Genomic DNA, 56296 nt, shown 5'->3' on the forward strand with positions numbered 1-56296 from the left:
CGACCTCGAGCGGCTGGAGGGGCTCCTCGCCACCGTCGACGAGGAGGTCGACCCGGTCCGGATCGTGCGCACCGCCATCGCGGCCTTCTACGTCGACCGGCTCGCCGCCTGCCGGGGTGCCCTGTGGCGGGTGGTCCGGGACGGGCGCGACGGCGGAGCGGCGGCCAGCGCCGTCAACGCGCTGATGATGCTGTGCCACGACGCCTTCCGGGACGGGCGCTGGGAGGAGGCCGTGCGCACGGCGGAGGAGGGCATCGCCTGGAGCGAGCGGCTCGGCTACCGGCTCATCGCGCTCCCCGGCCTCTACTGCCTGGCCCTGGTCGCGGCGGCCCGCGGGGACGACGAGGCCACCCGGTCGCTCACCGAGGAGATGGAGACCTGGGCCGCGCCCCGCGGGGTGACGATGCTCGGGCACTTCGCCGCCCGGGCGCGGGCGCTCGCCGCGCTCGGCCGGGGCGACTACGCCGACGCCCTGCGGCTGGGGACGTCGATCACCCCCGCCGGCCGCCTGGCGCCGCACGTCCCCGTGGCCCTGTGGACGGCGCGCGACCTGGTCGAGGCCGCCGTCCGCACCGGGCACACCGCCGAGGCCGCCGCGCACGTGGCCGCGGTGCGGCGGTCCCCGGTCGTCCGGCACAGCCCCCGCCTGGCGCTGCTCGCGGCGGGTGCGGCGGCCCTCGCCGCCCCGGGGGAGGAGGCCGGCGTCCTCCACCGCGAGGCGCTGGCCTCCCGCGGTGCCGCGTCGTTCCCGTTCGAGCGCGCCCGGCTGCAGCTGTCCTACGGCGAGCACCTGCGCCGGACCCGCGCGACGTCGGAGGCCCGGCTGCAGCTGACCGCCGCCCTGGAGACCTTCGAGCGCCTGGGCGCGCGGCCCTGGGCCGACCGCACCGCGGTGGAGCTGCACGCCAGCGGGTTCCCCGCCGGGCCGCCGTCCGGGGACCGCGACTGGTCCACGCTGACCCCGCAGGAGCACGAGATCGCCTCGCTGGCGGCCTCCGGGCTGTCCAACAAGCAGATCGGCACCCGGCTGTTCCTGTCCCCGCGCACGGTGTCGGGCCACCTGTACCGCGTCTTCCCCAAGCTCGGGATCACCACCCGGGCCGCGCTCCGGGACGCGCTGGGGAGCGCGCCGCCCCCGGCCGGCGGGACGAGTCGGATGGCGGATGGCGCCGGCCGCCCTTCTCCCTAGCCTGGCCCGGGTCGGAGCTGCCCCGGGAGGAGACGCCATGTCCGTGCTGTCCCGCGGTTTCGGACGGGGGAGGTCCCGTCCGGCCGACGACCGCCTGCCCCCGGGCCAGTACGACGCGGGCGATGCCTTCCCCGTCCTGTCCGCCGGGCCGACCCCGCACACGCCCCTCGCGCGGTGGGACCTCGCCGTCGACGACGGCACCGGGACCCGGGCGCGGTGGACCTGGGAGGAGTTCCGGGCCCTGCCGCACGAGGCGCTCACCGTGGACCTGCACTGCGTCACCAAGTGGTCGAAGTTCGGCACCCGGTGGGAGGGCGTGGCGGTCGACCGGCTGCTGCAGGACGTGCCCGACCCCGCCCCCTACGTGCTGGCGACGTCCGACGGCGGCTACACGACCAACCTCCCGCTCGCCGACCTCACCGGCGGCCGCGCCTGGGTCGTCGACACCTACGCGGGCGAGCCGCTGGCCCCCGAGCACGGCGGCCCGGCCCGGCTGCTCGTCCCGCACCTCTACCTGTGGAAGAGCGCCAAGTGGCTGCGCCGGCTCACGCTGCGCGCCTCCGACGAGCCCGGCTTCTGGGAGACCTTCGGCTACCACCTCTACGGCGACCCGTGGCGCGAGCAGCGGTACAGCGGCGACTGACCTGGCTGCGCGCCAGGGTGCTGGACAACCGCGCGGAGACCCCGCGGGTGCACCGGCTGGTCCTCGACGTCCCGGGCTGGAGCGGGCACCTCCCGGGGCAGCACGTCGACGTCCGCCTGACCGGCGAGGACGGCTACAGCGCCGAACGCAGCTACTCCCTGGCCTCGCCGCCCGAGGAGCCCGCGCTGCACCTGCTCGTCGAGCGGCTCGACGACGGCGAGGTGTCGCCGTACCTCACCGGCGAGGTCCGGCGCGACGACGAGTTCGAGCTGCGCGGCCCGATCGGCGGCTGGTTCGTCTGGTCGGTGTCGGCCGACCGCACCGACCGGGAGGCCGCCCGGCGCCCGGTGCAGCTGGTCGCCGGGGGAGCCGGCGTGTCCCCGTTCGTGGCGATGCTCGACCACCACCGGCGGCTCGACAGCCCCACCCGGATGCAGCTGCTCTACTCCGTCCGGACCGAGGAGGAGGTCCTCGGCCGCGACGTCCTGGGGCCCGAGACGACGCTGACGCTGACCCGGCAGGCGCCGGCCGGCTGGCGCGGCGAGACCGGCCGCATCGACGCCGCCATGCTGCGGCGCCGCACCATCGCCCCCGCCGAGCGCCCCCGCACCTACGTCTGCGGCCCCACCGTGTTCGCCGAGGCCGTGGCCAGCACCCTGGTCGGGATCGGCCACGACCCGTCCACCATCCGCATCGAACGCTTCGGCAGCTCAGGGGAGTCGTCATGACCGACACGACCGACGCCGTCTCGGCCCGCCGCCTCGACGGCAACGCGGCCGGGGGGCCGCTGGCCGCCCTGTTCGCCGTGGACGTCACCGCGGCGCGCTCCCGCTGCGCCGCCTGCGGGACGACGGCGGCGCTGGGCGAGCACCTCCTCTACGCCGACGCGCCGGCGATGGTGCTGCGCTGCCCCAGCTGCACGGAGGTGGTGCTGCGGGTGGGCACGCGGGAGGGGTACGTGCTGCTCGACCTCCGCGGCGCCACGCTGCTCACCGTGCCCGTGCCGGTGGTCGCCGACGACGGGGCCTGACCGCGGGGCGTCACGGCGGGGCTCAGGCCGGGCCGACCAGCACCCGGCACAGGTCGGTCATGTCGACGATCCTGTCCGAGCCGCCGTCGCCCGCGACGACGAGGTGGCGGACGCGGGCGCCGATCATCTGCCGGAGCGCGACGTCGACCGGTGTGTCCGGGTGCACCGTCACCAGGTCGCGCCCGGCGAGGACGTCGCTGATGCGCCGGCGCTCGAGGTCGTGACCGTCGGCGACCGCCTGGCTGATGTCCGCGTCGGTGACGACCCCGAGGGCCCGGCGGCGGGCGTCGTCGGTGACGACCACCAGCGCGCCGTCCTGCGAGCGCTTGATCAGGTAGGCGGCCGCGGCCAGGTGCGCCCGCGTCTCGACCGTCGTCATCGGCTCACGCGCCACCTCCGCCACCGTCGGCTGCCGGACGGTGCCCTGCGTCGTCCCGGGGTCCTGGCTTCCGGACACGTGCGCTCCTCTCGGGCCCGGAGGGCGGGACCGGGGAGCTCCGGGTCCCGGCCGGTGGGGCGGCTCCGAGTCTCGCGGGGCCCGTACGGGGCGACATGCGTCAGATGACCCTCCGGCCCCCGGGGAGGGTCTAGGTCGGCGGGGCCTGACCGACGGCGAGGACGTCCCAGGGCCGTGCCGTCCAGGGCTCCCGGCTGGAGCTCACCCGCAGCCGGCCGGGCTCGGCCTCGATCACCTCGCCGAAGACGGTGGCGAACACCCGGCCGTCCTCCTCGTGGCGCACGACGAGGGCGCCGGGGTCGTCGGCCGGGGGCGCGTCCCGGACCAGCCGGCGCCACTCCCCGGGACCGTCGGCGGCGGCGAAGGCGGGCAGGTACCGCTCGGTCTTGCGGTCCTCGGGGCCGCCGGAGGTGACCATCGTCGTGCCCTCGGGGTGCCGGGTCTCCGTCAGCCGCTCGCCGTCGAAGTCCCAGGTGAGCAGCTCCCCGGGGGTCGCCAGCACGAGCAGGAAGGAGGCCATCCCGGCGGGGTCCACGTGCGCGCGCCAGCCGGCGCCGTGGACGGCGCCGAGCAGCGGCAGGACCCCCCGGCTGGGCGCCCCCGGGTCGGCGTCGCGCTTGGCCGGGCGGTTGAGCACGAGCGCGGTCGCCCCTGTGTCCACCCGGCTCGCGCACCACGTGCCCCCGGCGACGCGGTCGCGGCCGCCGACGACGTCGGGGTGCTCGGGCCACCAGCGGCCCGGGTCGTCGAAGGCCCGGGTCGTCAGCTCGTCGCGGAGGGCGAGGATGCGGACGGGCTGTCCCGCGGACCAGCGGACGACCACCGTGCACATGGGCGCATCCTGCACCGGTCCTGCCGGACGGGCCGGTTCCGCTCACCGACGGCACCGGCCCGGCGACGCAGGGGAGCGACGTCAGGAGTGCCCCGCGGAGCGCGAGCGGAGCACCGCTGCGCGCCGTCCGGTGCGGGATCGTCCTCGCGTACCGATGGCCCGACGGCACCCGGCACCCCGGCCCTCCGAACCACGGGCCCAGCCGGAGCGAGGAGACCGATCGCCATGTCCCGCTCGACCGACGCCGCGCCCGGCGCCCACCGCGCGGACCCCGGGACCACCGACCCTCCCGGCGACGCCGACCCCACCTCCCCGGCACGTCCGAACCTCTCGGGCGACCTCGACGCCATCCTCGTCAGCCCGCCGGACTTCCGCCGGCGCTCGCTCGGCTACGACCGCCTCGAGGTCGACAACTACGTGGCCTGGGTGGAGGCGGAACTGCAGAGCAGCCGCCGCGAGACCGAGGACGTGCTGGAGCGCTACGGCCGGTGCTCCGCCGAGCTGGCGCTGGCCCGGCAGCTGCTCGCCCACTCGCCCGCCGGGCAGGAGATGGTCCACCTGACCGAGCGGATCGGCACCATCCTCCAGCTGGCCGCCGACGAGGCCGCCGAGCTCACCGACACCGCCCGGGCCGAGGCCGAGCGGCTGCGCGCCGAGGCCGAGGCCGACCGGACCCTGGCCGCCCAGGCCCGCGAGCGGATCGACGCCGAGCGCGCCCGCCTGGCCGCCGAGGCCGCGCAGGAGCGCGCCCGCCTCGGCGCCGAGGCCGCCGAGCGCCGCGAGCAGCTCGACCGCGAGGCCGCCGAGCGCCGCGCCCGCGAGGCGCACGAGGCCGCCGAACGGATCGAGCGGGCGGCGGAGGCGGCGCGCGCGGCGCAGGACGCGGAGACGGCCGCCGCCGAGCGGCAGCTGGCCGACGTCCGCGCCGCCGTCGCCGAGCTGGAGCGCCGCCAGGAGGCCGTCCGGTCGTCGCTGGCGCGGATGGCCGACCGGCTCGACGACGCCCTCGCGGAGCTGGCCACCACCCTGCCCACGGCGGGCCTGCGGCTGGAGGTGCCACAGCAGGCCGCCTCCTGACCCGCGCAGTGTCCCGGGGAGCGGGGAGGAGGGGTCATGGACCTGCCTGCCGACCGGACGACCCCGGTGGCCGTCCCCGTCGCCCAGGGCGCGGCGGTGCGGCGGACCCGCCGGCCGTCCGGAGGGCCGCCCGCGCTGCCCCGCCACGTCCGGGCCAGCGGCGTCGGATGGCTGCTGGCCGCGGTGCTGCTGATCGCGGCCGTGCCGGTGGTCTTCTCCGGCGGGCTGCGCGGCGTCGCCGTGGCGGTGACCGTCGCCGACGACGCGGGCACCCGGTGGCTGGGGGAGGTGGTCCCCCCGGGGCTCTCCCGGGTCCTCGCCGCGCCCGCCTCGTGGCCGGTGCTGTCCACAGTCCCGCCGCTGCTCCTGGTCGCGCTGGTCGTGCTGCGCCGCTTCCGGCACCTGGTCATCTGGCTGGCGGCGATCACGGTCCTGCAGGTCGTCGCGGGGAACCTGCTCGCCTCCCGGGCACACCGGCCGAGGCCGTTCGGGGTGGCCTTCGGCACCGAGTGGCAGGGCTGGGCCATGCCCTCGCTGCAGATGACCCTGTTCTCCGCGGGCGCGGTCACCCTCCTGTACTCGCTGGTGCCCGCGGGGCGGTGGCGCGACCGGGGGAAGTGGATCGCCACGGCGGTCGTCGCGCTGGCCGGCCTCGGACGGATCGCCCTGGGCGTGGACGCACCCACCGACGTGCTCGTCGGTGTCGTGCTGGGGGTGACCGTTCCGCTGCTGGCCTTCCGCTGGTTCGCGCCCGATGCGGTGTTCCCGGTCGGCTACCGGCGCGGCCGCACCGCCCACCTGGACGTGGGCGGTGCCCGCGGGGAGGCGATCCGGCGCGCGCTGCGCGACCAGCTCGGCCTGGTGGCCGACGAGGTCGTCCCGTTCGGCCTGGCCGGCTCGGCCGGGTCCACCCCGCTGCGGATCCGCGTCGCCGGGGACCCGCCGCGGGTGCTGTTCGGGAAGCTGTACGCCAAGAGCCACCTGCAGGCCGACCGCTGGTTCAAGCTCGGGCGGGAGCTGCTCTACGGGCAGCTGGAGGACGAGCGGCCGTTCACCACGGTGCGCCGGCTGGTGCAGCAGGAGGACTACGCGCTGTCCCTGATGCACCGGGCCGGCGTGCCGAGTCCCACCCCCTACGGATTCGTGGAGCTCACCCCGGAGCGGGAGTACCTGCTCGTCACCGAGTTCTTCGAGGGCGCGGTCGAGCTCGGCGAGGTCGAGGGCGCCATCGACGACCGGGTCCTCGACGACGGCCTGGGCATCGTCCGCAGGCTCTGGGACGCCGGGCTCGCCCACCGCGACCTCAAACCGGCCAACCTGCTGGTCCGCGACGGCCGTCTCCTGCTCATCGACGTGGCCTTCGCCGAGGCGCGGCCCAGCCCGTGGCGGCAGGCCGTCGACCTGGCGAACATGATGCTGTGCCTGGCGCTGCGCAGCGATCCCGGCCGGGTGTACGACCGGGCGCTGCGGCAGTTCGGCGTCGAGGAGATCACCGAGGCGTTCGCCGCCGCCCGCGGTCTGGCGCTGCCCTCCCAGCTGCGCCGGATGATGCGCAGCCAGGGGCGGGACCTGCACGCGGAGTTCGTCGCCCTGCTGCCCCGTGCCCCGCGGCCGATCCCCGTCCAGCGCTGGACCGCCCGCCGGGCGGCGCTGCTCGCGGCCGCCCTCGCCGTCCTCTTCGTGGCCCAGGAGATCGTCGTCTGGGGCCGGCTGGACCCGCTGCCGCGCGAGGGTGACCTCTACGCCGGTGCGGTCTCCTGCACCGACGCCGAGGGGCTGTGGCTGCTCGCCCAGTCGGTGCCGTCGGCCTCGCGGGTGCCGTGCGTGCGCGCGCAGCCGGCGGGGTGGACCCTCGGCTCCCAGACGGTCACCAGCGGCCGGTCCGTGCTCACCTTCGACCACGACCGGGCGGGTCCGCACGCCCTGGTGGCGACGCTGACCGCCGCGTGCGACCGGGGGAGTGCCCCCGAGATCGACCCGGCGGGGACCGGACTCCGGCGCTACCAGGGAGGGGACCCGTCGGATCCCCGCGTCACCCTCCGCTTCGACGTCTTCGCGGGTGGCTGTCTGACGACGCGCCTGGTGTCCCCGCCGGTGGGCCAGGCCCTGCTCACCGGCGACCTGTCCCGGGTGATCGGCTTCGTCCCCCGGGCCGACCTCGCGCGGCTGGTGGAGCAGCGCTCGGACGGGCGGCTGCACCTGGACCCGCCGGACGCCGGGTGATCGGCGGCCGCCGTGCCGCGAGTCGCAGGGGCGTCACCGGGACCGCGGACCGGTCAGGGGTCGTTGCGCGGCGTCAGGCCACAGTTGGCGAGACCGAGGTCGTCGACACCCTGCTCCTTGGCCAGGGCCGCGACCGCCGGACCGAACTTTGGACTGGCCACCTCGGTGACGAAGGTGCCGGCGCAGTTGTGGCCGGTGGGAGGGGGCGCGGCGAGCGCCGCCGGGGCGGTGGCGAGCACGGTCGCCGCAGCGAGACCCAGGGCGGCGGCCAGGTGGCGAGGGGACACGGGCACCTCCGAGGACGAGGACCAGGGACCGAGTGTCTGCGCGTCGCGCGGAGCTGTCACCACCCTGCCGCGCGGTCGGGTCCGGATCCCGGTGTGCCGGATCTGCTGTGCCGGCCGTACCCGATGGCCGGGGCGCACGCCGGGTCCTTCCGGAGGTCCCCGGCCCTGAGGACAGTGGACCGGGTCGGATCGGATCCGTGGCGAGGGGAGCCGGACCCGGACGCAGGCCCGTCCTCGGGGCCGGCTCGTCGCCGCCACCGTGCAGGGGGAGATCGTCATGGCCATCGACTTCACGCTCACGCCGGAGCAGAAGGTCATCCAGGAGGCGGCCCGGGAGTTCGCGCAGGACGTCCTGCAGCCGGTGGTGCGGGCGGCCGACGAGGAGCCCGACCCCCTCCGCGCGTTCAACCTGACGAAGCCGGCCTACCGCGAGGCCGTGAAGCGGGGCATCGCCTTCTCGATGCTGCCGCGGCAGTACGGCGGCGGCGGCATGTCGAACGTCGACTTCGTCATCGCCGCGGAGGAGATCTGTGCGGTCGACCCCGGCTTCGCGACGACGATCCTGGTGAACGGACTCGGCCTGATGCCGGTCTGGTACTACGGCACCGAGGAGCAGAAGGAACGCTTCATCCGCCGGGCCACCTCGGACACCTCCGGCGAGTTCATCGTCGGGTACGCGGCCAGCGAGCCGCCCGGCTCACCCGGCGGGACGGCGAACTTCGACGCCCCAGCGGTCAACGGCGCCGGCATGTCGGTGACCGCGACGCTGGACGGCGACGAGTACGTGGTCAACGGCCGCAAGTACTGGCCGTGCAACGTCGGCGGCTGGGACAACCAGGGAGCCGATCTCAACCTGGTCGTCGTCCGCACCGACCGGGAGGCGGGTGGCACCCGGGGGTTGTCGGCGATCATCGTCGAACGGGGCACCCCGGGCGTCACCTACTCGTCCATCAGCACGTCGGGCCAGCGGCTGGCCCCCAACTGCGAGATCGTCTTCGACGACGCGCGCGTCCCTGCGGCCAACCTCATCGAGGGGACGCGCGGCAACGGCGACCTGCTCATCAACCGCAACTTCGCCTGGTCGGGGCCGGTCGCCGGGATCGCTGCCGTGGGGGTGGCCCGGGCGGCCTACGAGGCGGCCCTGGACTGGGCGAAGACCTACACCGCGGGCGGACCGCAGCCGATCATCGACTACCAGTACCCCGGCTACGTCCTCGGTGACGTCGCGGCGAAGATCGAGGCGGCGCGGTACTTCTGCTGGAAGGGCGCGCACTACATCGACGAGCACGACTACCACGGGGAGCTCATCGGTGCGATGAACAAGGTGCTGTGCACGGAGATGCTCTTCGACTGCGTCTACAAGTGCATGCAGGTCGTCGGGGTCAACTCCGTGGACCGCAAGCACCTGTTCGAGCGGTACCTCCGCGAGGCCTCGATCCTCCCGCTCTACGACGCCGGCAACTTCGGGATGCAACGCCGGCGGATCCACGGCGTGATGGCGCACTCGTCGTTCGATCCCCGGGCACTCATGGACAACCGGGCGGTCGACTTCGACAAGTCGATGGAGGGCATCGACACCATCCCGACACCCCGTGCGGAGACCACCGGGGCGTTCACGTCGGCCCGTGCAGGAGCGCCGCAGTCCTGATCCGCTGCCGGGGAGACGGTCGCCGGGGACGTCGGTGGACCGGCGGCCGTCGCCCCGGCGTCCTGTTCCGGGACGCCGTTCCGGCCTACGGTTGCGGGGACGACCGGGGCCGCGGCTCCGCGGCGCCCGCGCACCGCGCGACGGGAGGGGACCGGTGTTCGACACCCGCGACCGGATGGTCACCCGTGAGCACGTCCGGCACCTGCTGCCGGCCATGCAGCTCAGCCCCGATGCCGAGCGACGGCTCCTCGACCTCGCCTACCCGCTGCCGTCCCCCGTCGTGGCGGAGGAGTTCGCGCGGCTCGGCTTCAGCCCCGAGGTGCTCGTCGACCGGATGGGCGGCAGTCCCTGACGCCGCTGTCGCCACCGCTCCGTGGGACGGTCCCGGCCGGCCGGCCGGCCGACCGCTGCTCGAGCTGCGCGTACGTGAGGGTGGTGTCCCACCGGTGTCCGCACGTCGCGCTCAGGCACTTCCAGTCGTCGATCAGCACCAGGCGTTCCATGTCCGTCCGCCAGAGGTGGAGGACCTGCCCGCTCGCGCACTCGGGACACCGTTCCACGAGACCACCGACCCGTCCGGCGCCGTCGCCGGGTTGCTGCCGGGGACGACACCGGCACGCGGCACCGGCGCCGGTGGCTCGGCCCCGCCTCGCGCCCAGCGTGCGCCCGCCCGGCGGGCGCGGCCACCGGGGGAGTGGCGTCAGGCGGCGGGCCGCCGCTCGTCGGTCCCTGGCGGGACGACGTCGTCGTGGAGGATCGCCATGCGGTCGAGGAACCAGTTCTTGCCGGCCATGTGCACCGCCAGCCCGCAGAGCGTCATCCACCCGTCGCGGGCGACCAGGCCCCGGGCCAGCACCAGCGCCCCCGCCGTGTTGAGCCCGAGCAGGACGTTCGGCGCCACCCGGTGCCTCGGGGGCACGGGCACGGCCTTGCGGTTGGTCCAGTACGGCTCGCCCAGCACCGCCTTGGAGGCCCAGGAGTCCAGGGACCGCGGCGGCGGGAACGCCCGCGGGTTGACGAGGGCCCACGCGCAGACGGCGCCCACCGGGAGCAGCGACCACCGGCCGATCCGGGCGCGGCTCCAGACGGCGCCGGCGAACAGCGCGGGGATGGGGATGCGGGTGTAGACGCTCCACGGGTTGGCGTGGCGCGCCCACCCCTCGTCGTCGAGACCGAACACCCGCTCGGCCGTGGTCGGCGTCCTGGCGACCGGAGCCGTCGCCGGACCTGTCACCGGTCCTGTCGTGGTCATCCCCGTACGGTCCGCCGCTCGGGCCGCCGCCGACACGGGGTCAGCCCGGGTCCCGGGGCAGGGTCGGCCCCGGTCGTCTGACCGGTGCGGCGGCCCCCGGCGCGGCGGAGGGTGGGAGGCGATCGGTCCCTCCCCGACGACGGAAGGCCCCACCATGGCGTCCGGACCCGCAGTCGCTCCCCAGCCCCCACCGGACTTCGGCGGGAGGCTCGAGCGGACCGAGGTCCAGCGCGGACCCTCCTCGATCCCCGGCCGGGAGATCGTCCAGGTCCTCACCCGGATCCCGGTCGGCGTCTCGTCGGGCTGGCACACCCATCCCGGCGAGGAGGTCGGCTACATCCTCGCCGGCACGGTGACGATGGCCGTCCGCGGCCGCGTGACCCGGACGCTGCACGCGGGTGACGGGTTCCTCATCCCGCCCGGCGTCCCGCACGACGCGCGCGACGTCGGTCCCGGGACGGGGCAGATGCTCTCGACCTACGTCGTGGAGGCCGGGCGGCCGCTGGTCACCCTCCTCGGCTGATGGAACGACGTGCCGGCTCCGTGGCCGGCGACCGCCCCTCGCTCTGGACCGGAGCGCTGGCCGGGTACGCGGCCAGCCGCACCATGGACGCCGTCACGGGCTGGTTCCACGGCCGGCAGAGCGGGGCCTCGCGGCAGCGGGAGCAGGAGATCGCGCCGGGCGGCACGCTCGCGCAGCTCGGCAGGCGGCTCGGCCGCGCCGCGGGGCGCGACCTCGACGACGCGACGGCGGACCGGGTGGGGACCGCCGTGCACCGCGCGTTCGGCGTCACCTACGGGGTGGTCGCCGCGGCCCTGGTGCGCCGGGGGGTGCACCCGCTCCGCGCCGGCCTCCTCGTCGGTGCGGGCGCGTTCCTGCTCGTCGACGAGGGCACGGCGCTGCCGACGTTGACCTCCTACCCGCTGGTGAGCCACGCCCGCGGCGTCGTCGGGCACGCGACGGTGGGGACGGGGATCGGCCTCCTGCTCTGGCTGACCGGACGGTCCTGACCGGGGCGGTGCCGACCCTCAGGCGTGCACCGACCGGCCGGCCGCGTCGTCGCGGAAGGCCTCCGGGTGCGCCCGCGCCCGGGCCATCAGCCCCGTGTAGGCGGCGTCGAGGACGAAGCAGAGGACGCCGATCGTGAGGACGAACGCGGACCCCTCGTGCACGCCGAAGACGACCGTCGGCGCGGCGGTCCCCACCCACTTGGCGACGGCGATGGTCAGCGACTGGCCGCGCGGTCCGCCGCGGGCCACGAACATCGCCAGGAACAGGCCGGACATCAACAGGTTCTGCAGGAACGCGGTGTACCGCGCCGCCTGGGGGAAGTCGAACTCCGCGACGAAGGCCCACTGGACGACGAAGGCCGTCGCGAACAGCCCGGTCGTGGCCCAGGCGAACAGCGTGCGCGTGACCCAGGGCGGGAACTCGGCGCGGCCGTACCGCAGGAAGGTGGCGACGATGACCAGGTCCGCCAGCACCCAGGCGACGTTCACCCACGCCTGCAGGCCCGGCTCGTTGGCCAGGCCCCACACCGAGTAGATCGACTCCCAGGCGATGTTGAGGGCGAGCGCGGCCACCGGCAGCGCGTAGGTCCGCTGGGCGAACCCGATCCGGATCGCCTCGACGTAGACCACCGTCCAGGCGATCCCGCTGAGCGCGGTGAGGAGGAGGACCACCGGAGGTCACCGCCGGGGACGGCGCCCGATCCTCGACCCCAGCCACGTGAGGGGGTCGTAGCGCCGGTCCACCACCCGCTCCTTGAGCGGGATGATCCCGTTGTCGGTGAGGTGGATGCCCTCGGGGCACACCTCCGAGCAGCACTTGGTGATGTTGCAGTAGCCGAGGCCGAAGTCCTCCTGGGCGGCGTCCCGCCGGTCGACGACGTCGAGCGGGTGCATGTCGAGCTCGGCCAGCCGGATGAGGAAGCGCGGCCCGGCGAAGGCGGCCTTGTTCTCCTCGTGGTCGCGGATGACGTGGCAGGTGTCCTGGCAGAGCCAGCACTCGATGCACTTGCGGAACTCCTGCGGCCGCTCGACGTCGACCTGCTGCATCCGGTGGTTGCCGTCGGGGTCGCGCGGCCGCGGGGTGAACGCCGGGATCTGCGCGGCCTTCTCGTAGTTGTAGGAGACGTCGGTGACCAGGTCGCGGACGACCGGGAACGTCCGCAGCGGCGTGACCGTCAGCGGCTCGTCCCGGGGAAAGGTGTTCATCCGGGTCAGGCACATGAGCCGCGGCCGGCCGTTGACCTCCGCGCTGCACGAGCCGCACTTGCCGGCCTTGCAGTTCCACCGCACGGCGAGGTCGCCGGCCTGGGTGGCCTGCAGGCGGTGGACGACGTCGAGGACGACCTCGCCCTCGTTGACCGGGACGGTGTAGGTCTGCAGCTCGCCACCGGTGGCGTCACCGCGCCAGACGCGGAGGGTGGCGTCGTACCCGCCGCCGCCGTCCGCGCGCGAGCCCTCGTCGACCGCACCGAGGCTCGGTTCCCCCACCTCGGTCACGGCTGCTCCTCGAAGACCTCGGCGAGCTCCGGGGGCATCTGCGGCAGCGCCTGCCGGGCCACGGTCACCCCGCCGTCGGCCGTGCGGGTGCAGACCAGGTTGGTGCGTCCCCACTCCGGGTCGGCGGCGGGGAAGTCGTCGCGGGTGTGCCCGCCGCGGCTCTCCTCGCGCTCGAGGGCCGCGCGGGCGATGCACTCGCTGACCAGCAGCAGGTGCGGCAGGTCCAGGGCCAGGTGCCAGCCGGGGTTGTACTGCCGGTGCCCCTCGACCGACAGGGCGGCGATCCGGTCCCGGAGCGCGGCGATCCGCGCCAGCGCCTGCTCCATCTCCGGCGCGGTGCGGATGATCCCGACCAGGTCGTGCATCGTCTGCTGCAGATCGTGCTGGACGGCGTAGGGGTTCTCGCCGCCCTCCCGGTCGAACGGCGCCAGCGCCGCCCGCGCCGCGTCGGCCAGCGCGTCCTCGGCCAGCTCGACCAGGCCGGCTCTCTTGCGCGCGTGCTCGGCGGCGGCGGTGCCGGCGCGGCGGCCGAACACCAGCAGGTCCGACAGCGAGTTGCCGCCGAGCCGGTTGGAGCCGTGCATGCCGCCGGCCACCTCGCCCGCGGCGAAGAGGCCGGGCAGACGGGCCTCCTGGGTGTCGGGGTCCACCTCGACACCGCCCATCACGTAGTGGCAGGTGGGCCCGATCTCCATCGCCTCGCGGGTGATGTCGACGTCGGCCAGCTCCTTGAACTGGTGGTACATCGAGGGCAGCCGCTTCCGGATGTACTCGGCCGGTCTGCGCGAGGCGATGTCGAGCCACACGCCGCCGTGCTCGGTGCCGCGGCCGGCCTTCACCTCGCTGTTGATCGCCCGGGCGACCTCGTCGCGGGGGAGCAGCTCGGGTGGGCGCCGGTTGTTCTTCTTGTCGGTGTACCAGCGGTCGGCCTCCTCCTCGGACTCCGCGGTCTCCTTGCGGAAGAAGTCGGGGATGTAGTCGAACATGAACCGGTTGCCGGCCGAGTTCTTCAGGATCCCGCCGTCGCCGCGGACGCTCTCGGTGACCAGGAGCCCGCGCACCGACGGCGGCCACACCATCCCTGTGGGGTGGAACTGGACGAACTCCATGTTCACCAGCCCCGCGCCGGCCTGCAGCGCCAGCGAGTGCCCGTCGCCGGTGTACTCCCACGAGTTGGAGGTGACCTTGTAGGCCTTGCCGATGCCGCCGGTGGCCAGGACCACCGACGGCGCCTCCCAGGCGACGAACCGGCCGGACTCCCGCCAGTAGCCGAACGCCCCGGTGATCCCCTCCTCGTCGGTGAGCAGCCGGGTGACCGTGCACTCCATGAACACGTCGACGCCGAGCGCGACGGTGCGCTGCTGCAGGGTGCGGATGAGCTCCAGGCCGGTGCGGTCGCCGACGTGGGCCAGCCGGGCGTAGCGGTGGCCACCGAAGTCCCGCTGGCTGATCAGCCCGTCGGGGGTGCGGTCGAACAGCGCGCCCCAGTCCTCGAGCTCGCGGACCCGGTCGGGTGCCTCCTGCGCGTGCAGCTGGGCCATGCGCCAGTGGTTGAGCATCTTCCCGCCGCGCATGGTGTCCCGGAAGTGCACCCGCCAGTCGTCCTCCGGGTAGGCGTTGCCCATGGCCGCGGCGATGCCGCCCTCGGCCATGACCGTGTGCGCCTTGCCGAGCAGCGACTTGCAGACGACGGCCGTGCGCGCCCCGTCCTCGTGCGCGGCGATCGCGGCCCGCAGGCCCGCGCCGCCGGCCCCGACGACGACGACGTCGTAGGCGTGCCTCTCGAGCTCCATCAGAAGAACCTCAGATCCGAGATCGTGCCGGTGGCCAGGAGCAGGACGTAGAAGTCGGCGAAGGCGACGCCGAACAGCGAGATCCAGGCGAACTGCATGTGCCGGCCGTTCAGCCGGGACACCAGCGTCCAGGCGCGGTAGCGCAGCGGGTGCCGGGAGAAGGAGTTCAGCCGGCCGCCCACGACGTGGCGGCACGAGTGGCAGGACAGCGAGTAGAGCCACAGCAGGGCCGCGTTGGCCAGGAGCACCAGCGTGCCCAGGCCCATGTGCCCCCAGGCCCCGGTCTCGTCGCGGAAGGCGAGGACGGCGTCGTAGGTGAGGACGACGTTGAACAGCAGGCCCAGGTAGAAGAAGTACCGGTGCACGTTCTGCCCGAGCAGCGGCAGCCGCGTCTCACCGGTGTAGCGCCGGTGCGGCTCGGCCACCGCGCACGCCGGCGGCGAGAGCCAGAACGAGCGGTAGTAGGCCTTCCGGTAGTAGTAGCAGGTCAGCCGGAAGCCCAGCGGCACGACGAGGATGTAGAGCGCCGGGGAGATCCACGACGGGCCGGTGAACAGCTCCGGGAAGGTGTCGCCCTCGCAGCCGGTGGTGATGCAGGGCGAGTAGAACGGCGAGATGTAGGGCTCGGAGAAGTAGTACGCGTTCTGGAACGCCCGGAACGACGAGTAGACGACGAAGGCGACCAGCGCCAGCACGGTCAGCAGCGGCTGCAGCCACCAGCGGTCGGTGCGCAGCGTCCGTGCCGCGATCGCCGCGCGCCGCGGGGCCGGGCCGCCGTCGCCGCGCCCGGCCGAGGTCGCCCCGGAGCCGCGCGGCGCGGTGGTGGTCACCGCCGCGTGCGGCCGGACCCGCCGATGCCCTCGTCGTCGCCGTCGCCGTAGACGGCGGCGAACGGCTCGTGCACCGCGCGGCGGGGGACGCCGCACAGCAGGTCGAGGTCGTCGCGCAGCCGGGCGACGTCGATCCGCAGCCGGCGGGCGTCGAGGGTGTCACCGGAGTGGCGGGTCAGCGACGCGCACGCCCGTTCCAGCGCGTCCACCGCCCCGCGCGCCGCCGCCACGTCCTGCTCGAGGGACATCCCTGCCTCCATCTCCGCCGGCGCCGGCTGAGACGGGAAGTCGACCACGGACGCCGGGCGGCGGAAAGGGGGTGCGGCGTGTCCGTTGGGTGCCGCCGTGCCCACCCACAGCGGGACCTCCGGCCGTGTCCGGTGCGCCCGCCGTCGCCCTAGCGTCCGCGTCGTGGTCCGTGCGTGCCCGGACCCCGGGTGCGCGTCCACGAGTGGGACGAGGAGCAGCCATGACCCAGGCACTGTCGACCCTGGCCGACCGCATCAGCGGCGCGGTGATCCGCCCGGGGGACCCGCGGTACGAGGAAGCGCGGCACGTCTACAACGGGATGGTGGACGCCCGGCCCGTCGCGGTCGTCCGCTGCGCGACCGAGGAGGACGTGGCCGCCGTGGTGCGGCTCGCCGCGGAGCAGCGGCTGGACCTCGCCGTGCGCGGCGGCGGGCACAGCGTGCCGGGGTTCGGCACCGCCGACGGGGCGATCGTGGCCGACCTCTCGCCGATGCAGTCGGTCCAGGTCGACGACGCCCAGCGCACCGCGACCGCCGGCGGCGGCGTGACCTGGGGCCGCTTCAACGACGTCACCGGCGCGCACGGCCTGGCCACCCCCGGGGGCATCGTCTCCACCACGGGGATCGCCGGGCTGACGCTCGGGGGCGGCATCGGCTACCTCAACCGGGCGCACGGGCTGTCCTGCGACAACCTGCTCTCGGCCCGCGTGGTCACCGCCGACGGCGACCGGCTGACGGCGAGCGAGGACGAGAACGCCGACCTGTTCTGGGCGCTGCGCGGCGGCGGCGGCAACTTCGGCGTCGTCACCGACTTCACCTACCGGCTGCACCCGGTCGGCGACGTGCTGGTCGGCCTGATGTTCTTCGAGCTCGCCGACGGGCCGGCCGTCTTCCGGTTCTTCGACGACGCGCTCGACGAGGCGCCCCCGGAGTACGGCGGTTACCCGGCGATGCACCTGGGACCGCCCCTGCCGTTCATCCCCGAGGACCGCGTCGGGAACCCCTTCGCGGTGATCGTGTCGTGCTGGACCGGCGACATCGCCGAGGGGGAGCGGTTCCTCGGCCGGTTCCACGAGGTGGCCGCCCCGGCCGCCGAGATGATCGCGCCGATGCCCTACCCGGCGATCAACGCGCTGTTCGACCCGCTGCTGCCGCCCGGCCTGCAGCACTACTGGAAGAACGCCTTCGTCGCCGAGCTCACCGACGACGCGATCGCCGCGCACATGGAGATGGGCGCCCGGATGCCGGCCATCACCTGCGCGATGCACATGTACACGCTGACCGGCGCGGTGCAGGACGTGCCCTCCGACGCGACGGCGTTCGGCCACCGCGACGCCCGCTACGTGGCCAACCTCGCCGGCATGTGGGCCGACCCGGCCGACAACGAGGCCAACACCGCCTGGGTGCGCGACTACTACGCCGCGGTCGCGCCGCACTCCCAGCCCGGCGGGTACGTCAACTTCGCCTCGCCCGACGACCAGCAGAAGGCGCCGGACAACTACGGCGCCAACCACCAGCGGCTCACCGAGGTCAAGCGCCGCTACGACCCCGGCAACCTGTTCCACCTCAACCAGAACATCCAGCCCTCGCCGGTGCCCTCGCCGCGGCAGCAGGGCAGGGGCTGACGCCCGCGCCGGGACCGCGGGACGGTGCCCCGCGGCCCCGGCCGGCGCTAACGTCCGCGCGGTGACGACGACCACACCGACGGTCCGGACCTCCGGCGGCACCGTGCGCGGCACCAGCCGCGACGGCGTGCACGCCTTCCTCGGCATCCCCTACGCCGCCCCGCCCTTCGGCCCGCGGCGCTTCGCCGCGCCCGCGCCGGCCGAGCCCTGGGACGGCGTCCGGCCGGCCACGGAGTTCGGCCCGACCGTGCCCAAACCGCCGTACGCACCGCCCTACGACGTGCTGCTGCCCGAGCCGACGATCCCGGGCGAGGACTGCCTCAACCTCAACGTCTGGACCCCCGACCCCGGCGCCTCCGGGCTGCCGGTGCTCGTGTGGATCCACGGCGGCGCCTTCGTCAACGGCTCGAACGCGGTGCCGGTGTACGACGGCACGGCCTTCGCCCGCGACGGCGTCGTCTGCGTGAGCATCAACTACCGGCTCGGCGTCGACGGGTTCGCGCTCTTCGCCGACGACGGCCCACCCAACCGCGGACTGCTCGACCAGGTCGCCGCGCTGCGCTGGGTACAGGAGAACGTCGCGGCGTTCGGCGGTGACCCGGCCCGGGTCACCGTGGCCGGGGAGTCGGCGGGCGGGATGAGCGTGGGCTCCCTGCTGGCGATGCCGTCGGCGCGGGGGCTGTTCGCCCGGGCGGTGCTGCAGAGCGGCGCCGGCCACCACGCGCTGAGCGCCGCGACGGCGGGCCGGATCTGCGGCTACCTCGCCGAGCGGCTGGCCGTGGCCCCGACGCGGGAGGCGCTGGCCGCCGTGCCGGTCCCCGACCTGATCGCCGCTCAGCAGGGGCTGGCCGCGGAGATCGCCGTCATGCCCGACCCCGGTCGCTACGGCGAGGTCGCGGCGAACCTCATGGCCTTCGAGCCGGTGATCGACGGGGAGGTCCTGCCCGACCTGCCCATCCGGGCGATCGCGGGCGGGTCGGCCGGCGACGTGTCCGTGCTGGTCGGCGCCAACCGCGACGAGCACCGGCTGTTCCTCGTGCCGAACGGCGTGGTCGACGTGGTGAACGACCAGCTGCTGCAGATGGCGGCCGCCGGCTACGGCCTCCCGGCCGGCCGCGCGCTCGAGCTCTACCGCGCCGCGCGCCCCGGCGCGACGCCGGGGGAGCTGCTCGTCGACGTCGCCACCGACTGGTTCTTCCGCGTGCCCGCGATCCGGCTGGCCGAGGCGGTGACCGGGCGGGCGGGGACCGCCGGCGGCCGGGCGTGGATGTACGAGTTCTCCTGGCCCTCGCCGCAGTTCGGCGGCCGGCTCGGCGCCTGCCACGCCCTCGAGATCGGGTTCACCTTCGACACGCTGGCGCACGAGGCGCACGGCGCCCTCACCGGCGGCGTGGCACCTCAGGCGCTGGCCGACGCCATGCACGGCGCGTGGGTCCGGTTCGTCACAGACGGCGACCCCGGCTGGGCACCCTACGACCTCCAGCGGCGGCCGGTGCAGGACTTCGGGGAGGAGATCCGGCTGGTCGAGGACCCGCGCGGCGCCGAGCGCGCGCTCTGGGACGGCGTCCGCTAGCCCGGCTGACGCGCGGGCGGCGGCACCCGGGGCGGGAGCTGCCGGGGGTCGCCGCCCGCGGCGATACGGGCGAGTGCGCGGAGCGCGGCCAGCGCGCCCACCGGCTCGATCGCCGACGGCGAGGCGCCGGGGTGGTGCGGCGCGAGGCGGACCCGCAGGGCGGCCGGCCGCACGCGGAAGGTCACCGGCGGGTCGAGCACGGCCGCCTCGCCGTCGATGCCCACCGGCACCGGCAGCGGCGCCTCGACGCGGAACTCGCCGGTCTCCCACTGCCGCCAGGGGCGCCGCCGGGGTTGCGCGCGGCGGTCGGGCGGGTCGACCACGGTGATCCCCAGCAGGCCCTGGTCGACGGCCGGCCGGGTGCCCGCGCCGGCCGCGCCGCCCAGCCGGTACTGGTTGTTCCCCACCAGGATCACCGCGGCGCCGCGCATGGTGCGGCCGCCCGGGGTGGTCCAGGTCAGCTCCCGCGAGCCGCCGCTCGTCCCCAGGGCGCGGGGCACCGTGTCGAGCAGGGTCCGCAGCTTCGCCGCGCGGTACCCGTCCTGCTGGACGGCCTCGGCGTAGACGCCCAGCGAGACGTTGTTGACGAAGACCCGGCCGTTGACCTCGGCGAGGTCGACGACCTTCTCCCGGCCGTCGAGGAGGGCGTCGAGCGCCCCCACCACGTCGGAGCGGTCCACGCCGAGGTCGACGGCGAAGTGGTTGCGCGTCCCCGCGGGGATGCACGCGTAGGGCAGCCCGGCGTCGGCGGCGAGTGCGGCCACCACGGCCTGGGAGCCGTCCCCGCCGGCCATGCCCACGGCGTCGGCACCGGCGTCCACGGCGCCGCGCACGATCGCCGCGAGGTCCTCGTCGGGCCGCAGCTCCCGCACCTCGATGCCCCGCTCCCGCGCGGCCGCCGCCAGGCCGGTGCGCGCCGCCCGGCCGTCGCCCGAGCGCGGGTTGACGACCACCACCGGCCGCCGCGGCCGCGGGGCGGCCGGCAGCTCGACGTCGGGCCGGAAGGCCGAGCGGGCCGCCGCGTGCCAGACGACGGCGCCGAGCCCGAGCAGCAGCAGGGTGCGCAGGTAGCCCTCGTCGACGAGCAGCAGGACGCCGCCCCCGAGAGCCACCCCGGCGACGGCGAGCCCGGCCGCCCGGCCCCAGCCGCGGCGCAGCACGCCCTCCCACGCGCCCGCGGCGACCAGCGCGCCGCAGAGGAGCAGCAGGGCGCCCCGGGGGAAGTCGTCGAGAGCGGCCTGCAGGCTCAGGACCGCCACCCACAGCGCGGCGGCGAGGGCCACCACGGCGGCGGTGCGGCGCCGGCGCCGGTGGCGGCGTCGCGGGCCGGCGGCGGCGTCCGGTCCCCGCGGGGCCCGGCGGAGCGTGCGCTGGGGACCGGACATCGACGGCCGCCTCTCCCGTGGGGCTCTCCGTGCGGTCAATGTGCCGCCCCCGCCGGGGAGGTGGGCCGGTGCGGGCGGCGCCGCGTCAGATGCCGCACTGGTCCTCGAGGTACCGGTCGACGTTGTCGCCGGGCCCGTCGAGGCCGCTCGCGGCCTGGTCGAGCGCCTCCAGCGAGTCGAGGTCGGTGAGGTCGACGGTGCCGACCGCGGCGGCCACCCGGTCGAGGCCGTCGGCCAGCGCCGTCCAGTCGGCGGCGATCGCCTCGGGGGCCTGGATGCCGCGGAGCTCCTCCGCGAGCCGGGTGAACCCGTCGGCGAGCGACACGTCGCCCTCGAGGTCGGACAGGGCCGCGTCGACCCTGGCGTCGATGTCGCCGGCCTGCGCGCAGAACTCCGTCGCGTCCTCGCCGGCCGACCCCTGCTCCGCCGCTGACGCCGCCGCGGAGGAGGGCTCGGGGTCCCCGCCGCCGCACGCGGTCAGCAGGAGCACGGCGGCCGCGCCGCCCACGCCGGCGCGGAGCAGGCTCCCGCGCAGCGGCTGCCGGCGGGACGGGTGCACGGTGCGGGACATGGCTGCCTCCGGGCTCGGGCGGGATCCGACCGGTCCGAGGGTTCTCCGGACGGCGCCCGCGCATCAGCGGGCTGACCCCCGTTCCCGGGAGGGGGCTGACCCCGTGGTGAGGGGCCGGGTGCCGCTGCCAGGCTCGGACCGTGACACCGCGGGTGGTGATCGTCGACGACCACGCCCCCTTCCGGTCGCTGGCCCGCCGGCTGCTCGGCGCGGGCGGCTTCTCGGTCGTGGGGGAGGCGGCCGACGGCGCCGGTGCCCTGGCCGTGGTCCGCGACCTGACCCCCGACGTCGTCCTGCTCGACGTACAGCTGCCCGGCCCCGACGGCTTCGCCGTCGCGGAGGTGCTCGCCCGGGAACCGGACGCGCCCGTCGTCGTGCTGGTCTCCAGCCGCGCGCTGCTCGACTACGGCTCCCGCGTGGCCGCCAGCACGGCGCGCGGATTCATCGCCAAGGCGGACCTCAGCGGCGAGACACTGCAGGACGTGATCCGCGGACCAGGACGGCCGGTCCCGTGCAGCGGCTGAGGCCGCGCACGCGCGCCGCGCTGGCCGCGGCCGGGGCCGCCGCCGGCGTGGCGGCGGCCGCGGCGCTGGTGTGGGGCGGCTACCAGGTACCCGCCGACCTGCTCGCGCCGACGCTCGTGCTCGACCTCGCCGTCGGCTGGTCGTTCATCGGGGTGGGCCTGGTGGCGTGGCGGCGCCGCCCGGACAGCCGCACCGGGCTGCTCATGGTGGTGCTGGGGTTCGCCTGGTTCGCGCGCTTCGCCGTCGCCGTCGACAGCCGGGCCGGGTTCGTGGTGGGCGTCCTGGTCGGCTCGGTGTACCTCAGCGTGCTGGTGCACCTCCTCGCCACCTTCCCCGGCGGGCGGGTGCAGGACCGCACGCAGCGGGTGCTGGTGACGGTCGGCTACCTGCTGTCCGCGCCCCTGGACGCGGTCTTCCTGTTCGTCTTCGGGGCGCAGCGGCAGCTGGGGGAGGGGCCGCCGCCCAACGGCCTGGTCATCGCGCCGAGCAACGGGGAGTTCGACCCCTCCGGCGTCGACCTGGCGGTGCAGGCCGTGGTCGTCGTGCTCTTCGGGTCGCTGCTGGCGACGGTGTTCACCCGGTGGCGCGCGGCCGGCCCGGCGCAGCGCCGCAGCCTCACCCCCGGCGCGGTGGGCGCGGCGCTGATCGTCGGCACGATCCTCGTCGAGCGGACGGCGGTCCTGCTGCTCATCCCGCCGGCCGTGGGCGTCGCGCTCGCCTGGTCGGCCGCGGTGGTCCTGGTCGTGTGGCCGCTGGCGCTGCTCCTGGGACTGCTCCGCAGCCAGCTCGACCGCTCGGCGGTCGGCCCGCTGATCGTGGAGCTCGGCGCCGGGCTGCCGGTGCCCGAGCGGCTGCGCAGCGCCCTGGCCGCCACGCTGCACGACCCGTCGCTGGAGCTGGCGTACTGGCTGCCGGAGCGCCGCGCCTTCGTCGACCCCGCCGGCGCGCCCGTGACGGTCGCCCCCGCCCGCGGCCGGGCGATGACCTACCTCGAGCGCGACGGCGCGCCGATCGCCGTGCTGGTGCACGACCCGGTGCTCGCGGCGGAGCCCGAGCTGGTGGCAGCGGTCGCGGCCGGGGCCGGCCTGGCGGTCGAGAACGACCGGCTGCACGCCGAGGTCCGCAGCCAGCTGCGGGAGGTGCAGGCGTCGCGGGCGCGCATCGTCGAGGCGGCCGACGGCGCGCGCCGCCGGGTGGAGCGCGACCTGCACGACGGCGCCCAGCAGCGGCTGGTCACGGTGGCCCTGGCGCTGCGGCTGGCGCACACCCAGCTCGGCACCGCCACCAGCGCGGAGCTGGCCGCCCTGCTCGACGAGGCCGGCGCGGAGCTGGCCGGCGCCCTCGCCGAGCTGCGCGAGCTGGCCCGCGGCATCTACCCGGTGCTGCTCACCGACGCCGGCCTCGGGCCCGCGCTCGACTCGCTCGCCGAGCGCTGCCCGGTGCCGGCCGTGGTCGCCGCGGTGCCGGCCCGGCGGTGGGCCGAGGCGGTCGAGCAGACCTGTTACTTCGTGGTGTCCGAGGCGCTGGCCAACGCCGTCAAGCACGCGCGGGCCTCGCAGGTCGCCGTCGAGGTGCGGGAGACCGGCGGGGGGCTGCGGGTGGAGGTCGCCGACGACGGTGCCGGCGGGGCCGACGCGGGCGGCTCGGGCCTGCGCGGCCTGGCCGACCGGGTGGCCACGCTCGGCGGGGAGCTCACGGTGCGCAGCCCGCGGGGCGGCGGCACCCGGGTGGTCGGGACCGTCCCGTGCGCGTGATGGTCGCCGACGACGCGGCGCTGTTCCGGGCGGGCATCTCGCGGCTGCTCGCCGACGCCGGGTTCGACGTCACCGCGCAGGTCGGGGACGCCGCCGCCCTCCTCGACGCCGTCGACCGGGACCCGCCGGACGCCGTCGTCGTCGACATCCGGATGCCGCCCACCCACACCACCGAGGGCCTCGACGCCGCGCGGGTGCTCGCCGAGCGCCACCCCGGCACCGGCGTGCTGGTGCTGTCGGCCCACGTCGAGCCGCACTACGCGATGCGGTTGGTGGAATCCGGCGCGTCGGGGACCGGGTACCTCCTCAAGGAGCGGGTCGCCGACGCCGGCGAGCTGGCCGACGCCGTCCGCCGGGTGGCCGCCGGGGGAGTGGTGATCGACCCCGGTGTCGTGGCGCAGCTGGTCGGCCGGCGCCGCGTGCACGACCCGCTGGCGTCGCTGTCCGAGCGCGAGCGCGAGGTCCTGGCCGTGATGGCGGAGGGCCGGTCCAACCAGGCCATCTGCGAGCGACTGTTCCTCAGCCCGAAGACCGTCGAGGCCTACGTGCACAACGTGTTCACCAAGCTGGACCTGCACCAGGCGGCCGACACCAACCGGCGGGTGCTGGCCGTCCTCGCCCACCTGCGCGCCTGAGGACCCGCCGGTGGACGACCGCCCCGACCGGCGGCGGCTCGCGCTGGCGACGGCGGGGCTGTGCGTCGTCCTGGTGGCGTGGAACAACCTCGTCGTGCCCGCCCTCCCGGGCCGCCCGGCCACCGCGGTGGCCGCGAACGTGGCGGCCACCGGGGTGCTGCTCGCCGGCGCCCGGGGGGCGGGGCTGACCTGGGCCGAGCTGGGGCTCGCCCGCCGCCGGCTGCCCGCCGGGGCGCGGTGGGGCGGGGCCTGCGCGGCGCTCGTCCTCGCCGCGTACGCCGTCGCCCTCGCCGTCCCCGCGCTGCGGCCCCTGCTGGCCGACGCGCGGGCCGAGGGCCTGGACGGCACGGCGGTCGCGATCCGCGCCCTGGTGCGGGTGCCGCTGGGCACCGTCGTCTGGGAGGAGGTCGCCTTCCGGGGCGTGCTGCTCGCCCTGGCCTGCCGCCTCCTCCGGCTCCCGGCGGCCGTGGCCCTGTCCTGCGTGGTCTTCGGTCTCTGGCACGTCCGCCCCACGCTCAGCGGCCTGGCGGCCAACGACCTCGCCGACGGTGTCGTCGCCACCGCCACGGCCGTCCTGCTGACCGTCCTCTGGACGACGGCAGCCGGGCTGCTGTTCACCTGGCTGCGGCTGCGCAGCGGCAGCCTCCTCGCCCCCGTGCTGCTGCACCTGGCGACCAACTCCCTCGGGGTGCTGGCCGCCGCCGTGGCCACCCGGGCCGGGTGAGGGCCGGACCGGGTCACGACCCCGCCTCCAGGAGGTCGCGCAGCCGCTCCGAGCGCGCGGCGTCCCAGCCGGGCGGCTGCAGGACCTGCGCCCAGGCGTCGACGTACTGCGAGGCGTAGACGTGCCCGTGCCCGTCGGGGACGTTGCCGGCGAACGGGAGGTCGGCCGTGACCTGCCAGAACGTGACGAACGGGATCCAGCGCACCGCCTCGACGACGTCGTCGCCGCGGTGCTCCTCCAGCCAGGTCGGGCGGGCGTACAGCAGTTCCGGCGTCCACCACACGATCGGGTCGGAGGGGTGCATGACGTAGAGCACGCGGGGGCCGTCCCACGGCTCGGCGGTGGGCGCGATCCCCTCGCCGGGGTCGTCGGTGAACCGGACCGTGCGGCCGTCCCGGTACACCGGCTCGATCTCGGGGCTGCCCGCGTCCCGGTCGCTGACGAACTCCCGGAACAGCGTGTTGAACTCCGGCGGGCCGGCGAAGACCGCGCCGGCGGTCCGGTTGCGCAGGTCGTACTCGCCGCTGAACGCCGTCTCGCCGCCGAAGGAGCCCAGGCTCTCGCCGGCCACGACCAGGCGCGGGCGGTCGTCGAGCGGGAGCCGGTTCCAGCGGTCGTAGACCGCGTCGAACAGCTCGCGGCCGGCCTCCCGGGCCCGGTCGCTGTCGACCAGGTAGGAGAGCACCGAGGGCAGGTAGGAGTACTGGATGGCCACCGCGGCGCTGTCCCCGCCGGTCATGTACTCGACGGTGTCCACCGCCCCGGGGTCCACCCAGCCCGAGCCGGTGGTGGTGACGACGACGAGGACGGCGCGGTCCAGGCCGCCGGCGCGCTCGAGGTCGTCGACGGCCAGGCGGGCGCGCTCCTCGGCGGTGGGCGCGGAGTCCAGGCCGGCGTACGCCCGCACCGGCTGGGGAGCGGGCGCCCCGGTGAACGCGGCGATCTCGGCCGGTGACGGCCCGCCGTCGACGAACGTGCGCCCCTCCCGGCCCAGCGTGCCCCAGGCGACCAGGGAGCCGGGCCCGCCCGACCGCTCGGCCACGGTGGGCCGCACGACGCCGGCGTCGGTGCGGCCGTCGCGGACCGAGAAGGCCGCGTCGGCCGCCGCCACCAACCGGTCGACGACGACGCCGTTGAGGAGCAGCAGCGCACAGACGCCGACGACGGCCCAGCCGAGCACCCGCGCCGCGCGGGCGCCGATCCACCGGTCGAGCAGCAGCGCCACCCACCCGCAGACCCGCCGCACCGCGCGGGCGACCGCGACCAGCACGACGAACACGGCGGCCGCGACGAGCGGCACGACCAGCACGGACAGCGCGCTGTCGGCGGGGGCGTCCATGAGCTCCCGGATGCGCGCCTGCCAGTAGCGGCCGTACGCGGTGGCCGCGACGAAGGAGACCAGCGCGACCCCGGCCAGCACCAGCCACGAGCGCCGCCGCGCGGGCCGGGCGTCGCGGTCGGCCACCGCCCGCCAGGCCGCGGCCACCGCCACGCCGACGGCGTAGCCGAACGCGGCGGTGATCCCGCTGATCAGGCCCTGGGTCAGCCCGGTGCGCGGCAGCAGCGAGGGGGTGAGCGACACGCACAGGAACACCAGCGCCCCGGCGAGGCCGGGCAGCGTGTAGCGGAACGGCCGCCGCAGCGGCCGCCGCCGGACCGAGGGCCGGACGCGCTGGGCGTGCTGGGCGCGGACGGGGCCGGCGGGGGCGTCCTGCTCCCGGGCCCGCAGTCGGGTGCTCGACACGGTGGCCTCCGTCGGGTGGGGGACGGGACCGAGGCTCCGCGCGTGGGCGGGCCCGGACCAGCGGGCAGCCCCTCGACCGGGACGGGGGCTGACCCTGCAGTGCGCTCCCCGGTGGCACCGGCGGTCTACGATGGGGGGAGCACCGGCTCGCGGGCCGTGCGCCGCTGTACCGACGACGGGGTGCCGACGACGGTGTCGTCCTCAGCGGCCGGCTCCCGTCCGGCTGCCGTCCGGTCTCCTGGACCGCTCCGCACCGGTCCCGCGGAGCCCGCAGGCTGCGGGCTCCTCCGGGCGTCCGGCGTCCGGATCCCGGCCGCGCGGCGCCCGCCGGACGGCCGGGTGCGCGACGGCGCGCAGCGTCCCGACGGGGGAACCGCGCCGGGCAGTCAGAGGAGAGGTGTACGTGGCTCGACCAGGCCGGCGCCCGACGGGCACTCGCCGTACCGCCCCGCGGAACGCGCGACGCGACCGCGAGGACCTCATCTCGGTGCTCGCCCGCACCGTGCGCGAGGTCGAGACCGCCGCGGAGCGCGGCCGGGTGACCCCCGCCGTGCGCACCCGCTTCCAGGTCGTCGCGCTGCTGCTGCGCGAGGAGCACGCCCGCGTGAGGGCCGACGAGAGCGGCGGCGACACCGGCCGCGCCGAGCAGCTCAAGCGCCTCGACGGCGTCGCCACGATCCTCGCCAAGACCGCCGTCCGCGACGCCGGCCTGCTCGCGCTGCTGTCGGAGGACGCCGTCGTGTCCGACGCGGCCCGCGCGCTGCGGCTGGACGTGCTGCGCTCCGTGGGGCTCGAGGCGCCGCCGGAGGAGGCCCCGCCGGCCGAGCCGGTGGCCGCGCCGCCGGTGCAGGAGAACCGGGTCGTGCCGCAGTCGGTCATCTCCCGGCAGCTGGCCAACCCCTTCCTCGCCCCCGACTTCTCCGCCGCCCGGCCGGCCGTGGCCCGCCCCCGCCGCCTCGCCGGGTGGGAGCTGCTCGGCCCGCTGCTGCGGTCCTTCGAGCGCGCCGGCGGCGGCGACCCCGCGGGCATGGCCCTGCCCGCGCCGACCTCGCTGCAGGCGCCGGGCGGCCGCCAGCTCATGCCCCACCAGGGCCGGCTGGTCGCGGCCGCGGCCGCCGGGCACCGCACGTTCCTGCTCGCCGACGAGCCGGGCCTGGGCAAGACCGCCCAGGCGCTGCTGTCGGCGGAGGCGGCCGGCGCCTATCCGCTGCTCGTCGTCGTGCCGAACGTCGTGAAGACCAACTGGGCGCGCGAGGCCAGGATCTGGACGCCGCACCGCCCGGCCACCGTCATCCACGGCAACGGCGACACCATCGACGGGTTCGCCGACATCGTCGTCGTCAACTACGAGGTGCTCGACCGCCACGTCGGGTGGCTCGGCGACTTCGGCTTCCGCGGGATGGTCGTCGACGAGGCGCACTTCATCAAGAACCGGACCTCGCAGCGCTCGCAGCACGTCCTGGAGCTCTCGCAGCGCATCCGGTCGCGCACGACGCGGCCGCTGCTCATGGCGCTCACCGGCACGCCGCTGATCAACGACATCGACGACTTCCGGGCCATCTGGCAGTTCCTCGGCTGGATCGACGAGACCAAGCCGCTCGGCGAGCTCATGGAGGCGCTGGAGGAGACCGGCCTGACACCGGCCGACCCCGGCTTCTACGCCGCCGCCCGCCGCTGCGTCGTCGACATGGGCATCGTCCGGCGCCGCAAGGTCGACGTCGCCGCCGACATCCCCGCCCGCCGCATCGCCGACCTCCCCGTCGAGCTCGAGGGCGCGGCCGGCCGGTCGATCCGGGCCGCCGAGCGCGACCTCGCCCGCCGGATGGTGGCGCAGTACCGGCGTGCGCTGGCCAACCGCGGGAGCGAGCCGGGCGACGGCATCGACGCCGGCATCGACGTGGACCTCGTGCGCCGGGTGGCCCGGTCGGAGCAGAAGGAGGCCGCCACCGCGGCGTCCGGCGAGAACGTGTTCACGATGATGCGGCGCATCGGCCAGGCCAAGGCCGGGCTGGCCGCCGACTACGCCGCCCAGCTGGCCCGCAGCGCCGGCAAGGTCGTCTTCTTCGCCAAGCACGTCGACGTCATGGACGCCGCCGAGGACGTCTTCACCCGGCAGGGCGTGCGGTTCTCCTCCATCCGCGGCGACCAGACGTCGCGGGTGCGGCAGGAGAACATCGACGCGTTCGTCAACGACCCCGGCGTCGCCGTCGCCGTCTGCTCCCTGACCGCGGCCGGCGTGGGGCTCAACCTGCAGGTGGCCTCAGACATCGTGCTCGCCGAGCTGTCGTGGACCGACGCCGAGCAGACCCAGGCGATCGACCGCAGCCACCGCATCGGCCAGACCGAGCCGGTCACCGCGTGGCGGATCATCGCCGCGCAGACCATCGACGCCCGCATCGCCGAGCTCATCGACAGCAAGGCGGGGCTGGCCGCCCGGGCGCTCGACGGGTCCGACGAGGAGGTCGCGTCGTCGGCCGACGTGCAGCTCGAGGCGCTGGTCGCGCTGCTGACCGACGCGCTGACCGAGGACGCGCCGTCGGCCCTGCCGAGCGCGCCGGCCGCGACCTGAGGCGTGGGGCGTCTCCCGCCGGCCATGTAGCGCGCCCCCAGGGCCGGCACGGCCCAGCGGCCGCCCCCGCCCCCTGACCGGGGGCCGGTCCCGGGCCGGACGTCGATCTCCTGCGTCACCGGCGCTCGCCCACCGGCACGGACAACTGCGGGGTGCGCACGACGACCGTCAGGTGCTCGACCTTCGACGCCGGCTCGGTGACGACCTGTTCACTGGTGGAGCCCGCGGAGCGTGTCCTGGTCCTCGGCACCCGTGGCTGCGGTGCCGGGTCCGCCTCGTGCCTCCCTGCCGCGCCCCGCTCCCGTGTGATGGGGACGCGGCCTGTGACTCGACGCCGGGGGCGCGCCGGAGGGCACGGGTGTTCCGATGTGGACAGGCCGGCGGTCCCGGCGCGCTCGTCGCGGCGTCAGCGGGCCACCCACCGGACCGCGCACACCGGCCGTCCTGACGGCGGAACGACGACCCGGACCGGTCCGCCGCGTTCGCCCCGCGACGCGGCGCACAGGTGGGTGTCGTACCGGGCCCGGACGGGCCACGATGGAGCCGCTCGCAGTCCGGAGTCGAACGCGCCGCAGCCCGCGGCCTCCAGGATGGACGCTGCCATGAGCACTCCACTCCGTGCTCCCCGCCCGGCCCCCGGCGGGACCGGGCCACGCCCGGGAGTGACGCCGTGACCGCCATCGCGCCGCGGCCCGTCGTCAGCCGGCCGAGCGGGATGCCACCGGCGAGGAGGGGCTCCCGCCTGACCAACCTGCTGCGGACCACCGACCACAAGACGATCGGCCTGATGTACCTGGTCACGTCCTTCGCGTGGTTCGTGCTCGGCGGCTTCATGGCGATGCTGATCCGGGCCGAGCTGGCCCGGCCCGGGCTGCACTTCCTGTCACCGGAGCAGTACAACCAGCTGTTCACGATGCACGGCACCATCATGCTGCTGTTCTTCGCGACGCCGTTGTTCTTCGCCTTCGGCAACCTGATCATGCCGCTGCAGATCGGCGCTCCCGACGTCGCCTTCCCGCGCCTGAACGCCTTCTCCTACTGGCTGTTCCTCTTCGGCAGCCTCATCGCCGTCTCGGGCTTCCTCACCCCCGCCGGCGCGGCGGACTTCGGTTGGTACGCCTACACCCCGCTGTCCGACGCCACCAACAGCCCGGACCTCGGCGCGAACCTGTGGATCGCGGGCCTGGCGGTGAGCGGCCTCGGGACCATCCTGGGTTCGGTCAACTTCGCCACGACGATCGTCTGCCTGCGGGCACCGGGCATGACGATGTTCCGGATGCCGATCTTCACCTGGAACACGCTGGTCACCAGCATCCTGGTGCTCTTCGCGTTCCCGATCCTCACCGCGGCGCTGATGGCGCTCCTGGCCGACCGCAACCTCGGCGCCCTCGTCTACACACCCGAGAACGGTGGCCCGATCCTGTGGCAGCACCTGTTCTGGTTCTTCGGGCACCCCGAGGTCTACATCATCGCGTTGCCGTTCTTCGGCATCATCACCGAGGTCATCCCCGTGTTCAGCCGCAAGCCGCTGTTCGGCTACAAGGGCATGATCGGCGCGACGCTGCTCATCGGTGGGCTGTCGGTGACGGTGTGGGCGCACCACATGTACGCCACCGGCGCGGTCCTGCTGCCGTTCTTCGCCTTCCTGACCTACCTCATCGCCGTCCCGACCGGCATCAAGTTCTTCAACTGGATCGGCACCATGTGGCGCGGCCAGCTGACGTTCGAGACGCCGATGCTGTGGTCGGTCGGCTTCATGGTGACCTTCCTGCTCGGCGGGCTGACCGGCGTGCTCCTGGCGTCACCGCCGGTGGACTGGCACGTCAACGACAGCTACTTCGTCGTCGCGCACTTCCACTACGTCGTCTTCGGCACCGTGGTGTTCGCGGCCAACGCCGGCATCGCCTTCTGGTTCCCGAAGCTGTGCGGCCGGATGATGGACGAGCGGCTGGGCAAGCTGCAGTTCTGGATGACCTTCATCGGTTTCCAGGGCACGTTCCTGATCCAGCACTGGCTGGGCAACGAGGGCATGCCGCGCCGGTACGTCGACTACCTGCCCACCGACGGGTTCACCACGCTCAACACCATCTCCACGATCTTCTCCTTCGTCCTCGGCGCCTCCATCATCCCGTTCCTCTACAACGTGACCCGGTCCTGGAAGTACGGGCCGCTCGCGCTGCGCGACGACCCCTGGGGTCATGGCAACTCGCTGGAGTGGGCGACCTCCTCGCCGCCGCCGCGGCACAACTTCACCGAGATCCCGCGGATCCGCTCCGAGCGCCCGGCGTTCGAGGCGCACTATCCGCAGCTGGTCGGCCGGCTGAACCGGGAGGCACACGCCGGCAAGCGGCAGGAGCCCTACGGCGGGGTCAGCGAGGTCGGTCTGACCGCCGGGAAGCGGCAGGGACCCCGGGATCCCGACCCGACCTGACGGCCGCCGGGTCGCACCGGCGGTCCGCCGCTCGGACGCGGGCGCCCGGGACGCCGGCCACCACGGCGCCACGGTGACCGGCCACCGCCCTCGCCGCACCATCCGGGACGCGAGGAGCCAACCGGCCCGTGCACCCCGCGCTGCGACGCACCGACGAGCACCGCGTCGGCGGGCATCTCGTCGGCCATCCGCGCGAGCTCGGTGAGGTGGTTGCCGTGCCGCACGAGGTACTCGATCGCGATCCCGATGCGCGCGCCCGCGGTGGCGACCTCGGTCTCGAGCTGGGTGCAGCCCGCCCGCTCGAGCGCACCGCCGTCGGGGGAGCTGCACCTCCAGCGGCGACACCGGCGCGGTCACCTACACGGCGACCAGCCGCGCCTGCTGCCGCCGGGCGAGTCCGGCCGCGCCCAGCAGCGCCGGGATGGCGCAGAGCCCACTGCTCAGCCACCGACGGCACCCGGCGGATGAGCACGTCGCGCGGCGTGCCGCCGCCCAGCGCCGTGATCATGCCGAGGGTGGCGACGCCGACGATGTCGAGCCGGGTGGCGCGCAGGGCGCTGGGCGCGCCGTTGAGGGAAGGCGAACGTCCCGGCGACGGTCGCGGCACCCCGGTGGTCTCCGTCACGGTCGGGCCCATTAACCGACGCGAAACGCCGGGGGGCGGAGCGCGAAACGACCCGTACCTAGGTTTCCGCCGAGCCGCTCGCCGCGACGGCGGACCCCACCGCGCTGGGCCCAGGGCACAGCCGAGATACGGAGACCCGATGACCTTCCGCTTCCGCGCCGTGCGCGCCGGAGCCCTGCTGACCGCCGCCGCCCTCGTGCTCACCGCGTGCGGGTCCGGCGACGACGAGTCGGCCGCCGCCTCCGGAGAGGACGCCGGCCTCGGCGACCTCACGCTGCAGCTGTCGTGGATCAAGAACGCCGAGTTCGCGGGCGAGTTCTTCGCCGACACCAACGGCTACTACGAGGACGCCGGGTTCGGCTCGGTGACGATGGACCCCGGCCCGGGCGCCATCGAGACCCTCGTGGCCACCGAGGACGCCGACTTCGGCCTGAGCAACGCCGTCTCCACCGCGCAGGTCATCGCCGAGGAGGACGCGCCGCTGCGGATCGTCGGCACCAAGTTCCAGAAGAACCCCTTCACCATCCTGTCGCTGGCCGACGGCGGGAACATCGCCACCCCGCAGGACCTGGTCGGCAAGCGGATCGGCGTGCAGGCCGGCGGCAACGAGACGCTGTTCGACGCGCTGCTCGAGGTGAACGGCATCGACCCGGCCAGCGTGGAGAAGGTCCCCGTCGAGTACGACCCGGCGCCGCTCATCGACGGCGAGGTCGACGGCTTCCTGGCCTACCTGACCAACGAGTCGATCACCGTGCAGTCGCAGGGCCTCGCGGTCACCAACCTGCCCTTCGCAGACAACGGGCTGCCCTTCGTCGCCGAGTCGGTCATCACCACCGAGCGGATGATCGCCGAGGAGCCGGAGCGGGTGCAGGCCTTCCTCGAGGCCGAGATCCGCGGCTGGCAGGACGCGCTGGCCGACCCCGCCGAGGGCGCCCGCCTGGCGGTCGAGGAGTACGGCGCGGACCTGCAGCTGGACCTGGCCAAGGAGCTCGAGCAGTCCGAGGTGCAGGCCGGGCTGATCGTCACGCCCGACGTCGAGGCCAACGGCCTGTTCACCATCTCCGACGAGCTGATCGAGCAGAACATGGCCACGCTCGCGGCGGCCGGCATCGACATCGAGGCCGAGGACCTCTTCGACCTGTCCCTGCTCGAGCAGCTGCTCGAGGAGAAGCCCGAGCTGACCGAGCTCCCCTCCTGACCGGATCCGACCCCGCCTGAGAGGCACGCCATGACCGACGTCGTCACGACGTCGACGAGCGCCGGTGCCGGGGGAGCGACCTCCCTCGGCACCGGCGTGCGGATCGACTCGCTCACCAAGACCTTCCGGGCCGGCCGCCGCACGGTGCGGGCCCTCGAGGACGCCACGCTGTGGACCGACAAGGGCAGCTTCCTGTCCCTGCTCGGCCCCTCGGGCTGCGGCAAGTCCACGATCCTGCGGATCCTCGCGGGCCTGGAGGAACCGACGTCCGGGACGGCGCTGGTGGAGGGCCGCACCCCGCTGCAGCTGCGCCGCGGCCACGAGCTCGGGATCGCCTTCCAGGACTCCGCGCTGCTGCCGTGGCGGTCGGTGCTGTCCAACATCCGGCTGCCGTTCGAGGTGTCGGGCCGCACGCCCGACCACGCGCTCGTGGCCGAGATGATCAGGCTGGTGGGCCTCGAGGGGTTCGAGAAGGCCAAGCCGGCGCAGCTGTCGGGCGGCATGCGCCAGCGGGTCTCGATCGCGCGGGCGCTGGTGGTCAAGCCGTCGGTGCTCCTGCTCGACGAGCCCTTCGGCGCGCTGGACGACATGACGCGGCAGCGGCTGAACGTCGAGCTGCTGCGGATCTGGACCGAGAAGCCGGCGACGACGCTCATGGTCACCCACGGCATCTCCGAGGCGATCTTCCTGTCCGACCGGGTCGCGGTGATGAGCGCGCGCCCCGGCCGGGTGCAGGAGGTCATCGACGTCGACCTGCCGCGGCCGCGCACGCCGGACCTCATGCGCACGCCGGAGTTCCACGCCCTGCACGACCGGGCCTCGGAGCTGCTCTTCGACGGCGCGTCCGCCGCCCGGGAGGAGTGAGTGCGCCTCTCCCGCGAGTCGGTGCGCTCGCTGCGCACCGGCGTCCTCGGCATCGTCGCGCTCCTCGCGCTGTGGTGGGTCGCCGCGAGCACCGTGCTGTCCGGCGCCCGCATCCCGACCCCCGACGGCGTGCTGTCCACCGCGGTCGACGACGGCTGGGGCTTCTACGCCCTGCACTTCGGGATGACCCTGCAGGAGGCCGCGGTCGGCTTCGCCTACGGCACCGCGGCCGGACTCGTCGTCTCCTCGCTCGTCCTGCTCCTGCCCGTGGCCGAGCGGGTGCTCATGCAGGTCGCGGTCCTGAGCTACTGCGTGCCGCTGGTCGCGATCGCGCCGGTGCTGTTCATCGTCATCGGCAACCCCGACGAGGGGCAGCGGTCGGGCACCGCCACCGCGCTGGCCGCGCTGTCGGTCTTCTTCACCACCGTCGTCGGCACGGTGCTCGGCCTGCGCTCGGCCGACCGGGCCAGCCTCGACGTCGTCAGCGTGTTCGGCGGCGGGCGGGTCCGGCAGCTGCTGAAGGTGCAACTGGTCTCCGCGCTGCCCTCGATCCCCGCCGCCCTGCGGATCGGCGCGCCGGCGGCGTTCCTCGGCGCGATCCTCGGCGAGTACGTCGGGGGCGTGCAGCGCGGCGTCGCGCTGGTCCTCAAGATCGCCCAGCAGAACGTCGACGTCGAGCAGGCCTGGGCGGTCGGCATCGGCTGTGCGCTGGTGGCCGGCGCGTTCTACGCCCTGTTCGGGCTGGTCGGCCGGCTGGTCACCCCGTGGTCGCGGGGAGCGGCGTCGTGACCACGATGCTCCCGGGCGCCGACCGGGCGACCGCGCCCGCCGCCGGACGCACCGGCTCGCTGCTGTGGACGGCGCTGCGCCAGGTCGGCACCACGCTGCTCGTCGTCGGGATCGTGGTGCTGCTCTGGATCGCCGCGCTGCGCCTCTGGGACGTCTCGCCCTACGTCGGCAAGACGCCGGCGGAGGTGTGGACGACGCTGTTCGCCGACGACGACTCGGCCGAGCTGCGCGGCGAGATCTGGGCGCTGCTGCAGCAGACCCTCACCGACGCCGCCGTGGGCTTCGCCGCCGGCATGCTCACGGCGATCGTGCTGGCGGGGGTCGTCGTCCGGTCCAAGGTCCTCGAGGGCGCGGTGATGCCGGTGGCCCTGGTGCTGCAGACCGTGCCGCTCATCGCGCTGGCGCCGATCCTCATCCTGCTCGTGGGCCGCGGCTACGGCGTCGTGGCGATCATGAGCGCGATCGTCGTGCTCTTCCCGGCGCTGGTGAACATCGTGCTGGGCCTGCGCTCGGTCACGCCGCAGATGCGCGACCTCGTGCTCGTCTACGGCGGGTCGCCGTCCACCGTGCTGCTCAGGGTCGGCTTCCCCTCCGCGCTGCCGGCGCTGTTCGCCTCGGTGCGCATCGCCGTGCCCGGGGCGCTCACCGGCGCGCTGCTCGCCGAGTGGCTCGCGACCGGCAAGGGGATCGGGTACGCCGTCGTCTCCGCCGCGGGCCGCTCGCAGAACGCGCGCGTCTGGGCTCTGGTCGTCGTCGTCAGCCTGACCGCGCTGGTGCTCTACCTGCTCGCCCAGCTGGTCGAGACCGTGGTGCTCAGCCGGTTCGGGCGGCCGGGGAGCGCCTCGTGACCGGTGTGACGGGCGTGCACTCCACGCCCGTGCCGGCCGACCCGGCGATCGACGCGATGGTCGCCGCCCTGCCCAAGGTCAGCCTGCACTGCCACCTCATCGGCAGCGTGGCGCCGCAGACCGTGGTCGACCTCGCCCGCAAGCACGGGGTGCCGCTCGGCCGGTCCGCCGAGGAGCTCTACGACCACGCCGGCTACGAGGACCTCGGCGAGTTCCTCCGCGTGCTCGACGTCGTGGGCTCGCTGATCCGCGACGTCGACGACCTGCACCGCGTCACCTACGAGTCGCTCACCGCCGGCGGCGCCGCCCACGGCGTGCTCTACCGCGAGGTGCACCTGAGCCCGCCCGGTCACCCCGGCGTGCCCTATCCGCGGCTGCTGGAGGGCGTCCTCGCCGGTGCCCGCGACGCGGAGGCCGACACCGGGATCCGCGCCGGCTTCGTCGTCGGCATCTGCCGGGAGCGCAGCGGCGCGGCCGCCGTCGAGCTGGTCGAGCAGGTGGTCGAGCACCGGGTCGACGAGGTGCTCGGCATCGGCCTGGACTACGCGGAGGTCAACGGCCCGCCGGGCCGCTTCGTCGAGGCCTACCGGCTGGCCGCGCGCGCCGGGCTGCGGCGGACGGCGCACTCGGAGTCCGGCCCGCCGCGGCACGTCGAGGTGCTGCTCGACGAGCTGGGCTGCAGCCGGGTCGACCACGGCTACCACGTCGTCGACGACCCGGCGATCACCGCCCGCTGCGTCGAGGAGAGGGTGCCCTTCACCTGCACCCCGGTCAGCTCCGACATCGGCCGCTACTCCGGCAGCGGCGACGGCAGCCACCGCCGGATCGCGGAGATGGTCGACGCCGGGCTGTGCGTGACGATCGACAGCGACGACCCGCCGATGTTCGGCACCGACCCCACCCACGACCACCGCGTCCTCGCGCACGCGCTCGGCTGGCGCCGCGACCGGCTGGCCGACCTCACCCGCAACGCCGTCGAGGCGTGCTGGCTCGACGCTCCCGACAAGGCCGCCCTGCTCGCGCGGGTCGAGGCGCTGGTGGCCACCACCCCCGACGCACCACCGGCCCCCGAGGAGACCCCCGCATGAGCACGCCCTTCTCCGTCCCCACCGTGGACATCGCGCCCTACGTCGGGACCGGCACCGCGGAGGAGCGCGCGGCCACCGCCGCGGCCTTCGACGAGGCGGCCCGCACGGTCGGCTTCGTGCAGGTCGTCGGCCACGGCGTCCCGGCCGCGGTCACCGACGCCTTCGCCGCCGCCCTCGACGAGTTCTTCTTCCTCCCGCTGGAGGTCAAGAAGCGCTACCGGACGCCGCCGGAGGTCAACCGCGGCTACGCCCCGCCCAAGACCGAGTCGCTGAGCCTCAGCCTCGGGCTCGCGCCGTCCAACCGGATGCACGACTTCTTCGAGGCGTTCAACGTCGGGGCCGCCGTCTCCGACTTCCCCGGGCTCGACCTCCCGGAGGCCGACTACCCCGAGAACGTCTGGCCGGCCGAGGCGGCGTCCTTCCGCGCCGCGGTGTCGGCGTACTCCGCCGAGGCCTCCCGGGTGGCGCGCACCCTGACCACGGTGTTCGCCGACGCGCTCGACCTGCCGGCGGGCTTCTTCGCGCCCTACACCGACCACAGCCTCGACGTGCTCCGGATGAACAACTACGCCCTCGAGCCCGGCGCGCTCGAGCTCGACGGCGACCTCACCGGCATGGGCGAGCACACCGACTACGGCATCGTCACCGTGCTGTGGGCCGACCAGGTCGCCGGACTGCAGGTGCTCGGCCGCGACGGCGGCTGGCACGACGTCCAGCCCGCCGACGGCGCGCTGCTGATCAACCTCGGCGACCTGATGGCGCGCTGGACCAACGAGCGCTGGATGTCGACGCTGCACCGGGTCAAGCCGCCGATCGTCGACGGGACCATCCGGCGCCGGCGCAGCGCGGCGTTCTTCCACGACGGCAACGTCGACGCCGTCATCGAGACCCTGCCGACCTGCGTCGGCGACGGCTCGCCGTACCCGCCGATCACCGTCGGCGAGCACATCCGCGCCAAGCTCGCCGGATCGCGGGCCGGCGTGGCCAACCGCGACGCCGACCGCGAGGCCGCGCGGGTGCTGGCGGCGCAGGGCGGCGCCTGAGGAGCGTCCGAGGCCCTACCGTGCGGCTGCATGGTGCAGCGGAGGTGGCTGGTGGCGGTCACGTCGGTGCAGCTGGCCGCCCAGGCGGTCGGCCACGTCGTCGCGCTGCGGCGGCGCCGGCACTTCGACGTCCCGTTCCTGACGGGCAGCCCCGACCACCTGGTCCGGGACTGGCTGTGGTTCGGCACGGCCTACAGCGCGCCGCCGTACCTGCTCGCGCTCGAGGTCTGGGCCCTCGGCCGGCTGCTGCGCGGGCCCGACGACCGCGCCGTCTGGGTGCTGCGGTGGCTCGGCACCGGGCTGACGGCCGGCTACCTCAGCGAGCGGGACAGCCGGGTCCGGGTGCGCCCCGGCGGCCTCGACCCGGTGGAGACGCCGGTCGTCGTGGCCGGGTGGGGCGGCGCGGCGGCGCTGGCGGTCCTGACCCGCCGCTGAGGGCGGCGGCCGCCGTGTGCACGTAGTGCGATGCCGGGCTCCTCCGGACCGCGCTGCGTGCACACCCCGCTCCGATGCCGACCCGGCTCACCGCGGCTCAGGGCACGCGCCAGGACCACTGCCGCCGGTCGAGCCGGTCGAGGAGCCTGCGGAGGGGGAGCGGGCGCCCCGCGGGGACGGGGACCGCCGCGGCCGGCCGGTCGACCTCGGCCCGCAGGGCCGAGCGCTCCGCCTCGAGCGCGGCGACCTCGGCGAGCAGCGCGGCCCGGCGCTCACGGGCGTCGGCGTCCCGGCGTGCCCGGGTGGCGGCCGCCGCGTCGTCCGCGCGCCGCCGCTCCTCGCGTCCCGTGCCGAGTACGCGGAGGGCCTCGTCCCGGGCCTGCAGCCGGGCGAGGTCCGCGTCCTCCCGGGCCCGCCGGCGGATCCGGGCGGCGTCCTCGGCGGCCCGCTGCTCGACCTGCCGCACCTCCTCCAGCCGCGCGCCGGCCTCGGCACGGGCACCGGCGAGCACCCGCTCGGCCTCGGCGGTCGTCCCGGCGATGCGGGCGGCCGCCTCCGCGGTCAGGCGCTCCGCCCAGGCCTCGGCGTCGGCGAGCACCGCCTCCGCCCGGGCGACCGTCCGCTCCGCCTCCGCCGCGGCGGCGGCGCGGTCGGCGGCCGCCTCGGCGCGCAGCTCCTCGGCCTGGTCGGCCGCCTCGGCGAGCACCGACCCGATCCGGTCGGACAGCCGCAGGGACTCCGCGCCCCCGCACGAGTGGGCCAGCAGGCGCCGGGCCTCCTCGAGGTCGGAGAGCGTGCGCAGGTGCCGGGTCAGGAGGTGCTCGCGCTCCCGGTCCGCGGTGGCGAGCTCGTCCTCGGCCCACCGCACGTAGGTGTCGACCTGGAAGCGGTCGTAGCCGGCCACGACCCGCCGGAACGCGGGCGCGGCCACGAGGACGGTGGGCAGGTCGCCGGAGACGTTCGGGTGCCGCCGGTCGGCGTCGTCCTCGGTGTGCAGCTCGGTCGTCGTCATGCCTGCCTCCCTCCGCGGGACCCGTCCCGGGTGCCGGGACGCTAGGGCGGCGGCGGGGGAGTGCGCCCGCGTGCCGGGACGGGATCACCGGGGAGAGCGCGCCGTCCCGCCTGATCGGGTCGGGGAGCCGCCGGTGCTCGCGGAGCGTGACGTCGCCCTCCCGGGTGGAACGCCGTGCGAGGGGGTCCCGCGGCCGACGGCGTCCCGCACCCTCGTGCCATGGCACCCGACCCCGTCCCGCCGCGCCCCGGGAGCATGACCGTCCCGCCGTGGGCCGGCTGGGAGGACGTCCTGACCGGCCTGCTGCTCCTGCTCGTGGTCCTGGCGGTCGCCGCCGCCGTCGTCCTGTGGAGCGGGGCGGCGCGGGCGAGCGCGAGCGGCCGGGCCGACTGGCAGGCCGAGCTGGAGGCGCGGTCGGCCGGCCGGCGGATCTCGGGGACCGGGGAGGAGCGGGACCGGGTCGGCGCCACCGGGCCGGGTCACGGGCCGGACGGGGCCTGCCGGCGGCGGGCCAGCCACCGCGCGAGCGCGTAGCCGGCCCCGGCCAGGACCGCGGCCGGCGCCCACAGCCAGCGCGAGGTGATCGCGCCGAGGCAGTTGCCCAGCACCGTCCGCTCCTCGTCCCGGGCCGCGCGCGCCAGGGCCTCCCCGGCGGTGCCCCCGACGTCCCCCCGCGCGACGGCCACCTCGGCGCCGCGCTGCCGCGTCCCGTCGCTCTCGAGGGCACCGGCCGCCACCGCCGCACTGGCCCGGCAGGTGCGCCCGGCGTCGGTCGCGGCGAGCGAGGCCTGCAGGACCGGCGCGAGGACGAGCGTGGCCGCGAGCGCGCCCACCGCGCACGCCGCGGCGAGCTCGGCCCGGCCCCGGCGCGTGGCGGCTGCACCCGCGGGCAGGCGGAAGAAGGCCGCGAGCACCAGCAGCAGGGCGACCCCGGCGGCCGCGGCCAGCCAGTCCCACTCGCCCTGGCCGCCGAAGGTGAGCGCGACGACGGCGGCCAGCGCCGTGCCGAGCAGCGCCGCCCGGTCGACGTCGCGCTCGGTGCGCGCGGACCGGGGAGCGGGCGGCGGGACGTCGGGCACGGCCGGCACCTCCGTCCCGTCGGGACCCCGGCGCACCGGTCCCGGGCCATCTCACCGGAGCCGGGCCCGGCCGGGAAGCGCCTCCGGGACGGCGCGACGCGCCGGGAGGCGACGCGCCGGAACTACTTGTCGACGTCGCGCCGTAACCCCTGACATCCGGACCCTCGGAGGTCCAGCATGGGCCCGGTCCGTCACGGGGGATCGGCCCAGCTGAGCAACAGGCGGGGGTGGGGTCTGTGACGGACCTGCGCACGGAACGACCCCCGGAGCTGCGCGAGCCGGGCCCGGTGCCCGGCGTCCCCGACCGGGACGAGCGGCCGCCGGCCCTCCCGGCACCCGCCCCCGTCGACGGCGTGCCGCTGACCCGCCTGCTCGCGCTGGTCCGGCTCACCGCGCCGCAGGCCTTGGAGCTGGGCGCGGACCTGCTGGCCGCGGCGGCGGGGCGGGCGGACTCCCCGGACCCCGACGCCGCCGGGCCGGACCGGGCGCTCGTCGGCACCGACGGGCGGGTGGTCCTCGCCCCCGGCGGTCACGGCGGCGGGTCGCCGACGGACGCCGCCGCGCTCGCGGCCCTGCTCGCCGACGTCGCGGACGCCGCCCGGCCGCCCGGTCGCACCCCGGAGCCGGCGGCCGTCCGGCTGCTGGCCCCGCTCGACAGCGCCGCGGCGGAGCTGCCCGACGCCGGCGTCCCCGCCGTCGCGGAGCGGCTCCAGGAGGCGGCCGCCGGGATCGACCGCGACGCGGTCCGCGCCGAGCTCGCCGCGCTGGCGCGCGCCGTGGCCGGCCGGACGGCGCCGGGGCAGGGCGGCGGACCGGCGGCGGCCTCCCCGGTCGCGGCACCGGCGCCCCGCGCGACCCGGAAGGAGCGCAGGACGGCGCTGCGCCGCGTCGGTGCCTGGGTGCTCTCGGTGCTGGTGCTCGCCGCGGTCGTCGCGGGGGAGATCGCCCTCTTCCGCGACGAGATCGCCGCCGACGTCGACCTGCTGCTCGACGCGGGACGCAGCGGGGACGAGCCGTCCGACGCGGAGGAGCCCGACGGCGTGCCGATCCCCCCGCCCGCCCCCGCGGCCGCGGGCGACGTGACCGCGGTCGACCTGCGCCCGCTGGCCGACTGCGCCCCGGCCGGACCCTGCACCGTGCGCCTCCTGGTCCGGCTCGTCCCGGCGCCCGACCCGCGGCCGGTGACCTGGTCCTACCGGCTCGTCGACCGGTGCACGGGCGCGGCGACCACCGTGCCGGGCGGGACCCTCACCGTGCCGGGCGGCAGCCGGGCGGTGGCGGCCGTCGGCGTCGTCGCGCTGCCCGACCTGCCGGCCGTGGCGGTGCTCGCCGTCACCGAGCAGCCCGCGGTCGCGGCCTCCGCGCCGGTGTCCGCCGGCTCGTGCCTGCCCGACCGTCCGGCCGAGTGACCCGGAGGAGACCGACATGTCGTTCGCGGGACCGGCCGGGCTCCCGGCGGAGGCACGGGAGGGCCGGCGGTGGACCCGCCGGCAGCGCCGCAGGCTGCACGGGGATCCCGCCGTGGCGCCGGGGGAGGACCTCGGCAGCCGGCGACGGACCCGGGAACGGCGCCGGGACCTCCGCAGCGCCGCCTTCGACCTGCTCGCCGTCGTCGCCGCCCTGGCGCTCGTCGGGTTCGGACTGGCGAACCTGTACCTCGTCGGCGCCACCGACCAGGCGGCGCGGCAGGGCCTCGTCGCCGCCGCCGGGGTGGTCGCCCTCGCGGTCTGCTGGCGGTTCCGCACCCGGTACCTGCGCGTCCTGGGCTGGGTCGCCTACGGCGCGGCGGTCGTCTTCCTCCTCGGCGTCCTCACGATGGGCCTGTCCGCGAACGGCGCCACCCGCTGGTTCGCGATCGGCCCCCTGACCTTCCAGCCCTCCGAGCTGGCCAAGCTCGGCCTGCTGCTGGTCCTCGCCACCGTGCTCGGCTCGGGCCGGCCGCCCTGGCAGCGGTTCACGCTGGCCGTGCTGCTCGCCGTCGTGCCGATCGCGCTGACGCTGCTGCAGCCGGACCTCAGCACCACCATGCTGCTCGTCGTCCTCACGGCGTCGATGCTGGTCATCGGCCGGGTACCAGCGCGGTTCCTGCTGCCGGTGGCCGCCGCGGCGGTGGTGTCGGCACCGCTGCTGATCAGCCTGCTGCGGCCCTACCAGGTCCAGCGCCTCGGCAGCTTCCTGGTCGGCGCCCACGAGTCCCCGACCGGCTCGGGGTGGGCGCTGCGGCAGGCGCACATCGCCCTGGGGTCGGGCGGGCTGTTCGGGCGGACCGAGGACCCGCTGCGCGGACTGCGCGCGCAGTACCTGCCCGAGCGCGAGACCGACCTCGCCCTGGCCAGCCTGGTCGGGCAGTGGGGCCTGGTCGCCGGGGCGGCCGTGGTGCTCGCCGCGATCGTCCTGGTGTGGCGGCTCGCCCTGGCCAGCCGCGCGTCCCGCTCGCCGCACGGTGCGCTCGTGGGCGGCGGGCTGGCGGTCCTCCTCGGCCTGGAGGTCGTCGTCTCGGTCGGGGCCAACCTCGGGCTGCTGCCGCTGGCCGGCGTCCCGTTCCCGCTCCTGAGCTACGGCGGCACCGCGCTCGTGGTGCACCTGGCCGCGATCGGGGTGGTCCTGGCCGTCCGCCGCGACGGCGCCCGCCGGCGGCTGTGGGCGCCGCCGCGCCGGCGCAACCCGCGGCCGCGGCTGGTCCGGCTGATCGCCGTCGCCCTCTCGGCGCTGCTCGTCTCGTTCGGGGTCTACGGGTGGCGACTGCAGAGCACCCAGGGCGAGGAGCTCCAGGTCGTCGGGGACGAGCAGATGACCCGCTGCGTCCGGCTGCCCGCCGCGCGCGGCGCGATCACCGACCGGCACGACGAGCCGCTGGCCGTCGACGCGGCCGACGTCGGCAGCGGCGTGGACCGGGTGCTCGCCGTCCCGGCCCTCCTGCTGACCCGGCCCGCCGACGTCGACCTGCTGGCCGACCTCACCGGCCGGCCCCGGCCGGACCTGCACGCCGAGCTCGCCGCGGTGGACCGCACCACGCTGTCGCTGCCGGTGGCCGAGGTGCCCCGCAGCGCCGGCGACGCGGTCGCCGCCGCCGGGATCCCCGGGGTGTTCGTCGTCCCGGAGCCCCGCCGGGCGCATCCCCAGGGCACCGTCCTGGCCCCGGTGCTCGGCTTCGTCGGGGTGGCCACGCCCGAGGACGAGGAGCGCTGGCCCGGCCTGCCGCTGGGCCAGGTCGTCGGCCGCGCCGGGCTCGAGCAGGAGTACGACGCGGTGCTCCGCGGCGTCAACGGCCAGCAGTGCCTGTACGTGGACCCCACCGGCGTGCCGGTGGCGCTGGGGGAGCGGCGCGACCCCGTGCGCGGTGCCGACCTGCGGCTGTCGATCGACCTGGGCCTGCAGCGCCAGATGGAGACCAGCCTGGCCGCGGCCGTGCTCGCCCAGCCCCGGCCGGTGGGCAAGATCGGTGCCGCCGTCGCGATGGACCCGCGGTCGGGGCAGGTCCTCGCCATGGCCAGCGCGCCGTCGTTCCCCGCCGACGTCTTCGGGCCGCCGGTCGACGCCGCGGCCCTGGAGGCGCTGAGCGCGGCACCGGGGTCACCGATGCTCGAGCACGTGACGCAGGCGGTCGCGCCGCCCGGGTCGACGTTCAAGCTGGTCGTGGCCGCGGCCAACCAGGCCCACGGGGTGTTCGCGCCGGACCAGGTGATCCCCACCGGGGCGGACTTCACCTACGGCGGGCACACCTTCGGCAACTGGAAGCCGATGGGGCCGATGGACCTGGTGGAGTCCCTCGCCATCTCCAACGACGTGTACTTCTACAAGCTCGCCGTCGCCCTCGGCGCCGACGCGCTGATCGAGACGTCCCGGGCGCTCGGGGTGGGGGAGCCCACCGGGATCGACCTGCCCGCCGAGTCCGGCGGCTACCTGGGCACGCCGGAGACCGTCGAGGAGCGGGGCGGCGCGTGGTACGGCGGCTCCACGGTCATCCTCGGCATCGGCCAGGGCGAGATCCAGGTGACGCCCCTGCAGAACGCCCGGTGGACCGCCGCCGTCGCCACCGGCAACCTGGTCACCCCGCGGCTGGGCCTGGCCGTCGGGACCGACCCCGCCTCGTTCACCGCGCTACCGGTGCCGACGGCGACGCCGCTGCCCTTCGCCGACGCGCTCGGGCCGGTCCGGGAGGGCATGCGGGCGGCGGTGACGGGCGGCACCGCGGTGCGCATGGCCGGCCTCCCCGCGCCTGTCGGCGCGAAGACCGGCACGGCGCAGGACGGCGGCCTCGCCGACACCGAGTACGACTACTGGATGACCGCCGCGGCGCCGATGGACGCCCCGGAGGTCGTCATGACCGCGCTCGTGCAGTCGGCCGACTCCGCCCCGCGCGGTGCGGGGACCGTGGTGACCGAGGGCCTGCGGCACTACCTCGAGCACCGGGACGCCGTCCTCGCCACCGGCCCGGTGCAGGCCCCCTGAGGGTCAGTTGCGGCCGTAGGCCGAGAGCAGCCGGCGGTTGCGCAGGGACCGCGCGGCGCCCTCGGCCACGCACGTCAGCGGCCGCTCGGCGACCGTCACGGGCAGGCCGAGGCTGCGCTCCAGCTCCGCGGCGAAGCCCCGGACCTGGGAGGACCCGCCGAACACGAGCACGCCCTCGGCCATGACGTCGGCGATCGCCTGCGGGGCGAGGTCGTCCAGGCACGCGGCGAGGGTGCGGACGATCTCCTCGGTGATCGGCCGCACCGCGTCGGCCACCTCGCCGGCCTGCACCGTCGCCAGCCGCGGCCGGCCGGAGGCGGCGTCGCGGCCCTGGACGACCAGCGGGCCGTCCGCCTCCGCCCCGGACCGGATCTTGAGGTCCTCGGCCTCCAGCTCGCCGACGTGCAGCTGGTGCTGCTCGCGGACGTAGCGCGCCACGGCCAGGGTCATCTCGTCACCGGCGAGCTTGCTGGTCCGGTGCGCGAGGACGCCGCCGAAGCAGAACGCCGCGGCCTCGGCCGTGCCGCCCCCGACGTCCACGACCATGTGCACCCGCCGCTCCAGCGGGTCGAGGCCGCAGCCCACCGCGCCGGCGATCGACTCGTCGAGCGCCGTGACCGGGCGGATGCCGGCCTCCTCGGCGGCCTCGAGGAGCGCCCGGTGCTCCAGCGCGGTCGAGCCGACGGGCACCCCGATGACGGCGCGCACGGGCAGGCTCCAGCCGCGCCGCCCGGCCCGGTGCAGGACCGAGCGCAGGTAGGTCCGGGCGGTCTCCAGGTCGGTGACGACGCCGTCGCTCAGCGGCCGGACGGCCGTGTAGCCGGTGGGGGCGCGGCCGAGCAGGTCGGCCGCCTCCCGCCCGACGGCGAGCACCCGCTCCCGGCGGGCGCGCCCGCGCTGCAGGAGCATGACGGTCGGTTCGTCGAAGAGGATGCCGTGGCGGACGTCGCCCACGACCGTGTTGGCGGTGCCGAGATCGATGCCGAGTTCCACCCGCGTGTCCTCCTGACCGCTAGGGCGGCCCAGTCTGGGGGTGCGCCGGGGGCCGGGTCCACCACTCCCGGCCCGCCGTCCGGCGCCGACGGCGTGGCGCGGCGGACCCGCGGTCGCCAGGGGCCCGGAGCCCGCTCCGGCCGCGCCCGGGTCTGCGAGGATGCGGCGGGATCCGAGCCGAGGTCCGACGTGTGCCCGCCGAGTGTCCGGGGTGTCCCATGACCGATGCGCGACCCGGCGGGCACGTGGTGCTCGAGACGGCGGACGGGACGGCCTACGCCTCGCTGCGCCGCCGACCCACGCCCCGCGCGGAGCGCTACGCCCTCGGGAAGGGGCTGCGCCGGCAGGTGCCCCGGTCCTCGCTCGGGCTGTGGGACCCGCCTCCCGGCCGCGCGGACGTCGTCGACCAGATCCGGGAGTCGCACGTCGGCCGGGTGGACCGGCTGATCCCGGTCCGGGTGGCCCGGATGGCCGCCTCCCCGTACGGCTTCCTGCGCGGGACGGCCGTGGTGATGGCCGCCGACGTCGCCGGGCTCCCGGCCACCGGCATTCGGCCGGTCGTCTGCGGCGACGCGCACCTCGGCAACTTCGGCTTCTACGCCTCGCCGGAGCGCGACCTGGTCATCGACCTCAACGACTTCGACGAGGCGCACCCGGGGGGCTGGGAGTGGGACCTGCGCCGGCTCGCCGCAAGCACCTGGGTGGCCGGACGGCAGAACTCCGCCACCGAGGAGCAGTGCGGCCGCGCGGTGGCGTCCATGGCGCGCCGGTACCGGGAGCACCTGCGCCGGCTGGCCGGCGAGCCGCTCCTGGCGCGGTCGTTCGACCGGTTCGACGTCGGCCGGCTGCGCGCGACGGCGACGGACCGCTCGCTGCGCAGGGAGATCGAGCGGGCCTCGCGGCGGGCCCGCCGGCGGGTGAGCGACCGGGCCCTGCCCCGGTTCACCGAGGAGTCCGCGGAGGGCCGCCGGATCGTCGAGGAGCCGCCGCTGATCACCCGGCTCGACCCCGACGAGCGGGAGCAGGTGGCCGACGGCCTCGACGCCTACACCGCCACGCTCCCCCCGCACTGGCGGCGGGTGCTCAGCGGCTACACGCTCGTCGACGTCGCCCACAAGGTGGTCGGGGTGGGCAGCGTCGGGCTGCGCGCCTTCGTCGCGCTGTGCGAGGGCAGCGGCGCCGACGACGTCGTCTTCCTGCAGCTCAAGCAGGCGCGCCGGTCGGTCCTGGCGCCCCACGTCCACGGCGACTCCGCCTGGCACGCCCACCAAGGGCAGCGGGTCGTGGAGTACCAGCAGGCCCTGCAGACGGTCAGCGACCCGCTGCTGGGCTGGACCACCATCGCCGGCCGGCAGTACTACGTCCGCCAGTTCCGGAACATGAAGGGCACGATCGCCGTCGACGCGCTGGACGCCCCCGCCCTCATCGACTACGCGGGGGTCTGCGGCCGGCTGCTGGCCAAGGGGCACGCCCGGACCAGCGGCGCCTCCATGATCGACGGCTACGTGGGCGGCTCGGACAAGCTCGACGCGGCGCTGTGCCGCTTCGCCCGGGCCTACGCCGACCAGACCGAGCGCGACCACGAGACCCTCGTGCGGGCCGTCGCCCGCGGCGTGCTCCCCTCCGAGCCGGGCGCCTGACGGGGGACCGGGCCGGGGCGGGAGGCGTCCTTGTGGTCCCGGTCACACGTCGTTACGGTCGACGCGGGTCGCCCCCCGGAGGGACGGGCGAGAGGACCTGAGCGCTCCCGGACTCCCGAGCAGAGGTGCTGGCCATGCCCGCCGTACCCCGCACTCCCGCCGTCCCGGACGGGCTCCCCGCCCCGTCTCCCGGCTCCCGGGGAGCCGACGCGTGAGCGCGCCGGGCATGCCGCTGGACCCCGACCGCAACCTCGCCCTGGAACTCGTCCGCGCCACCGAGGCGGCGGCCATCTCCTCGGCCCGCTTCGTCGGCCGGGGGGACAAGAACCAGGTCGACGCCGCGGCCGTGGACGCGATGCGGCCGGTGCTGGGCACCGTCGGCATGTCCGGCGTCGTCGTCATCGGCGAGGGGGAGAAGGACGAGGCGCCGATGCTCTTCAACGGGGAGCGGGTCGGCGACGGGACGGGCCCGGAGGTCGACATCGCCGTCGACCCGGTGGACGGCACCACCGCCGCGGCCAAGGGACTGCCCGACGCGGTGGCGGTCGTGGGCCTGTCCGAGCGGGGCACCATGTTCGACCCGGGCCCCTGCGTCTACATGTGGAAGCTCGTGGTGCCGGGCGCCGCCGCCGGCGCCGTCGACCCCGACGCCCCGATCGCCGACGTCCTCGCGGTGGTGGCCCGCGCGCTCGGCCGGCGGCAGGAGGACCTGACCGTCGCCGTCCTCGACCGTCCCCGGCACGAGGACCTCGTCGCCGACATCCGCCGCGCCGGGGCGGCGGTCCGGTCGCTCCTCGACGGCGACGTCGCCGGCGCCATCGCCGTGGGCCAGCCGGACTCCGGCGTCGACCTGCTCGTCGGCGTGGGCGGCACCCCGGAGGGCGTCATCGCCGCCTGCGCGCTGCGGTGCAGCGACGGCGAGCTGTTCGGGCGGCTGCGCCCCCGCGACGACGCCGAGCGGGCCGCCGCGCTCGACTTCGGCCACGACCTCGACCGCGTCCTCACCACCACCGACCTCGTGTCCGGCGACGACGTCTTCTTCGGCGCCACCGGCGTCACCACCGGCGCACTGCTGCGCGGCGTCCGCTTCCAGCACGACGCCGTGGTGACCCAGTCGCTGTCCATGCGCTCGCGGTCGGGGGCGATCCGCGTCATCGAGACCCGCCACGACCGCAGCCGCTCCAACCTGATCCGCCACTGACCCGCCGGCCCGACGTCGGGCGCCATCCGAGCAGAGGAGCGACCGTGACCATCTCCGAACGGCTCAGTCCCCGCAACCGCACCGCCGCCCTCGCCCGGCTGGCGGAGGAGGAGCTCGACGTCCTGGTCATCGGCGGCGGGGTCGTCGGTGCCGGCGCCGCGCTGGACGCGGTCACCCGGGGGCTGAAGGTGGGGCTGGTGGAGGCCCGGGACTACGCCGCCGGCACCTCCAGCCGGTCGAGCAAGCTCTTCCACGGCGGGCTGCGCTACCTCGAGCAGTTCGACTTCCACCTGGTCTTCGAGGCGCTGCGGGAACGCCGCCTGGTGCTGGGCACCCTCTGCCCGCACCTGGCCCGGCCGGTCCCGTTCATCTACCCGCTGGAGAAGCGCATCGACCGCGCCTACGTCGGGCTGGGCATCGGCGTCTACGACGTCATGGGCGCCGGCCGCGGGGTGCCGGGTCACCTGCGGCACCTGGGCCGCCGGAAGACGGCGGAGTCCTTCCCCTCGGGCAAGCGCTCGGCGATCCGCGGGGCCATCCGGTTCTACGAGGGCCAGGTCGACGACGCGCGGCACACGATGATGCTGGCCAGGACCGCGGCCGCCTACGGCGCGCTGTGCGTGAACAGCGCGCGGGTCACCGAGTTCCTCCGGGAGGGCGACCGGATCGCCGGGGTCCGGGTGCGCGACCTCGAGGGCGGCGGCGAGTTCGCCGTCCGCGCGCAGCAGGTGGTCAACGCGGCCGGGGTCTGGACCGACGAGATCCAGGAGATGGTCGGCGGGCGGGGGCAGTTCCAGGTCCGCGCGTCCAAGGGCGTGCACCTGGTGGTCCCGCGGAACCGGATCAACAGCGCCACCGGCGTCATCACACGCACCGAGAAGAGCCTGCTGTTCATCATCCCGTGGGGCAGCCACTGGATCATCGGGACGACCGACACCGAGTGGCACCTGGACCTGGCGCACCCGGCGGCGAGCAGGGACGACATCGACTACCTGCTCGCCCACGCCAACAGCCTGCTGGCCGACCCGCTCACCCGGGAGGACGTCGTCGGCGTCTACGCGGGGCTGCGGCCGCTGCTGTCGGGGGAGTCCGAGGCGACGAGCAAGCTGTCCCGCGAGCACGCCGTCGCCAGCCCCGTGCGCGGCCTGACCGTGATCGCCGGCGGCAAGTACACGACCTACCGGGTGATGGCCAAGGACGCCGTCGACTCCGCGGTGCACGGCATGGAGCGCACGGTGCCGCCGTCGATCACCGAGCGGATCCCGCTGGTCGGCGCGGAGGGCTACGTCGCCGCGCACAACGCCCGCCGGCTCACCGCCGAGCGCACGGGGCTCCCGCTGTCGACCGTGGAGCACCTGCTGGGCCGGTACGGGACCCTCAGCGGCGAGCTGTTCGAGCTGATGACCGACCAGCCCGACCTGCGCGAGCCGCTGGCCGGGGCTCCGGAGTACCTGCGGGCCGAGGCGTACTACGCGGTCAGCCACGAGGGGGCCCTGCACCTCGACGACGTCCTGTGCCGCCGCACCCGGATCTCCATCGAGGTGCCCGACCGCGGGGTCGCCGCGGCCGCCGAGGTCGCGGAGATCGTCGCGCCGCTGCTCGGCTGGGACGCCGCGCACGTCGAGCGGGAGGTGTCGCACTACCGGCTGCGCGTGGAGGCCGAGCGGGAGTCCCAGGAGCAGCTCGACGACCGCACCGCCGACGCCGCGCGCCTGGGCGCGCCCGACGTGCGGGTGGGCACGACCAGCATGGCCTGACCGGCCCGCGGCCCCCGGTGTCCGGCGTGGACGACGGCGTCGCGGCCGCCCTCGCCGCGTCGGCCCTCGCGCGGCTGCGCCCGCCCGCGCTCCGGCGGCTGCTGGGGGGCGCGTGTCCCGTGCGGGTGCCGGCCGGCGCGGTGACCCACCGGGAGGGCGAGAGCGCCGAGTACCTCGAGCTGACCGTCGACGGCCTGGTGCGGGTGTTCGTCACCGCGCCCGACGGCCGCGGCATGACGGTGCGCTACGCCCGGCGCGGCGCACTCCTCGGCCTGGTGTCGCTGTACGCCGACGGCACCGGCATGCCGGCGGGCACCCAGGCCGTCGTCGACACGACCGTGCTGCGCCTGTCCCCGCCGGTCGTGCGGCGCGCGGCCGCCGAGGACGCCGCCGTGGCCGACGCGTTCCTGCACGAGCTGGCCGACCGGGTGCGCAGCTTCGTCCACGAGATCAGCGACAGCGCGTTCACCAGCGTGCGGCACCGGGTGGCCCGGCACCTGCTGGACCTCGCGTCGCAGGAGGCGCGGTCCGGCCCCGGGACCCGTCCGCCGCTCCGCGTCCCGGTCAGCCAGCGCGAGCTCGCCGAGGCCGTGGGCAGCGTGCGCGAGGTGGTCGTGCGGGTGCTGCGCGACCTGCGGGAGTCGGGGGTCGTGAGCACCCACCGCGACCACATCGAGATCCTCGACCCGGTCCGGCTCAGCGGGGAGCTGGGGTGGAACCGGAGTCGCTGACGGACCGCGCCGCTGAGCCGAGACTGCCCGCATGACCGGGACGGTGGGTGCGGAGGACGTCAGGACGCGCACGGCGGCGGTGGACGGCTCGGCCGTCGCGGCGCTGCGCGCCTCCGTCGAGGGGCAGGTCCTCGGACCCGCGGACGACGGGTACGAGGAGCACCGCCGGGTCTGGAACGGCTCGATCGACCGGCGTCCGGCCGTCATCATCCGCTGTGCCGGCGTCGACGACGTCCGCACCGCCGTCCGCTTCGGCCGGGACACCGGGCTGACCGTCGCCGTCCGGGGCGGGGGCCACAGCTTCCCGGGGCTGTCGACGGTCGACGGCGGGCTGCTGGTCGACCTGCGGCCGATGGCCGGCGTGCGGGTCGATCCGGACGCCCGGGTCGCCGGCGTCCAGGCGGGGGCGCTGCTGGGGGAGGTGGACGCCGCGACGCAGGAGCACGGCCTGGTGGTGCCGTCCGGGATCGTGTCGCACACCGGCGTGGCCGGGCTGACCCTCGGCGGCGGGATCGGCTGGGTCATGCGCAGGTACGGCCTCACCGTCGACTCGCTGGAGTCGGCCGACCTGGTGACCGCCGAGGGCGAGGTCGTCCACGCGAGCGGGGACGAGAACGCCGAGCTGTTCTGGGGGCTGCGCGGAGGAGGCGGCAACTTCGGCGTGGTCACCGACTTCCGGTTCCGCCTGCACCCCCTGGGGCCGCAGGTGATGGCCGGCGCGACGTTCTGGTCGATGGACGACGCCGAGCAGGTGCTGCGGTCCTACCGGGACTGGATCGACGGGTGCCCGGACGAGCTGATGACGATCGTCGTCCAGCGGCTCGCGCCGGCGTTGCCCGCCGTCCCGGCGGAGCTGGTCGGGCGGCCGGTCATCGCGGTCGCGGCCTGCTACGCCGGCGACGTCGATGACGGCGAGGCGGTGCTGCGGCCGATGCGCGGGGTCGGGACGCCGGTCCTCGACGTGTTCGCGCCCAAGCCGTTCCTGGCCCACCAGCGGATGTTCGACCCGTCGTTCCCGCACGGCTGCTCCTACTACGTCCGCTCCTGCGACGTCGCCGCGCTGACCGACGAGGTGATCGGCGTCGTGGTCGAGCACGGCCGGCGCATCACCTCGCCGATGAGCAGCATCGCGCTGTGGCAGATGGGCGAGGCCGTGGCCCGCGTCGCCGACGACGCGACGGCGTTCAGCGGCCGCTCCGCCGGGTTCACCTTCAACATCAACGGCAACACCCCGACCGCGGACGGGTTCGCCGAGCAGCGGCAGTGGGCCCGCGACTACTGGACGGCCCTGGCGCCGTTCCACACCGGCGTCTACGTGAACTTCCTGATGGAGGAGGGCGGCGGCCGCGTCCGGCAGGCCTACGGCGAGGAGAAGTACCGGCGCCTCGCCGCGCTCAAGCGCGCGTACGACCCGGCCAACCTGTTCCGGCTGAACCAGAACGTCCCGCCGGGCTGAGCGGGCCGCCGCTCAGCGCCGCACCTGGTAGCGCAGGTGCGTCACGCCCCGGCCCTCCAGCCGCCGGACGGGGACGAGCTCGACGCGGTCGGTGGGCTCCCCGAACAGGCGGCGCCCGTCGCCGAGCAGGACGGGCACCAGGTGGATCTCCAGCTCGTCGAGCTCACCGGCCTGCAGCAGCGCGTGCGCCGCTCCCGCGCCGTGCACCATGACCGCGCGGTCGCCGGCCGCGGCCCGCGCCTCGGCCGCGCACGTGGCGACGTCGGTGACGAACCGCGTGCTGCCCGGAGGCACGTCGCCGTCGTCGACGGCGTGGGTCAGCACCAGGACCGGGACACCGTCGTGGTGGTCGCCGTTCCAGCGCCCGGCGAGCTCGAAGGTGCGCCGGCCGGAGATCACGGCGCCGGTCGCCAGGGCCTCGGAGTACACCTCCCCGTTGACGCCGGGGGACTCCCGGTCGTCGAGCCAGTCGAACAGCCGCCCGCCGCCGCGGCCGAGCTCCTGCCCGGTCCGGTCGTCGGGCCCGGCGATGTAGCCGTCGAGGGACATCGACATGTACAGGCGGATGGGAGCGCTCATCTCGTGCACCTCCGGGGCCGGGGGGATCAGCCGGTGAGGTCGGCGGCGGTCATGCCGTCGGGGTGGCCGGGCGGCCACTGGACGAGCTCGATGCGGGTGCCGTCGGGGTCGGTGACCCACGCGGTCAGGAAGTCCGCCGAGCCGTCCGGGGACGTCGGCGGCTCGACGTCGACGCCCCGCGCGGGCAGCGCGGCGACGAGTTCGGACATCGACTCGACCGCGACGACGAGGTGGCTGAGGACCGTGCCGGGCCGGACGGCGGGGCCGGCCGGGTCGTGCACGAGCTCGAGGCTCACGAACGGGTCACCGGGCAGCCGGAGCATCGTCAGGTGCCCGATCCCGGTCCCGGGGACCTCGCCGGCCACCTCGTAGCCGAGCGCGGTGTAGAAGGCGAGCGAGCGCTCGAGGTCGGTCACGCGCAGGCCCACGTGCAGCGTCCTCATCGGTCCTCCCGGAGTCGCGCGGGGGTGGTCCTCCTGTGAGGGGGACCGTCCCGGCGCCCGGGACTCATCGGGGGCTTGACCTCGAGTCGACTTGAGCCGCCAGCCTGGGCCGTGACGAGGACCCGCCCCCGCAGAACTCGCTCGCGTCCGATGAGTCCTCGGCGGAGAGTCCGTCACAACCGGCAGAGACGTCCTGCTGCGCCCGAGGTGAGGAAGCCCATGACCACACAGACACCACTCGCCATCGAGGCGAGCGGGCTCGGGAAGTCCTTCGGCACGACACGTGCCGTCGACGGGGTCGACCTCGCCGTCCCGGCGGGGACGATCTACGGGGTGCTCGGTCCCAACGGGGCCGGCAAGACCACCACCATCCGCATGCTCGCCACGCTGATCCCCCCGGACGCGGGCAGCGCCCGGGTGCTGGGGCACGACGTCGTGCGCGAGGCCGACGCGGTCCGCGAGCTGGTCAGCCTGACCGGCCAGCTCGCCTCGGTCGACGAGGAGCTGACCGGCCGGGAGAACCTCGTGCTGCTCGGCCGCCTCCTCGGCTACTCCCGGGCCGCGGCCCGGACCCGTGCCGACGAGCTGCTCGACGCCTTCGACATCGCCGAGGCCGCCGGCCGGCTGGTCAAGCACTACTCGGGCGGCATGCGGCGGCGGCTGGACATCGCGGCGAGCATCGTCGTCACCCCGCGGCTGATGTTCCTCGACGAGCCGACGACCGGCCTGGACCCCCGCTCCCGCAACCAGGTCTGGGAGATCGTCCGGGCGCTGGTCGCCGAGGGGACGACGATCCTGCTCTGCACCCAGTACCTCGAGGAGGCCGACCAGCTCGCCGACGGCCTCGCCGTGATCGACCGCGGCCGGGTCATCGCCGAGGGCACCCCCGGCAACCTCAAGGCCTCGGTCGGCACTGGCTCGCTGCAGGTCCGGCTGCTCGACCCCGGGCGGCGCGACGAGGCCGCCGACCTGCTCGAGCGCGCGGTCGGCCCGGTGGTGCTCGAGCCCGACCCGGCGGCGCTGTCGGCCGTCGGCGCGGACGCCGAGCGGGCGGCGATCGCCGTCGCCGGGCTCGCCACCGCCGGCATCCCGCTGGCGCACTTCTCGCTGCAGCAGCCGAGCCTCGACGAGGTCTTCCTCGCCCTCACCGGCCACGCGGCCGACGAACCGTCCCCGACCGCCGACACCCTGCAGGAGCACGCGTCATGACCGCCACCACCCGGACGACCGGCTCCGCCGACACCGCGGCGGTGCGCCGGGCCATCTCCTCCACGCCGCGGCCGCCCCGGCCCGGCCGGCTCTCGGCCGCGCTGGTCTTCGGCTGGCGCGGCATGCTCAAGGTCAAGCACGTGCCCGAGCAGCTGCTCGACGTCACGGTCACGCCGGTGATGTTCCTGCTGCTGTTCACCTACCTCTTCGGCGGCGCCATCGCCGGGTCCACCAGCGCCTACCTGGACTACACGCTGCCGGGGCTGCTGGTCATGTCGGTGCTGTTCACGACCGTCTACTCCGGGATCTCGCTGAACACCGACCTGACGAAGGGCGTCGTCGACCGCTTCCGCTCGCTGCCGATCTGGCGGCCGGCGCCGCTGCTGGGCTCGCTGCTCGGCGACAGCGTGCGCTACGTGATCGCCGGCACCGTGATCATCGTGGTCGGGGTCGCGCTGGGCTTCCGGCCCGACGGCGGGTTCACCGGGGCGGTGGCGGCGCTGGCGCTGGTCGTCGTCTTCTCGTTCGGGCTGTCGTGGGTCTTCTCGGTCCTCGGCCTGCTCCTGCGCTCCCCGAACGCGGTGATGAACGCCGGGTTCATGGCGATCTTCCCGCTGACCTTCCTGTCCAACGTCTTCGTCGACCCCACCACGCTGCCGGGCCCGCTCGAGGCCTTCGTCGACGTCAACCCCATCTCGGTCCTGGCCACCGCGTCGCGGTCGCTGATGGCCGGGGAGCCCGACGTCGTGGCGGTCGTCGTCTCCCTCGCGGTGGCGGCGGGGCTGGCGGCGGTGTTCCTCCCGCTGACGACGCGGCTGTACCGGAGCCGCTGAGCGGTCCTGCGGTGGCGCCGCCGGGTCGCCGGGTGTGCGATCGGGCTCGCAGGTCCACCACGCGCAGGTCCACCACGCCCAGGGGAGGCGGCATGGCCCGTCGACGCACCACTCTGCTCGCGCTCGCCGGTCTCACGGCCGGCCTGGTCGCGGCCGGCGGCCCCGCCGCCGCCGAGACCGGGACCCCCGCGCCGCCGGAGAAGGTGCCGCTGGCGGTGGGCACCGGGGGCGCCGTCGCCACCGTCGACCCGGACGCCACGCGGGTGGGCCTCGAGGTCCTCGCCGCCGGCGGGAACGCCGCCGACGCCGCCGTGGCGGCGGCCGCGGCCCTCGGCGTGACCGAGCCGTACTCCGCCGGCGTGGGCGGGGGCGGCTTCTTCGTCCACTACGACGCCGAGACCGGGGAGGTGTCGACGATCGACGGCCGGGAGACCGCGCCGCTCGCGATGGGCGTCGACGCCTTCCTCGC

The 56296-nt window shown here is 75.7% G+C and carries 54 protein-coding genes (2 of these 54 only partly in view); 36 read left to right on the plus strand and 18 right to left on the minus strand.

Translation table 11 applies throughout. The features are described 5' to 3' along the window. The 4 genes in view from FN207_RS20475 to FN207_RS20490 are tightly spaced (at most 37 nt apart) and all read left to right on the plus strand, a layout consistent with a single transcriptional unit that may run on beyond the window. Positions 1 to 1189: the 3' end of a helix-turn-helix transcriptional regulator gene (locus tag FN207_RS20475; protein ID WP_142460302.1), read on the plus strand. 1661 nt of this gene lie to the left of the window's left edge; the window shows 1189 of its 2850 coding nt (coding positions 1662–2850); its start codon lies beyond the left edge, outside the window; it ends in the stop codon at positions 1187 to 1189. Between the two features lie 37 nt (positions 1190 to 1226). Beyond that, a complete protein-coding gene (locus FN207_RS20480) occupies positions 1227 to 1832 on the plus strand; it encodes a molybdopterin-dependent oxidoreductase (protein WP_142460303.1) in 606 nt (201 codons plus the stop codon). After that, positions 1802 to 2560: an FAD-binding oxidoreductase gene (locus FN207_RS20485; protein WP_142460304.1), complete on the plus strand. Its 759-nt coding sequence runs from the start codon at positions 1802 to 1804 to the stop codon at positions 2558 to 2560. Before FN207_RS20480 ends, FN207_RS20485 begins: the two co-directional genes overlap by 31 nt. Beyond that, positions 2557 to 2862: a DUF6510 family protein gene (locus FN207_RS20490; RefSeq protein ID WP_142460305.1), complete on the plus strand. Its 306-nt coding sequence runs from the start codon at positions 2557 to 2559 to the stop codon at positions 2860 to 2862. Before FN207_RS20485 ends, FN207_RS20490 begins: the two co-directional genes overlap by 4 nt. Positions 2863 to 2884: 22 nt before the next feature. Here FN207_RS20490 and FN207_RS20495 read toward each other — a convergent pair whose 3' ends face one another. Beyond that, positions 2885 to 3319, minus strand: a complete 435-nt coding sequence (locus FN207_RS20495; RefSeq protein WP_142460306.1) for a CBS domain-containing protein — start codon at positions 3317 to 3319, stop codon at positions 2885 to 2887. 130 nt (positions 3320 to 3449) lie between these two features. Continuing rightward, complete coding sequence (locus FN207_RS20500) at positions 3450 to 4151, minus strand: NRDE family protein (protein ID WP_142460307.1); 702 nt, start codon at positions 4149 to 4151, stop codon at positions 3450 to 3452. A 225-nt stretch (positions 4152 to 4376) separates the two neighbouring features. On the opposite strand from FN207_RS20500, the gene FN207_RS20505 reads away from it, so the two are divergent. Continuing rightward, entirely contained in the window at positions 4377 to 5228 is an 852-nt protein-coding gene (locus tag FN207_RS20505) for a hypothetical protein (RefSeq protein WP_142460308.1), read from the plus strand. Between the two features lie 36 nt (positions 5229 to 5264). Next, positions 5265 to 7451 carry a phosphatase PAP2 family protein gene (locus FN207_RS20510; protein ID WP_142460309.1) on the plus strand — a complete coding sequence of 729 codons (2187 nt, stop codon included), beginning with the start codon at positions 5265 to 5267 and terminating at the stop codon, positions 7449 to 7451. A gap of 53 nt (positions 7452 to 7504) precedes the next feature. Here the strand turns inward: FN207_RS20510 and FN207_RS20515 are convergent, their stop codons facing one another. Then, the gene (locus FN207_RS20515) at positions 7505 to 7738 is read right to left on the minus strand and encodes a hypothetical protein (protein ID WP_142460310.1); all 234 of its coding nucleotides are present in this window, start codon (positions 7736 to 7738) and stop codon (positions 7505 to 7507) included. Between the two features lie 277 nt (positions 7739 to 8015). Here FN207_RS20515 and FN207_RS20520 point away from each other — a divergent pair, with 277 nt between their 5' ends. Together FN207_RS20520 and FN207_RS20525 are read left to right on the plus strand one after the other, a co-directional pair. Then, entirely contained in the window at positions 8016 to 9386 is a 1371-nt protein-coding gene (locus tag FN207_RS20520) for an acyl-CoA dehydrogenase family protein (protein ID WP_142460311.1), read from the plus strand. Positions 9387 to 9540: 154 nt separating this feature from the next. Next, on the plus strand, positions 9541 to 9738 hold the full coding sequence (locus tag FN207_RS20525) for a hypothetical protein (protein ID WP_142460312.1): 198 nt from the start codon (positions 9541 to 9543) through the stop codon (positions 9736 to 9738). Positions 9739 to 10086: 348 nt separating this feature from the next. Here the strand turns inward: FN207_RS20525 and FN207_RS20530 are convergent, their stop codons facing one another. Next, the gene (locus FN207_RS20530; RefSeq protein ID WP_246066225.1) at positions 10087 to 10638 is read right to left on the minus strand and encodes a DUF6653 family protein; all 552 of its coding nucleotides are present in this window, start codon (positions 10636 to 10638) and stop codon (positions 10087 to 10089) included. A 154-nt stretch (positions 10639 to 10792) separates the two neighbouring features. Between FN207_RS20530 and FN207_RS20535 the strand changes: the two genes are divergently transcribed. Continuing rightward, positions 10793 to 11161, plus strand: a complete 369-nt coding sequence (locus FN207_RS20535) for a cupin domain-containing protein (protein WP_142460313.1) — start codon at positions 10793 to 10795, stop codon at positions 11159 to 11161. Then, positions 11161 to 11649: a hypothetical protein gene (locus FN207_RS20540; RefSeq protein WP_142460314.1), complete on the plus strand. Its 489-nt coding sequence runs from the start codon at positions 11161 to 11163 to the stop codon at positions 11647 to 11649. The genes FN207_RS20535 and FN207_RS20540 overlap by 1 nt, the downstream gene beginning before the upstream one ends. A gap of 18 nt (positions 11650 to 11667) precedes the next feature. Here FN207_RS20540 and FN207_RS20545 read toward each other — a convergent pair whose 3' ends face one another. The 5 genes from FN207_RS20545 to FN207_RS20565 are packed head-to-tail and all read right to left on the minus strand — an operon-like array spanning position 11668 to position 16017. Beyond that, complete coding sequence (locus tag FN207_RS20545; protein WP_142460315.1) at positions 11668 to 12321, minus strand: transmembrane-type terpene cyclase; 654 nt, start codon at positions 12319 to 12321, stop codon at positions 11668 to 11670. 6 nt (positions 12322 to 12327) lie between these two features. Next, positions 12328 to 13146, minus strand: a complete 819-nt coding sequence (locus tag FN207_RS20550; protein WP_246066226.1) for a succinate dehydrogenase/fumarate reductase iron-sulfur subunit — start codon at positions 13144 to 13146, stop codon at positions 12328 to 12330. Next, positions 13143 to 14939: a fumarate reductase/succinate dehydrogenase flavoprotein subunit gene (locus tag FN207_RS20555; RefSeq protein ID WP_185938453.1), complete on the minus strand. Its 1797-nt coding sequence runs from the start codon at positions 14937 to 14939 to the stop codon at positions 13143 to 13145. Before FN207_RS20555 ends, FN207_RS20550 begins: the two co-directional genes overlap by 4 nt. Then, complete coding sequence (locus tag FN207_RS20560) at positions 14939 to 15769, minus strand: hypothetical protein (protein WP_142460316.1); 831 nt, start codon at positions 15767 to 15769, stop codon at positions 14939 to 14941. The genes FN207_RS20555 and FN207_RS20560 overlap by 1 nt, the downstream gene beginning before the upstream one ends. Further along, positions 15766 to 16017 (minus strand): hypothetical protein, encoded by a 252-nt coding sequence (locus FN207_RS20565; RefSeq protein WP_110906401.1) that lies wholly within the window; start codon positions 16015 to 16017, stop codon positions 15766 to 15768. The genes FN207_RS20560 and FN207_RS20565 overlap by 4 nt, the downstream gene beginning before the upstream one ends. A 221-nt stretch (positions 16018 to 16238) precedes the next feature. On the opposite strand from FN207_RS20565, the gene FN207_RS20570 reads away from it, so the two are divergent. Together FN207_RS20570 and FN207_RS20575 are read left to right on the plus strand one after the other, a co-directional pair. Beyond that, the gene (locus FN207_RS20570; RefSeq protein WP_142460317.1) at positions 16239 to 17642 is read left to right on the plus strand and encodes an FAD-binding oxidoreductase; all 1404 of its coding nucleotides are present in this window, start codon (positions 16239 to 16241) and stop codon (positions 17640 to 17642) included. A 61-nt stretch (positions 17643 to 17703) separates the two neighbouring features. Beyond that, positions 17704 to 19215 (plus strand): carboxylesterase/lipase family protein, encoded by a 1512-nt coding sequence (locus FN207_RS20575; protein WP_142460318.1) that lies wholly within the window; start codon positions 17704 to 17706, stop codon positions 19213 to 19215. Here FN207_RS20575 and FN207_RS20580 read toward each other — a convergent pair. Further along, the gene (locus FN207_RS20580) at positions 19212 to 20600 is read right to left on the minus strand and encodes a diacylglycerol/lipid kinase family protein (protein WP_142460319.1); all 1389 of its coding nucleotides are present in this window, start codon (positions 20598 to 20600) and stop codon (positions 19212 to 19214) included. The genes FN207_RS20575 and FN207_RS20580 overlap by 4 nt on opposite strands. 85 nt (positions 20601 to 20685) lie before the next feature. Continuing rightward, positions 20686 to 21171 (minus strand): hypothetical protein, encoded by a 486-nt coding sequence (locus FN207_RS20585; protein WP_142460320.1) that lies wholly within the window; start codon positions 21169 to 21171, stop codon positions 20686 to 20688. Between the two features lie 140 nt (positions 21172 to 21311). Here FN207_RS20585 and FN207_RS20590 point away from each other — a divergent pair, with 140 nt between their 5' ends. Genes FN207_RS20590 through FN207_RS20605 form a run of 4 tightly spaced genes read left to right on the plus strand, consistent with a single transcriptional unit; the run spans position 21312 to position 24808 of the window. Then, positions 21312 to 21695: a response regulator gene (locus FN207_RS20590; RefSeq protein ID WP_142460321.1), complete on the plus strand. Its 384-nt coding sequence runs from the start codon at positions 21312 to 21314 to the stop codon at positions 21693 to 21695. Next, the gene (locus FN207_RS20595) at positions 21683 to 23449 is read left to right on the plus strand and encodes a sensor histidine kinase (RefSeq protein WP_142460322.1); all 1767 of its coding nucleotides are present in this window, start codon (positions 21683 to 21685) and stop codon (positions 23447 to 23449) included. The genes FN207_RS20590 and FN207_RS20595 overlap by 13 nt, the downstream gene beginning before the upstream one ends. Then, positions 23449 to 24084 (plus strand): LuxR C-terminal-related transcriptional regulator, encoded by a 636-nt coding sequence (locus FN207_RS20600; RefSeq protein ID WP_185938469.1) that lies wholly within the window; start codon positions 23449 to 23451, stop codon positions 24082 to 24084. The genes FN207_RS20595 and FN207_RS20600 overlap by 1 nt, the downstream gene beginning before the upstream one ends. Before the next feature lie 10 nt (positions 24085 to 24094). Beyond that, complete coding sequence (locus FN207_RS20605) at positions 24095 to 24808, plus strand: CPBP family intramembrane glutamic endopeptidase (protein ID WP_221888320.1); 714 nt, start codon at positions 24095 to 24097, stop codon at positions 24806 to 24808. Between the two features lie 13 nt (positions 24809 to 24821). On the opposite strand, the gene FN207_RS20610 is transcribed toward FN207_RS20605, so the two are convergent. Next, the gene (locus FN207_RS20610; RefSeq protein ID WP_221888321.1) at positions 24822 to 26552 is read right to left on the minus strand and encodes an alpha/beta hydrolase; all 1731 of its coding nucleotides are present in this window, start codon (positions 26550 to 26552) and stop codon (positions 24822 to 24824) included. Between the two features lie 403 nt (positions 26553 to 26955). On the opposite strand from FN207_RS20610, the gene FN207_RS20615 reads away from it, so the two are divergent. Together FN207_RS20615 and ctaD are read left to right on the plus strand one after the other, a co-directional pair. Then, positions 26956 to 29121 carry a DEAD/DEAH box helicase gene (locus FN207_RS20615; RefSeq protein ID WP_142460324.1) on the plus strand — a complete coding sequence of 722 codons (2166 nt, stop codon included), beginning with the start codon at positions 26956 to 26958 and terminating at the stop codon, positions 29119 to 29121. 670 nt (positions 29122 to 29791) lie between these two features. Then, positions 29792 to 31552 carry an aa3-type cytochrome oxidase subunit I gene (gene ctaD, locus FN207_RS20620; protein WP_185938454.1) on the plus strand — a complete coding sequence of 587 codons (1761 nt, stop codon included), beginning with the start codon at positions 29792 to 29794 and terminating at the stop codon, positions 31550 to 31552. On the opposite strand, the gene FN207_RS20625 is transcribed toward ctaD, so the two are convergent. Next, complete coding sequence (locus FN207_RS20625; protein WP_142460325.1) at positions 31491 to 32189, minus strand: TRIC cation channel family protein; 699 nt, start codon at positions 32187 to 32189, stop codon at positions 31491 to 31493. The two genes, ctaD and FN207_RS20625, sit on opposite strands and share 62 nt — an antisense overlap. A 127-nt stretch (positions 32190 to 32316) precedes the next feature. On the opposite strand from FN207_RS20625, the gene FN207_RS20630 reads away from it, so the two are divergent. The 7 genes from FN207_RS20630 to FN207_RS20660 are packed head-to-tail and all read left to right on the plus strand — an operon-like array spanning position 32317 to position 38442. Beyond that, on the plus strand, positions 32317 to 33375 hold the full coding sequence (locus FN207_RS20630) for an ABC transporter substrate-binding protein (protein ID WP_142460326.1): 1059 nt from the start codon (positions 32317 to 32319) through the stop codon (positions 33373 to 33375). A gap of 30 nt (positions 33376 to 33405) precedes the next feature. Beyond that, positions 33406 to 34239 (plus strand): ABC transporter ATP-binding protein, encoded by an 834-nt coding sequence (locus FN207_RS20635; RefSeq protein ID WP_142460327.1) that lies wholly within the window; start codon positions 33406 to 33408, stop codon positions 34237 to 34239. Beyond that, positions 34240 to 35028 (plus strand): ABC transporter permease, encoded by a 789-nt coding sequence (locus tag FN207_RS20640; protein WP_221888322.1) that lies wholly within the window; start codon positions 34240 to 34242, stop codon positions 35026 to 35028. Between the two features lie 5 nt (positions 35029 to 35033). After that, complete coding sequence (locus FN207_RS20645) at positions 35034 to 35876, plus strand: ABC transporter permease (RefSeq protein ID WP_142460414.1); 843 nt, start codon at positions 35034 to 35036, stop codon at positions 35874 to 35876. Then, on the plus strand, positions 35873 to 36964 hold the full coding sequence (gene add, locus FN207_RS20650) for an adenosine deaminase (protein WP_221888324.1): 1092 nt from the start codon (positions 35873 to 35875) through the stop codon (positions 36962 to 36964). The genes FN207_RS20645 and add overlap by 4 nt, the downstream gene beginning before the upstream one ends. Beyond that, on the plus strand, positions 36961 to 38007 hold the full coding sequence (locus tag FN207_RS20655) for an isopenicillin N synthase family dioxygenase (RefSeq protein ID WP_142460328.1): 1047 nt from the start codon (positions 36961 to 36963) through the stop codon (positions 38005 to 38007). The genes add and FN207_RS20655 overlap by 4 nt, the downstream gene beginning before the upstream one ends. Positions 38008 to 38037: 30 nt before the next feature. Then, the gene (locus tag FN207_RS20660) at positions 38038 to 38442 is read left to right on the plus strand and encodes a hypothetical protein (protein ID WP_142460329.1); all 405 of its coding nucleotides are present in this window, start codon (positions 38038 to 38040) and stop codon (positions 38440 to 38442) included. Positions 38443 to 38539: 97 nt separating this feature from the next. Here the strand turns inward: FN207_RS20660 and FN207_RS20665 are convergent, their stop codons facing one another. Beyond that, entirely contained in the window at positions 38540 to 39454 is a 915-nt protein-coding gene (locus FN207_RS20665; protein ID WP_142460330.1) for a hypothetical protein, read from the minus strand. A gap of 219 nt (positions 39455 to 39673) precedes the next feature. On the opposite strand from FN207_RS20665, the gene FN207_RS20670 reads away from it, so the two are divergent. Next, entirely contained in the window at positions 39674 to 39988 is a 315-nt protein-coding gene (locus FN207_RS20670) for a hypothetical protein (protein WP_142460331.1), read from the plus strand. On the opposite strand, the gene FN207_RS20675 is transcribed toward FN207_RS20670, so the two are convergent. Then, positions 39934 to 40533: a hypothetical protein gene (locus FN207_RS20675; protein ID WP_142460332.1), complete on the minus strand. Its 600-nt coding sequence runs from the start codon at positions 40531 to 40533 to the stop codon at positions 39934 to 39936. The two genes, FN207_RS20670 and FN207_RS20675, sit on opposite strands and share 55 nt — an antisense overlap. Before the next feature lie 236 nt (positions 40534 to 40769). Here FN207_RS20675 and FN207_RS20680 point away from each other — a divergent pair, with 236 nt between their 5' ends. After that, the gene (locus FN207_RS20680) at positions 40770 to 41942 is read left to right on the plus strand and encodes a hypothetical protein (protein WP_142460333.1); all 1173 of its coding nucleotides are present in this window, start codon (positions 40770 to 40772) and stop codon (positions 41940 to 41942) included. Between the two features lie 16 nt (positions 41943 to 41958). After that, positions 41959 to 44985 carry an FtsW/RodA/SpoVE family cell cycle protein gene (locus FN207_RS20685; protein WP_142460334.1) on the plus strand — a complete coding sequence of 1009 codons (3027 nt, stop codon included), beginning with the start codon at positions 41959 to 41961 and terminating at the stop codon, positions 44983 to 44985. Between the two features lie 3 nt (positions 44986 to 44988). Here the strand turns inward: FN207_RS20685 and FN207_RS20690 are convergent, their stop codons facing one another. Beyond that, a complete protein-coding gene (locus FN207_RS20690) occupies positions 44989 to 45978 on the minus strand; it encodes a rod shape-determining protein (RefSeq protein ID WP_142460335.1) in 990 nt (329 codons plus the stop codon). A gap of 218 nt (positions 45979 to 46196) precedes the next feature. On the opposite strand from FN207_RS20690, the gene FN207_RS20695 reads away from it, so the two are divergent. The 5 genes from FN207_RS20695 (at position 46197) to FN207_RS20715 (ending at position 52763) form a co-directional block, all read left to right on the plus strand. After that, the gene (locus FN207_RS20695; RefSeq protein ID WP_142460336.1) at positions 46197 to 47618 is read left to right on the plus strand and encodes a DUF2252 domain-containing protein; all 1422 of its coding nucleotides are present in this window, start codon (positions 46197 to 46199) and stop codon (positions 47616 to 47618) included. A 211-nt stretch (positions 47619 to 47829) separates the two neighbouring features. Next, positions 47830 to 48819: a class II fructose-bisphosphatase gene (gene glpX / locus FN207_RS20700; protein WP_281282151.1), complete on the plus strand. Its 990-nt coding sequence runs from the start codon at positions 47830 to 47832 to the stop codon at positions 48817 to 48819. A 44-nt stretch (positions 48820 to 48863) separates the two neighbouring features. After that, positions 48864 to 50576, plus strand: coding sequence for a glycerol-3-phosphate dehydrogenase/oxidase (locus FN207_RS20705; protein WP_142460337.1), 1713 nt, complete (start codon positions 48864 to 48866; stop codon positions 50574 to 50576). Positions 50577 to 50602: 26 nt separating this feature from the next. Then, the gene (locus FN207_RS20710) at positions 50603 to 51307 is read left to right on the plus strand and encodes a Crp/Fnr family transcriptional regulator (RefSeq protein WP_185938455.1); all 705 of its coding nucleotides are present in this window, start codon (positions 50603 to 50605) and stop codon (positions 51305 to 51307) included. Between the two features lie 31 nt (positions 51308 to 51338). Further along, a complete protein-coding gene (locus FN207_RS20715) occupies positions 51339 to 52763 on the plus strand; it encodes an FAD-binding oxidoreductase (protein ID WP_142460339.1) in 1425 nt (474 codons plus the stop codon). Positions 52764 to 52775: 12 nt separating this feature from the next. Here FN207_RS20715 and FN207_RS20720 read toward each other — a convergent pair whose 3' ends face one another. Next, positions 52776 to 53342, minus strand: a complete 567-nt coding sequence (locus tag FN207_RS20720) for a dihydrofolate reductase family protein (protein ID WP_142460340.1) — start codon at positions 53340 to 53342, stop codon at positions 52776 to 52778. Between the two features lie 26 nt (positions 53343 to 53368). Next, positions 53369 to 53785: a VOC family protein gene (locus FN207_RS20725; protein ID WP_142460341.1), complete on the minus strand. Its 417-nt coding sequence runs from the start codon at positions 53783 to 53785 to the stop codon at positions 53369 to 53371. 219 nt (positions 53786 to 54004) lie between these two features. Between FN207_RS20725 and FN207_RS20730 the strand changes: the two genes are divergently transcribed. From FN207_RS20730 to ggt, 3 genes are all read left to right on the plus strand, one after another. Continuing rightward, positions 54005 to 54994: an ATP-binding cassette domain-containing protein gene (locus FN207_RS20730; RefSeq protein WP_142460342.1), complete on the plus strand. Its 990-nt coding sequence runs from the start codon at positions 54005 to 54007 to the stop codon at positions 54992 to 54994. After that, entirely contained in the window at positions 54991 to 55827 is an 837-nt protein-coding gene (locus tag FN207_RS20735) for an ABC transporter permease (RefSeq protein ID WP_142460343.1), read from the plus strand. The genes FN207_RS20730 and FN207_RS20735 overlap by 4 nt, the downstream gene beginning before the upstream one ends. A 92-nt stretch (positions 55828 to 55919) precedes the next feature. Next, positions 55920 to 56296: the 5' portion of a gamma-glutamyltransferase gene (gene ggt, locus FN207_RS20740; RefSeq protein WP_142460344.1), read on the plus strand. Its footprint extends 1477 nt past the window's final position; the window shows 377 of its 1854 coding nt (coding positions 1–377); its start codon is at positions 55920 to 55922; its stop codon lies off the right edge, out of view.

The sequence above is a fragment of the Geodermatophilus aquaeductus genome (assembly GCF_900182545.1).
In the GTDB taxonomy this organism is placed as follows: domain Bacteria; phylum Actinomycetota; class Actinomycetes; order Mycobacteriales; family Geodermatophilaceae; genus Geodermatophilus; species Geodermatophilus aquaeductus.

Excerpts from the sequence above, each read along its gene's own strand:
- FN207_RS20480 (WP_142460303.1), top strand. The coding sequence starts at position 1,227 with ATGTCCGTGCTGTCCCGCGGTTTCGGACGGGGGAGGTCCCGTCCGGCC.
- FN207_RS20490 (WP_142460305.1), top strand. The coding sequence starts at position 2,557 with ATGACCGACACGACCGACGCCGTCTCGGCCCGCCGCCTCGACGGCAAC.
- FN207_RS20500 (WP_142460307.1), bottom strand. The coding sequence starts at position 4,151 with ATGTGCACGGTGGTCGTCCGCTGGTCCGCGGGACAGCCCGTCCGCATC.
- FN207_RS20505 (WP_142460308.1), top strand. The coding sequence starts at position 4,377 with ATGTCCCGCTCGACCGACGCCGCGCCCGGCGCCCACCGCGCGGACCCC.
- FN207_RS20510 (WP_142460309.1), top strand. The coding sequence starts at position 5,265 with ATGGACCTGCCTGCCGACCGGACGACCCCGGTGGCCGTCCCCGTCGCC.
- FN207_RS20520 (WP_142460311.1), top strand. The coding sequence starts at position 8,016 with ATGGCCATCGACTTCACGCTCACGCCGGAGCAGAAGGTCATCCAGGAG.
- FN207_RS20530 (WP_246066225.1), bottom strand. The coding sequence starts at position 10,638 with ATGACCACGACAGGACCGGTGACAGGTCCGGCGACGGCTCCGGTCGCC.
- FN207_RS20535 (WP_142460313.1), top strand. The coding sequence starts at position 10,793 with ATGGCGTCCGGACCCGCAGTCGCTCCCCAGCCCCCACCGGACTTCGGC.
- FN207_RS20540 (WP_142460314.1), top strand. The coding sequence starts at position 11,161 with ATGGAACGACGTGCCGGCTCCGTGGCCGGCGACCGCCCCTCGCTCTGG.
- FN207_RS20555 (WP_185938453.1), bottom strand. The coding sequence starts at position 14,939 with ATGGAGCTCGAGAGGCACGCCTACGACGTCGTCGTCGTCGGGGCCGGC.
- FN207_RS20565 (WP_110906401.1), bottom strand. The coding sequence starts at position 16,017 with ATGTCCCTCGAGCAGGACGTGGCGGCGGCGCGCGGGGCGGTGGACGCG.
- FN207_RS20570 (WP_142460317.1), top strand. The coding sequence starts at position 16,239 with ATGACCCAGGCACTGTCGACCCTGGCCGACCGCATCAGCGGCGCGGTG.
- FN207_RS20580 (WP_142460319.1), bottom strand. The coding sequence starts at position 20,600 with ATGTCCGGTCCCCAGCGCACGCTCCGCCGGGCCCCGCGGGGACCGGAC.
- FN207_RS20585 (WP_142460320.1), bottom strand. The coding sequence starts at position 21,171 with ATGTCCCGCACCGTGCACCCGTCCCGCCGGCAGCCGCTGCGCGGGAGC.
- FN207_RS20600 (WP_185938469.1), top strand. The coding sequence starts at position 23,449 with ATGGTCGCCGACGACGCGGCGCTGTTCCGGGCGGGCATCTCGCGGCTG.
- FN207_RS20625 (WP_142460325.1), bottom strand. The coding sequence starts at position 32,189 with ATGGGCCCGACCGTGACGGAGACCACCGGGGTGCCGCGACCGTCGCCG.
- FN207_RS20630 (WP_142460326.1), top strand. The coding sequence starts at position 32,317 with ATGACCTTCCGCTTCCGCGCCGTGCGCGCCGGAGCCCTGCTGACCGCC.
- FN207_RS20635 (WP_142460327.1), top strand. The coding sequence starts at position 33,406 with ATGACCGACGTCGTCACGACGTCGACGAGCGCCGGTGCCGGGGGAGCG.
- FN207_RS20645 (WP_142460414.1), top strand. The coding sequence starts at position 35,034 with ATGCTCCCGGGCGCCGACCGGGCGACCGCGCCCGCCGCCGGACGCACC.
- FN207_RS20655 (WP_142460328.1), top strand. The coding sequence starts at position 36,961 with ATGAGCACGCCCTTCTCCGTCCCCACCGTGGACATCGCGCCCTACGTC.
- FN207_RS20660 (WP_142460329.1), top strand. The coding sequence starts at position 38,038 with ATGGTGCAGCGGAGGTGGCTGGTGGCGGTCACGTCGGTGCAGCTGGCC.
- FN207_RS20665 (WP_142460330.1), bottom strand. The coding sequence starts at position 39,454 with ATGACGACGACCGAGCTGCACACCGAGGACGACGCCGACCGGCGGCAC.
- FN207_RS20670 (WP_142460331.1), top strand. The coding sequence starts at position 39,674 with ATGGCACCCGACCCCGTCCCGCCGCGCCCCGGGAGCATGACCGTCCCG.
- FN207_RS20685 (WP_142460334.1), top strand. The coding sequence starts at position 41,959 with ATGTCGTTCGCGGGACCGGCCGGGCTCCCGGCGGAGGCACGGGAGGGC.
- FN207_RS20695 (WP_142460336.1), top strand. The coding sequence starts at position 46,197 with ATGACCGATGCGCGACCCGGCGGGCACGTGGTGCTCGAGACGGCGGAC.
- FN207_RS20715 (WP_142460339.1), top strand. The coding sequence starts at position 51,339 with ATGACCGGGACGGTGGGTGCGGAGGACGTCAGGACGCGCACGGCGGCG.
- FN207_RS20720 (WP_142460340.1), bottom strand. The coding sequence starts at position 53,342 with ATGAGCGCTCCCATCCGCCTGTACATGTCGATGTCCCTCGACGGCTAC.
- FN207_RS20725 (WP_142460341.1), bottom strand. The coding sequence starts at position 53,785 with ATGAGGACGCTGCACGTGGGCCTGCGCGTGACCGACCTCGAGCGCTCG.
- FN207_RS20730 (WP_142460342.1), top strand. The coding sequence starts at position 54,005 with ATGACCACACAGACACCACTCGCCATCGAGGCGAGCGGGCTCGGGAAG.
- FN207_RS20735 (WP_142460343.1), top strand. The coding sequence starts at position 54,991 with ATGACCGCCACCACCCGGACGACCGGCTCCGCCGACACCGCGGCGGTG.